The 55,886-nt window shown below is 66.7% G+C and carries 55 protein-coding genes (2 of these 55 running past the window's edge); 25 read left to right on the forward strand and 30 right to left on the reverse strand.

Annotated elements, in window-relative coordinates; all coding sequences use genetic code 11:
• On the forward strand, window positions 1-593 hold the 3' portion of the coding sequence (locus AB0O89_RS01145; RefSeq protein ID WP_022882454.1) for an ISL3-like element ISPfr18 family transposase. It extends 718 nt beyond the left edge of the window; 593 of the gene's 1,311 nt are visible here — the last part of the coding sequence; the start codon falls outside the window, past its left edge; its stop codon occupies window positions 591-593.
• Here the strand turns inward: AB0O89_RS01145 and AB0O89_RS01150 are convergent.
• A complete protein-coding gene (locus AB0O89_RS01150; RefSeq protein WP_363493460.1) occupies window positions 573-1,226 on the reverse strand; it encodes a GNAT family N-acetyltransferase in 654 nt (217 codons plus the stop codon). The two genes, AB0O89_RS01145 and AB0O89_RS01150, sit on opposite strands and share 21 nt — an antisense overlap.
• Before the next feature lie 40 nt (window positions 1,227-1,266).
• Between AB0O89_RS01150 and AB0O89_RS01155 the strand changes: the two genes are divergently transcribed.
• The 3 genes from AB0O89_RS01155 (at window position 1,267) to AB0O89_RS01165 (ending at window position 5,062) form a co-directional block, all read left to right on the forward strand.
• Window positions 1,267-1,806 (forward strand): GNAT family N-acetyltransferase, encoded by a 540-nt coding sequence (locus AB0O89_RS01155; protein ID WP_363493462.1) that lies wholly within the window; start codon window positions 1,267-1,269, stop codon window positions 1,804-1,806.
• A gap of 58 nt (window positions 1,807-1,864) precedes the next feature.
• On the forward strand, window positions 1,865-2,905 hold the full coding sequence (locus tag AB0O89_RS01160) for an LLM class flavin-dependent oxidoreductase (RefSeq protein WP_363493464.1): 1,041 nt from the start codon (window positions 1,865-1,867) through the stop codon (window positions 2,903-2,905).
• Window positions 2,906-3,043: 138 nt separating this feature from the next.
• Window positions 3,044-5,062 (forward strand): ATP-binding protein, encoded by a 2,019-nt coding sequence (locus AB0O89_RS01165; protein ID WP_363493466.1) that lies wholly within the window; start codon window positions 3,044-3,046, stop codon window positions 5,060-5,062.
• Window positions 5,063-5,075: 13 nt separating this feature from the next.
• Here the strand turns inward: AB0O89_RS01165 and AB0O89_RS01170 are convergent, their stop codons facing one another.
• On the reverse strand, window positions 5,076-5,642 hold the full coding sequence (locus AB0O89_RS01170) for a ribonuclease H (RefSeq protein WP_363493468.1): 567 nt from the start codon (window positions 5,640-5,642) through the stop codon (window positions 5,076-5,078).
• 104 nt (window positions 5,643-5,746) lie between these two features.
• Between AB0O89_RS01170 and AB0O89_RS01175 the strand changes: the two genes are divergently transcribed.
• A complete protein-coding gene (locus AB0O89_RS01175) occupies window positions 5,747-6,712 on the forward strand; it encodes an NAD-dependent epimerase/dehydratase family protein (protein ID WP_363493470.1) in 966 nt (321 codons plus the stop codon).
• 14 nt (window positions 6,713-6,726) lie between these two features.
• On the opposite strand, the gene pgi is transcribed toward AB0O89_RS01175, so the two are convergent.
• Window positions 6,727-8,406: a glucose-6-phosphate isomerase gene (gene pgi / locus AB0O89_RS01180; protein WP_363493472.1), complete on the reverse strand. Its 1,680-nt coding sequence runs from the start codon at window positions 8,404-8,406 to the stop codon at window positions 6,727-6,729.
• Window positions 8,407-8,480: 74 nt separating this feature from the next.
• Complete coding sequence (locus tag AB0O89_RS01185) at window positions 8,481-10,079, reverse strand: carbohydrate-binding protein (RefSeq protein ID WP_363493474.1); 1,599 nt, start codon at window positions 10,077-10,079, stop codon at window positions 8,481-8,483.
• 132 nt (window positions 10,080-10,211) lie between these two features.
• Here AB0O89_RS01185 and AB0O89_RS01190 point away from each other — a divergent pair, with 132 nt between their 5' ends.
• On the forward strand, window positions 10,212-11,159 hold the full coding sequence (locus tag AB0O89_RS01190; RefSeq protein ID WP_363493476.1) for an aldo/keto reductase: 948 nt from the start codon (window positions 10,212-10,214) through the stop codon (window positions 11,157-11,159).
• Between the two features lie 123 nt (window positions 11,160-11,282).
• On the opposite strand, the gene AB0O89_RS01195 is transcribed toward AB0O89_RS01190, so the two are convergent.
• The 7 genes from AB0O89_RS01195 to AB0O89_RS01225 form a co-directional block, all read right to left on the reverse strand.
• Window positions 11,283-12,761 carry a DEAD/DEAH box helicase gene (locus AB0O89_RS01195; RefSeq protein WP_363493478.1) on the reverse strand — a complete coding sequence of 493 codons (1,479 nt, stop codon included), beginning with the start codon at window positions 12,759-12,761 and terminating at the stop codon, window positions 11,283-11,285.
• Between the two features lie 256 nt (window positions 12,762-13,017).
• Window positions 13,018-14,148 carry an acyl-CoA desaturase gene (locus AB0O89_RS01200; protein ID WP_363493480.1) on the reverse strand — a complete coding sequence of 377 codons (1,131 nt, stop codon included), beginning with the start codon at window positions 14,146-14,148 and terminating at the stop codon, window positions 13,018-13,020.
• A 235-nt stretch (window positions 14,149-14,383) separates the two neighbouring features.
• Window positions 14,384-14,587, reverse strand: a complete 204-nt coding sequence (locus AB0O89_RS01205) for a cold-shock protein (RefSeq protein ID WP_228178646.1) — start codon at window positions 14,585-14,587, stop codon at window positions 14,384-14,386.
• Between the two features lie 68 nt (window positions 14,588-14,655).
• On the reverse strand, window positions 14,656-16,632 hold the full coding sequence (locus tag AB0O89_RS01210; protein WP_363493483.1) for a glycogen debranching N-terminal domain-containing protein: 1,977 nt from the start codon (window positions 16,630-16,632) through the stop codon (window positions 14,656-14,658).
• Window positions 16,629-17,546: a carbohydrate ABC transporter permease gene (locus AB0O89_RS01215; RefSeq protein ID WP_363493485.1), complete on the reverse strand. Its 918-nt coding sequence runs from the start codon at window positions 17,544-17,546 to the stop codon at window positions 16,629-16,631. Before AB0O89_RS01215 ends, AB0O89_RS01210 begins: the two co-directional genes overlap by 4 nt.
• Window positions 17,543-18,670: a sugar ABC transporter permease gene (locus tag AB0O89_RS01220; RefSeq protein ID WP_363493487.1), complete on the reverse strand. Its 1,128-nt coding sequence runs from the start codon at window positions 18,668-18,670 to the stop codon at window positions 17,543-17,545. Before AB0O89_RS01220 ends, AB0O89_RS01215 begins: the two co-directional genes overlap by 4 nt.
• A gap of 3 nt (window positions 18,671-18,673) precedes the next feature.
• On the reverse strand, window positions 18,674-19,921 hold the full coding sequence (locus tag AB0O89_RS01225; RefSeq protein ID WP_363493489.1) for an extracellular solute-binding protein: 1,248 nt from the start codon (window positions 19,919-19,921) through the stop codon (window positions 18,674-18,676).
• 184 nt (window positions 19,922-20,105) lie between these two features.
• On the opposite strand from AB0O89_RS01225, the gene AB0O89_RS01230 reads away from it, so the two are divergent.
• Complete coding sequence (locus AB0O89_RS01230) at window positions 20,106-21,119, forward strand: LacI family DNA-binding transcriptional regulator (RefSeq protein ID WP_363493491.1); 1,014 nt, start codon at window positions 20,106-20,108, stop codon at window positions 21,117-21,119.
• 14 nt (window positions 21,120-21,133) lie between these two features.
• Here AB0O89_RS01230 and AB0O89_RS01235 read toward each other — a convergent pair whose 3' ends face one another.
• Entirely contained in the window at window positions 21,134-22,051 is a 918-nt protein-coding gene (locus AB0O89_RS01235) for a rhodanese-related sulfurtransferase (RefSeq protein WP_363493493.1), read from the reverse strand.
• Window positions 22,052-22,099: 48 nt separating this feature from the next.
• Here AB0O89_RS01235 and AB0O89_RS01240 point away from each other — a divergent pair, with 48 nt between their 5' ends.
• Entirely contained in the window at window positions 22,100-22,555 is a 456-nt protein-coding gene (locus tag AB0O89_RS01240; RefSeq protein WP_363493495.1) for a DUF3054 domain-containing protein, read from the forward strand.
• On the opposite strand, the gene AB0O89_RS01245 is transcribed toward AB0O89_RS01240, so the two are convergent.
• Window positions 22,497-23,594, reverse strand: coding sequence for a VanZ family protein (locus AB0O89_RS01245; protein WP_363493497.1), 1,098 nt, complete (start codon window positions 23,592-23,594; stop codon window positions 22,497-22,499). The genes AB0O89_RS01240 and AB0O89_RS01245 overlap by 59 nt on opposite strands.
• Before the next feature lie 93 nt (window positions 23,595-23,687).
• Here AB0O89_RS01245 and AB0O89_RS01250 point away from each other — a divergent pair, with 93 nt between their 5' ends.
• Window positions 23,688-24,335, forward strand: a complete 648-nt coding sequence (locus tag AB0O89_RS01250) for an LON peptidase substrate-binding domain-containing protein (protein WP_363493499.1) — start codon at window positions 23,688-23,690, stop codon at window positions 24,333-24,335.
• Between the two features lie 41 nt (window positions 24,336-24,376).
• Here the strand turns inward: AB0O89_RS01250 and AB0O89_RS01255 are convergent, their stop codons facing one another.
• The 4 genes from AB0O89_RS01255 to AB0O89_RS01270 form a co-directional block, all read right to left on the reverse strand.
• The gene (locus AB0O89_RS01255; RefSeq protein WP_363493501.1) at window positions 24,377-24,769 is read right to left on the reverse strand and encodes a DUF427 domain-containing protein; all 393 of its coding nucleotides are present in this window, start codon (window positions 24,767-24,769) and stop codon (window positions 24,377-24,379) included.
• A 235-nt stretch (window positions 24,770-25,004) separates the two neighbouring features.
• Window positions 25,005-25,451: a LuxR C-terminal-related transcriptional regulator gene (locus AB0O89_RS01260; protein WP_363493503.1), complete on the reverse strand. Its 447-nt coding sequence runs from the start codon at window positions 25,449-25,451 to the stop codon at window positions 25,005-25,007.
• A gap of 553 nt (window positions 25,452-26,004) precedes the next feature.
• The gene (locus AB0O89_RS01265; RefSeq protein WP_363493505.1) at window positions 26,005-27,054 is read right to left on the reverse strand and encodes a zinc-binding dehydrogenase; all 1,050 of its coding nucleotides are present in this window, start codon (window positions 27,052-27,054) and stop codon (window positions 26,005-26,007) included.
• 41 nt (window positions 27,055-27,095) lie between these two features.
• Window positions 27,096-27,467 carry a hypothetical protein gene (locus tag AB0O89_RS01270; RefSeq protein ID WP_292708193.1) on the reverse strand — a complete coding sequence of 124 codons (372 nt, stop codon included), beginning with the start codon at window positions 27,465-27,467 and terminating at the stop codon, window positions 27,096-27,098.
• Window positions 27,468-27,584: 117 nt separating this feature from the next.
• Between AB0O89_RS01270 and AB0O89_RS01275 the strand changes: the two genes are divergently transcribed.
• The 3 genes from AB0O89_RS01275 to AB0O89_RS01285 all read left to right on the forward strand — a co-directional run bounded on the left by AB0O89_RS01275 (window position 27,585) and on the right by AB0O89_RS01285 (window position 31,248).
• A complete protein-coding gene (locus AB0O89_RS01275; RefSeq protein ID WP_363493507.1) occupies window positions 27,585-28,670 on the forward strand; it encodes an AAA family ATPase in 1,086 nt (361 codons plus the stop codon).
• 83 nt (window positions 28,671-28,753) lie between these two features.
• Complete coding sequence (locus tag AB0O89_RS01280) at window positions 28,754-30,571, forward strand: pyruvate kinase (RefSeq protein ID WP_363493509.1); 1,818 nt, start codon at window positions 28,754-28,756, stop codon at window positions 30,569-30,571.
• A gap of 101 nt (window positions 30,572-30,672) precedes the next feature.
• Window positions 30,673-31,248 carry a carbonic anhydrase gene (locus AB0O89_RS01285; protein ID WP_363493511.1) on the forward strand — a complete coding sequence of 192 codons (576 nt, stop codon included), beginning with the start codon at window positions 30,673-30,675 and terminating at the stop codon, window positions 31,246-31,248.
• Window positions 31,249-31,279: 31 nt separating this feature from the next.
• On the opposite strand, the gene AB0O89_RS01290 is transcribed toward AB0O89_RS01285, so the two are convergent.
• Complete coding sequence (locus AB0O89_RS01290) at window positions 31,280-31,714, reverse strand: YchJ family metal-binding protein (protein ID WP_363493513.1); 435 nt, start codon at window positions 31,712-31,714, stop codon at window positions 31,280-31,282.
• Window positions 31,715-31,789: 75 nt separating this feature from the next.
• Here AB0O89_RS01290 and AB0O89_RS01295 point away from each other — a divergent pair, with 75 nt between their 5' ends.
• From AB0O89_RS01295 to AB0O89_RS01305, 3 genes are read left to right on the forward strand one after another with little or no spacing between them, the layout of a single operon-like run.
• On the forward strand, window positions 31,790-33,262 hold the full coding sequence (locus AB0O89_RS01295; RefSeq protein ID WP_363493515.1) for a ferredoxin reductase family protein: 1,473 nt from the start codon (window positions 31,790-31,792) through the stop codon (window positions 33,260-33,262).
• A gap of 23 nt (window positions 33,263-33,285) precedes the next feature.
• Window positions 33,286-33,825 (forward strand): FMN-binding protein, encoded by a 540-nt coding sequence (locus AB0O89_RS01300; protein ID WP_363493517.1) that lies wholly within the window; start codon window positions 33,286-33,288, stop codon window positions 33,823-33,825.
• Window positions 33,822-34,634 (forward strand): FAD:protein FMN transferase, encoded by an 813-nt coding sequence (locus AB0O89_RS01305; RefSeq protein WP_363493519.1) that lies wholly within the window; start codon window positions 33,822-33,824, stop codon window positions 34,632-34,634. Before AB0O89_RS01300 ends, AB0O89_RS01305 begins: the two co-directional genes overlap by 4 nt.
• Here the strand turns inward: AB0O89_RS01305 and AB0O89_RS01310 are convergent.
• Together AB0O89_RS01310 and AB0O89_RS01315 are read right to left on the reverse strand one after the other, a co-directional pair.
• A complete protein-coding gene (locus AB0O89_RS01310) occupies window positions 34,606-35,592 on the reverse strand; it encodes a HAMP domain-containing sensor histidine kinase (RefSeq protein ID WP_363493521.1) in 987 nt (328 codons plus the stop codon). The two genes, AB0O89_RS01305 and AB0O89_RS01310, sit on opposite strands and share 29 nt — an antisense overlap.
• Window positions 35,589-36,266 carry a response regulator transcription factor gene (locus AB0O89_RS01315; RefSeq protein WP_363493523.1) on the reverse strand — a complete coding sequence of 226 codons (678 nt, stop codon included), beginning with the start codon at window positions 36,264-36,266 and terminating at the stop codon, window positions 35,589-35,591. The genes AB0O89_RS01310 and AB0O89_RS01315 overlap by 4 nt, the downstream gene beginning before the upstream one ends.
• 135 nt (window positions 36,267-36,401) lie before the next feature.
• Here AB0O89_RS01315 and AB0O89_RS01320 point away from each other — a divergent pair, with 135 nt between their 5' ends.
• From AB0O89_RS01320 to AB0O89_RS01330, 3 genes are read left to right on the forward strand one after another with little or no spacing between them, the layout of a single operon-like run.
• Window positions 36,402-36,950 carry a hypothetical protein gene (locus AB0O89_RS01320; protein WP_363493525.1) on the forward strand — a complete coding sequence of 183 codons (549 nt, stop codon included), beginning with the start codon at window positions 36,402-36,404 and terminating at the stop codon, window positions 36,948-36,950.
• A 41-nt stretch (window positions 36,951-36,991) separates the two neighbouring features.
• Window positions 36,992-37,738, forward strand: a complete 747-nt coding sequence (locus AB0O89_RS01325; protein ID WP_363493527.1) for a hypothetical protein — start codon at window positions 36,992-36,994, stop codon at window positions 37,736-37,738.
• A gap of 58 nt (window positions 37,739-37,796) precedes the next feature.
• Complete coding sequence (locus tag AB0O89_RS01330; protein WP_363493529.1) at window positions 37,797-38,723, forward strand: 5'-3' exonuclease; 927 nt, start codon at window positions 37,797-37,799, stop codon at window positions 38,721-38,723.
• Here the strand turns inward: AB0O89_RS01330 and AB0O89_RS01335 are convergent.
• The 4 genes from AB0O89_RS01335 to trpD form a co-directional block, all read right to left on the reverse strand.
• Window positions 38,695-39,990: an MFS transporter gene (locus AB0O89_RS01335; protein WP_363493531.1), complete on the reverse strand. Its 1,296-nt coding sequence runs from the start codon at window positions 39,988-39,990 to the stop codon at window positions 38,695-38,697. The two genes, AB0O89_RS01330 and AB0O89_RS01335, sit on opposite strands and share 29 nt — an antisense overlap.
• A 251-nt stretch (window positions 39,991-40,241) precedes the next feature.
• On the reverse strand, window positions 40,242-41,234 hold the full coding sequence (locus tag AB0O89_RS01340) for a PHP domain-containing protein (RefSeq protein ID WP_363493669.1): 993 nt from the start codon (window positions 41,232-41,234) through the stop codon (window positions 40,242-40,244).
• 162 nt (window positions 41,235-41,396) lie between these two features.
• Window positions 41,397-41,891, reverse strand: coding sequence for an aromatic ring-opening dioxygenase LigA (locus tag AB0O89_RS01345; protein ID WP_292708168.1), 495 nt, complete (start codon window positions 41,889-41,891; stop codon window positions 41,397-41,399).
• Window positions 41,892-42,030: 139 nt separating this feature from the next.
• Window positions 42,031-43,092 (reverse strand): anthranilate phosphoribosyltransferase, encoded by a 1,062-nt coding sequence (gene trpD / locus AB0O89_RS01350; protein WP_363493534.1) that lies wholly within the window; start codon window positions 43,090-43,092, stop codon window positions 42,031-42,033.
• A gap of 103 nt (window positions 43,093-43,195) precedes the next feature.
• Between trpD and AB0O89_RS01355 the strand changes: the two genes are divergently transcribed.
• From AB0O89_RS01355 to AB0O89_RS01380, 6 genes are all read left to right on the forward strand, one after another.
• Window positions 43,196-43,840, forward strand: coding sequence for a heme-copper oxidase subunit III (locus tag AB0O89_RS01355; RefSeq protein ID WP_363493536.1), 645 nt, complete (start codon window positions 43,196-43,198; stop codon window positions 43,838-43,840).
• 24 nt (window positions 43,841-43,864) lie between these two features.
• A complete protein-coding gene (locus AB0O89_RS01360; RefSeq protein ID WP_363493538.1) occupies window positions 43,865-44,668 on the forward strand; it encodes a cytochrome c in 804 nt (267 codons plus the stop codon).
• 41 nt (window positions 44,669-44,709) lie between these two features.
• Window positions 44,710-45,789 (forward strand): Rieske 2Fe-2S domain-containing protein, encoded by a 1,080-nt coding sequence (locus AB0O89_RS01365; protein WP_331791128.1) that lies wholly within the window; start codon window positions 44,710-44,712, stop codon window positions 45,787-45,789.
• The gene (locus AB0O89_RS01370) at window positions 45,786-47,660 is read left to right on the forward strand and encodes a cytochrome bc complex cytochrome b subunit (protein WP_363493541.1); all 1,875 of its coding nucleotides are present in this window, start codon (window positions 45,786-45,788) and stop codon (window positions 47,658-47,660) included. The genes AB0O89_RS01365 and AB0O89_RS01370 overlap by 4 nt, the downstream gene beginning before the upstream one ends.
• A gap of 163 nt (window positions 47,661-47,823) precedes the next feature.
• Window positions 47,824-48,228, forward strand: coding sequence for a rhodanese-like domain-containing protein (locus tag AB0O89_RS01375; RefSeq protein ID WP_228178618.1), 405 nt, complete (start codon window positions 47,824-47,826; stop codon window positions 48,226-48,228).
• Between the two features lie 57 nt (window positions 48,229-48,285).
• Window positions 48,286-49,200: a DMT family transporter gene (locus AB0O89_RS01380; protein WP_228178617.1), complete on the forward strand. Its 915-nt coding sequence runs from the start codon at window positions 48,286-48,288 to the stop codon at window positions 49,198-49,200.
• A gap of 67 nt (window positions 49,201-49,267) precedes the next feature.
• Here AB0O89_RS01380 and AB0O89_RS01385 read toward each other — a convergent pair whose 3' ends face one another.
• The 5 genes from AB0O89_RS01385 to AB0O89_RS01405 all read right to left on the reverse strand — a co-directional run bounded on the left by AB0O89_RS01385 (window position 49,268) and on the right by AB0O89_RS01405 (window position 54,349).
• A complete protein-coding gene (locus AB0O89_RS01385) occupies window positions 49,268-49,684 on the reverse strand; it encodes a cytochrome c oxidase subunit 4 (protein WP_228178616.1) in 417 nt (138 codons plus the stop codon).
• Window positions 49,685-49,687: 3 nt separating this feature from the next.
• The gene (ctaD, locus tag AB0O89_RS01390) at window positions 49,688-51,454 is read right to left on the reverse strand and encodes a cytochrome c oxidase subunit I (RefSeq protein ID WP_292708157.1); all 1,767 of its coding nucleotides are present in this window, start codon (window positions 51,452-51,454) and stop codon (window positions 49,688-49,690) included.
• Entirely contained in the window at window positions 51,454-52,365 is a 912-nt protein-coding gene (gene coxB / locus AB0O89_RS01395) for a cytochrome c oxidase subunit II (RefSeq protein ID WP_363493544.1), read from the reverse strand. The genes ctaD and coxB overlap by 1 nt, the downstream gene beginning before the upstream one ends.
• Window positions 52,366-52,503: 138 nt before the next feature.
• Window positions 52,504-52,869 carry an iron-sulfur cluster insertion protein ErpA gene (gene erpA, locus AB0O89_RS01400; protein ID WP_300591495.1) on the reverse strand — a complete coding sequence of 122 codons (366 nt, stop codon included), beginning with the start codon at window positions 52,867-52,869 and terminating at the stop codon, window positions 52,504-52,506.
• Between the two features lie 85 nt (window positions 52,870-52,954).
• Window positions 52,955-54,349: a dipeptidase gene (locus AB0O89_RS01405; RefSeq protein WP_363493547.1), complete on the reverse strand. Its 1,395-nt coding sequence runs from the start codon at window positions 54,347-54,349 to the stop codon at window positions 52,955-52,957.
• Between the two features lie 46 nt (window positions 54,350-54,395).
• On the opposite strand from AB0O89_RS01405, the gene AB0O89_RS01410 reads away from it, so the two are divergent.
• Window positions 54,396-54,959 (forward strand): DUF3043 domain-containing protein, encoded by a 564-nt coding sequence (locus AB0O89_RS01410; protein ID WP_292708146.1) that lies wholly within the window; start codon window positions 54,396-54,398, stop codon window positions 54,957-54,959.
• Window positions 54,960-55,116: 157 nt separating this feature from the next.
• Here AB0O89_RS01410 and AB0O89_RS01415 read toward each other — a convergent pair whose 3' ends face one another.
• Window positions 55,117-55,886 carry the 3' portion of an alanine racemase gene (locus tag AB0O89_RS01415; protein WP_363493550.1) on the reverse strand. Its footprint extends 262 nt past the window's final position, so the window shows 770 of its 1,032 coding nt (coding positions 263-1,032); the start codon falls outside the window, past its right edge — the gene reads right to left on this strand; it ends in the stop codon at window positions 55,117-55,119.

Genomic DNA, 55,886 nt, shown 5'->3' on the forward strand with positions numbered 1-55,886 from the left:
CCGCGGCCGAAGAGCTCCCCGACGCGGTCCCGGTGATGGACCCGTTCCACGTCGTCCGCCTCGCCGGCGACGCGCTCGACCGGACCCGGCAGCGCGTCCAACAAGACACCCTCGGGCACCGCGGTCACGCCGGCGACCCGCTCTACGGGGTCCGCCGCACCCTCCACACCGGCGCGAGCTTCCTCACCGAGAAGCAGACCGCGCGGCTCGACGCGGTGTTCGCCGCCGAGGAGCACGTCGAGGTCGAAGCGACCTGGGGCATCTACCAGCGCATCGTCGCCGCCTACCGCGAACCCGACAAGAACAAGGCGAAGGAGATGATGCGGGCGGTGATCGACTCTGTCAGCAACGGCGTCCCCGCGCTGCTCAAAGAGGTCCGTCGCCTCGGCCGCACACTGAAGCAGCGCGCCGCGGACATCCTCGCGTTCTTCGACCGCCCCGGAACGAGCAACGGCCCAACGGAGGCCATCAACGGCCGGCTCGAGCACCTTCGCGGTTCCGCCCTCGGCTTCCGGAACCTCACGCACTACGTCGCCAGATCGCTCCTCGAAGCCGGCGGATTCAGACCGCTCCTACACTCTCATTCGCGATGAGCCCTTATAGCCGTCACGGCATTGGCGGATCACGCCGTAGCCCGCGATACGCGAGCCCGAGGTCTCCGCGACGATCCCGTGGTGGCCCGGCGCGGTGATCCAGTCCCGCACGAACTGTGCGCGCGGGGCACCGAAGTGGTGCGCGTCGTACCTGACGAGGTCCTCGGCGGCAACCTCCGCCGCCGAGACCAGCCGTATACCCCGTGTGCCGTGCTGTGCGGTTGCGCCAACTCCAGGAGCCGCGACGCCGGCGTAGCGAACGCTTCGGTAGGCGAGAACGAAACCCGACTTCCGATAGTTGCTCTGCTGATCAACGACCCCGTCGAGTCCGACTGTTCGCACATCCGCCAGATGAGCGAGTGCGGCATCCCACATCTGGATGCCATACCCCCGACCTCGCCAGCCGGGAGAGACGACATAGAAGCCGACGAATCCGAATGTCACGTCGTAGCGGACCGCAGAGATACAGGCGATCATCGTGCCGTCGAGGAAGCCGCCGAGGAAACCCTCCGGGTCCTGATGCCAGAAGGGACCCACGTCCGACACACCGGGATTCCACCCCTCGGCAGCGGCCCAGTCCACCGGGACCGAAACCTCGTCGATTCCGAGGGGACGGATGACGAATTGCGGCATGGGTTCCTCCGACGATCACGCTAGCGCCGCACGAGGCAGAATGGGCGACGTGATCCGACACGCCGCCCCGGGAGACGAACCGGCACTGCACGTCTTGGCGGCGGCAACCTTTCCGCTCGCGTGCCCTCCCGCTTCGACGCCAGACGATCAGCGCGCGTTCATCGAGACTCATCTCAGCGAGGCATCCTTCGCCGGCTACCTCATCGATCCGGACCGCACCGTGCTCGTCAACGATGAGCACGGAACCCTCACCGGCTACACGATGCTCGTGCTGGCTCTGCCGACGGATGACGACGTTCGCGCCGCGCTGGGTTCCGAAACTGGTGCGTCCCTCGCCGAACTGTCGAAGTGCTACGCCCTTCCGGAGACCCACGGATCCGGCACTGCAGCCCGCTTGCTCGCGGCGACCCTGGATGAAGCTCGAGCACAGAATGTCGCACGGGTTTGGCTCGGAGTGAATCAGGAGAATGTGCGCGCCCGGCGGTTCTACCAGAAGCACGGCTTCGTCATGGTGGGCACAAAGCGCTTCCAGGTGGGTAAGCGTCTCGAGTACGATTACGTGCTCTCGCTCGATCTCTGAATGGCACCGACTGTCCATTCACGGGAATGAAACACGTCGAAACGAGGTTAAGACGGGCATGCAGCGATTCGGCACATTGTCCTTCGGCCACTACGGTCCCCTCGGCGGAGGCCACATCCTCACCGCCGCCGATTCGATGAAGCAGGCAGTCGAGCTTGCCGAGGGCATGGACGAGCTCGGCGTCAACGGCGCGTATTTTCGCGTGCATCACTTCGCGCGTCAGCAGGCATCCCCGATGCCACTTCTTTCCGCGATCGCTGCCCGGACAAGGCACATCGAAGTCGGGACCGGCGTGATCGACATGCGTTATGAGAACCCCCTGTATCTCGCCGAGGAGGCTGCGGCAGTCGACCTGCTCAGCGACGGGAGGCTCGCGCTCGGTGTGAGTCGTGGTTCACCCGAGACCGTCATCCGCGGCTACGAGGCATTCGGGTACACCGGCGCGCAGGATCCTCGAGGAGCCGACCTCGCACGCGACCACTTCGATCTCTTCTGGCGCGCCATCCGGGGCGAGGGACTTGCCGAGCGCGACGCGTCAAGCCCCTTCGGCGGCGGCACTGGGATGCAGCGGATCGAGCCGCACTCCCCCGGACTCGCCTCCCGCGTGTGGTGGGGCGCAGGCACCCGTGAGACTGCCGAGTGGGCTGGACGGACCGGCGTCAACCTCATGTCGTCGACGCTTCTCACCGAGGCCGACGGCACACCGTTCGACATCCTGCAGGCTCGTCAAATCGATGCGTTCCGCGCCGCTTGGAAGGATGCCGGCCACGCCGGGACGCCCCGTGTGTCGGTCAGCCGGAGCGTCTTCCCGCTCGTCACCGCGGAGGACCACATGTACTTCGGTGGCCGCCAGGAAGGTGATGGCATCGGCTACATTGACGGCTTCCGCTCAACCTTTGGCAAGACGTACGCTGCCGAGCCCGACATCCTCGTCGAGCAGCTGCTGCAGGATGCCGCGGTCATGTCGGCTGACACACTGATGCTCACAATCCCGAGTCAGCTGGGCGTCGAGTTCAACCTGCGGGTCGTCGAGTCGTTCGCGAAGTACGTTGCACCCGCGTTGGGATGGAAGTCGAACCGAGACACCGTCCCCGTGTAACACCGGCCGCTAGGATCGCTGCGTGCTGCGCGCCGAGGTGGAGCGGTGGGTCGCGTCAATGCGCGCTCTCTGACCCCGTCAGGCATCACATCGCGCGCCAGACTGCCGCAGGAAGAGCTCGCCCACTAGATTCTCCTCATGGTCGGAGGAGTCTTCGCCGCGCATGACCGGCGGGAGAGCGGGCTCATGCGGACGCCGCCATGGTGGCGATGGCTCATCGCAGGCGTGGCGATCTTCGTCTTGTCGCAGATGAGCGTCGTACTCACCCCGTCAGGCTCAAGCATCGCTGCGTGGTGGCCCGCTGCGGGAGTGTCGGCCCTCTTCATCCTGAGGACTCCTCGCCGAAATTGGTGGCTCGTCATCGTCATGGTGATGGTCGTCACGGCCGCCGCGAACGCAGCGGCCGGACGTTCACTCGACGTGTCCGCCTCGTTCGGAGTCGCCAACGCGGTCGAAGTAGGCGTCTTCGCAATTGTGCTGCAGCTTCGCCGGCCCAACCGTCTGCTCTTGAACTCGGTCAGCAACGCGTGGCGTTTTGCTGTGAGCACGCTCGCGGCCTCCGCCGTCCTGGGTTTACTCGTTGCGCTCGTCGTCGCCCAGGTTTCGTCAGAGGCATTCGTCATCGGTGCTCATGCCGCCGCATCGCACGCCGCCGCGATCCTGATGATCGCGCCCTTCGCAGTCCTTCCTCCGCACATCGGACAGCCCACGCCGTGGGGAGAGATCGTCGCACAGATTACGATTCTGTCCGGAATCCTGGTCTACCTCGCTGCGGCGGATGCCGCCGCTCCGCTGACGTTCCTCCCGGTCGGGATCCTCGCCTGGGCGGCGTATCGGTTCCCCATTCGTGGCGCGTACGCGGAGTCACTCGCTGCAGGCGTCGTCGTCCTCGTCACGACTGTTGCAGGCCTCGGGCCGTTCACGCACTCAAGTCTCCCTCCGGAAGTGGCGACGCTGGTCGTGGTTCTTTACTTGTTCATGACCTCGAGCACAAACCTCTTTCTCTCCGCGGCAAGCTATGAGATCCGATCCGCCAATAGGGCAGCCCAGAGCGTCTCCGAATTGGTCACCAGCGGGGTCGTCGATTCGAGGATTGGGCTCCTGGTCGTCGAGCGGCGAAGCGAGGCGTGGACGGTACTCCTCTCGAACACAGCCTCACGGCGCATGCTCAGCTCTGACATCGACTCGGATCAACGCTGGGCTCGGAGCCCGCTCCGAGACGCAATGGAACGGAGTCTTCGAGATGGTGACCTCGTGACGTTCGAGACGGCGGACCACCGCGTCCTCACCGTCGATGCGTCCCCCGTCAAGAACGTCGCCGACCGCGTGTCGGTGCAGGTCATCGACGTCACAGACTCAACGCGCTTGGCGGAAGAGAGAATCGCCACCGAACGAGACCGGGCAGCGACATTGGCCGCGCAGCTGGAACTAGAGCGTCGCCAGGTGGACTTCGTCGCCACGGCGAGTCACGAACTGCGTACTCCCATCACAAGCGTCAGCGGATACCTCGAGCTCATCGACGAGAGCAACGAGCTGTCAGAGCCCTCGCGGGAGTGGCTCGCGATTGCGTCTAGAAATGCACGGCGCCTGCAAGAGCTCATCGACGACCTTCTCGTGATCGCTCGCGTGAGCCGCCCCTCCTCGTCACCCGCGCCGCGCACGTCAGTCGCTGTCAGCGACATCGTCCACGACGCAGCAATACCCTACGACGCCGCCGCGCGCGAGCGTGGTGTTCGACTCGACCTGGGCCAGCTCGACGGTACCGTCCGCGCCTCGCGTCACGAGGTGGTACGAGCCCTCGGCTGCCTCATCTCCAACGCCGTGAAATTCACTGCTTCCGGCGGTCACGTCCAGGTTGCCTCCACGACGGAGGAGCTCGACGATGCCACAGATGCCGCATCCGCCGCCGTCATCCGGATCACCGTGACCGACAACGGCAGCGGGATCGCCGCTGATGATCTCCCCCACGTATTCGAGCAGTTCTATCGCACAGGCGACGCCGCGGCCGCGATTGCTGCCGGCGCGGGCCTGGGTCTGACGATCGCGCGAGAGATCGCCGAAGCGAACGACGGCAGAGTGGAGATCGCGTCAGATAACCGCCAGGGAGTGGTCGCCAGCCTCATTCTTCCGGCGGTGTCCGAGAGTATGACGCCGTAGAGTCACGAACCGATCAGCGCGTGTTGCGATCCGCCGCACCGCGCGGCGGATCGACGGTGACATCCAACGGCTCCAGACCGCGGAGCGATGTCCAGGTGAGAGCCTCGCCCTTCGCGGCGTGCTCGGATGCGCGCACGGCACGCTCGTCGGCCCAGCTGTTGAGGCGGTGGCCGCTATGGCCGCGCACGTGCTCGAGCACGACATCCGGCATCCCTGCCGACCGGCGCGCGTCACGCGCAGCGATGAGCCGCTCGAGGATGTCTCGATTGGCCACTGGCTTCTTGGCGCTGGTCACCCAGCCGCGGCGACGGTGCCCATCCATCCACGAAGAGTAGGTGTCAATGGCGTACTTGGAGTCGGCCTGGATGACCAGCTCGCGGACATCGGCGTGGTCGACGATCGCGTAAAGCAGTCCGAGCAGCTCACCGATGTTGTTGGTGCCCTCGGGAAGCGATCCGGCAGCCCAATTGCCGTCCTCCCCGACCCACGCCCACCCGGCCGGCCCCGGGTTTCCCTTGCAGGCACCGTCGGTGGCGACGATGTACCGGTCGGTCGGATGCGGGGAGATGGGCTCTGGCACGCCCTCCAGTCTCCCAGCCTTGGGGTGATCGCCGCGCGACGCGCCCGGCACGCTCAGAGCGAAACTGCTACGCGGAGCCGAACACCAGCGAGTTGACTGAGGTCGTGCGCAGAATCCTCGTCCTGGGCGGAACCGGATGGCTCGGCCAGCACGTCGCGAGCGCGGCTCTCGCGGAGGGCGCAGAGGTCACCTGCCTCGCTCGCGGCGACTCGGGGGCTCCGCCCGACGGCGCCCACCACGTCGTGTCGGATCGCCGTGATCCGGATGCCTATGCGACGCTCGCGGGAGAGTGGGACGAGGTCATCGAGCTCACCTACGATCGCGAGTTCGTCACCGGAGCACTCACCGCCCTCAGCGCGCGAGCCGCGCACTGGACGCTCGTTTCGACGATCTCGGTGTATGCCGACGCCGCAACCCCCGGAGCCGACGAATCGTCACCGGTTGTCGAACCGCAGGGTCTCGCGAACTATGCGGACGCCAAAGTCGCCGCGGAGCGCACGACCGCCGCGGCCCGCGGCGCGAGTCTGCTCGTCGCGCGCCCCGGTCTCATCGTCGGCCCGGGCGATCCGAGCGATCGGTTCGGGTATTGGCCGGGGCGACTCGATCGAGGCGGAGACGTTCTCGTGCCCGACCTGCGCGACCGCTTCGCTCAGGTGATCGACGTCGCCGACCTGGCAGCCTGGATCATCGACGCGAGCCGATCGGGCCACACGGGAGTGATGGATGCCGTCGGGCCGAGCATCCCGATGTCGGAGCTGTTCGACGTCGTCCGCGACGTCACCGCCTTCGACGGCGACCTCATCAGCGTGGATGACGAGACGCTCGTCGCGCACGACATCGCGTACTGGGCGGGTCCCCGATCCCTCCCACTGTGGCTCCCCGCGGATCACACGGGCTTCGCACAAAGATCCGGCGCCGCGTACCTGTCTGCCGGCGGAAAGCACCGGCCGCTCCGCGAGATCATCGAACGCGCACACGCGGATGAACTCGCACGGGGCCGTGATCGCCCGCGCCGGGCGGGCATGAGCGCCGCCGAGGAGGCGGGAGTACTGCGCGCGATGCTCGCCTGAGCGCGCCGACGGCCTCAGCCTCGGTGAGCCCGGTAGTACTCCAGCAGCGCGCGGGTCGAGGCATCCTGCGCCGCGATCGCGTCCGCGTCGCCCTCGATCGCCGGAGCGATCTGCAGCGCAAGCTGCTTGCCAAGCTCGACACCCCACTGATCGAAGGAGTTGATGCCCCAGATCGTGCCCTCGGTGAACACGATGTGCTCGTACAGCGCGATGAGCTGACCGAGCACCGCCGGAGTCAGCGCGGGGGCGAAGATCGAGGTCGTCGGGCGGTTGCCCGGGAAGGTGCGCGCCGCCACCAAGGCGCCCGTAGATCCCTCAGCCTCGACCTCCTCGGCGGTCTTGCCGAACGCCAGCGCCTTGGTCTGTGCCAGGAAGTTCGCCAGGAACAGCCCGTGCACGTCACGCCCGCCGTCCTCAAGGGGGTAGGCGGGGTTGACGAACGCGATGAAGTCCGCCGGGATGAGCCGTGTGCCCTGGTGAATGAGCTGGTAGAACGCGTGCTGCCCGTTCGTGCCGGGCTCGCCCCAGAAGACCTCGCCGGTGTCGGTCACGACCGGCGATCCGTCCCAGCGGACGCGCTTGCCGTTGGACTCCATGGTCAGCTGCTGCAGGTACGCCGGGAACCGGTGCAGCTGCTGCGCGTACGGCAGCACGGCGTGAGTCTGCGCACCGAGGAAGTTCGTGTACCAGACATTAAGCAGGCCCATGAGCACCGGCACGTTTTGCGCCAACGGGGTCGTGGCCACATGCACGTCGACGGCGTGGAATCCGGCGAGCAGGTCGCGGAAGGCATCCGGCCCGAGCGCAATCGTGAGCGAGAGCCCGATCGCCGAGTCGACCGAATACCGGCCACCCACCCAGTCCCAGAAGCCGAATGCGTTGTCGGTGTCGATCCCGAACTCGGCGACCTTGTCGAGCGCGGTCGAGACGGCGGCGAAGTGGTGCGCGACGGCGTCGGTCTTGGCGGCGTCAGTCCCGTCGATGGCACCGGATGCCGTGAGTCCCGCCCACAGCCAGTCCCGCGCGAGACGGGCATTGGTGAGGGTCTCGAGCGTCGTGAAGGTCTTCGAGGCGACGATGAACAGCGTCGTCTCGGGGTCGAGGTCGGCGGTCTTCTGCGCCATGTCGGTCGGGTCGATGTTCGAGACGAACCGCGCCTCGATGCCGGCGGTCGCGTACGGGCGCAGCGCTTCGTAGACCATGACGGGGCCGAGGTCCGACCCGCCGATGCCGATGTTGACGACGTGCGTGACCTTCTTGCCGGTCACGCCGAGCCACTCCCCCGACCGCACGCGGTTGGCGAAGGCATCCATCGCGTCGAGCACCGCGTGGACGTCGGTGTCGACATCCTGGCCGTCGACGACGAGCGTGGGGCTCTCGCCTGCCGGGCGACGCAGCGCCGTGTGCAGCACCGCTCGGTCTTCGGAGGTGTTCAGGTGCACGCCGGCGAGCATCTGCGCAAATCGCTCCGCAACGCCGGCTTCTTCCGCCAGCTGCACGAGCGAGGCAAGGATCTCGTCGGTCACGAGGTTCTTCGACAGGTCGACGTGCAGGTCGGCCAGCGGATGACTCATCCGGTCGACCCGGCCGGGGTCGGTGGCGAACCAGGCACGCAGGTCCGGAGCGAATCCGGATGCGGCATCGGTGAGGGCGGACCAGGCGGGGGTGGATGTCGGATCGACGGGTGCGTTCACTCGTCACACGCTACCGAACCGCAGCACCGACGTCAGGAGTATCGGCCGTGAGTTAGCCCCTCGCTCCGCATCCATCACCCGAGCGCGTCGAGGAAGCCATTCGTGTAAGACAGCGAAGAGCTCCCGCTGGACACGGAGTTGCAGGTGATCGACACCCACGCGCTCGGCGGCGAGCAGGGCACATCCCGATCGAGCGACCAGAAGTGGATGCCGGCGAGCCCCTGCGTCTTCGCGTAGGCGGCGACGGTCTGCACATCCGCGAGCGTGAAGACCTCATCGCGCACGTCGTTCATCCCGATCATCGGGGTCAGCTCGATCTTGCCTGCCGGGATCGCATAGGTGTGCTGCAGGTTCCCCACTGCCCGGATCGCCGAGGCACCCATGTCGCACAGTCCGCCGCTGACGACGCACACGCCCGCACCTGCGGTGCCGTAATCCATCACCATGAGGTTGACGGTGTAGTTGCGAAGCCCGGATGCCAGAATCGCGCGCACTGTCGTGTCGCCGGTCGTGTTGAGGCCGCCGTAGCTGCCGTCGCTGGCGGCGAGAGTTGCGAGCGTGAATGAGAACCGCAGGTCCGGGTAGGTCTGCTGGACGCCGACCGCAGACGCAACAAGATCACGGATGTCGGCCGCAGACTGACCGGATTCGATGTCGAAGTCGATGCCGATCAAGTGATCCGACCCATACCGCTCGATGAACGCGGTCATGCCCGCAGCTGAGGAACAGTGGAACGCTCCCGCCGCCCCTCCCGTGGAAACGATGTAGTCGACGCCTGCCGCGTCGAGCGCCGGAATGTTGGCGTCGGCAAAGGCCTGGGCAGCCACGCCGCCCCAGTTCTCGCTCCCGCACGTTCCGGTTGCAAAAGCCAGTGTCACGGCATCCAGCTCGGTGGCGCTGCTGCCGAGCGTCCCGCCGGCACCCACGAGGGGCTGGGAGGTGCCTGCGACGGAGGTCCCCATCGCGAACGTGTTCCAGTTCATGCCGACGGTGACGTCCTTGTACGGGCTGAAGACGAACTCCAGCGGCATGCCCGGTGTGTCGGAGGGGCTCGGTGTCGGCGTCGGAGTCGGCGTCGGCGTCGGCACGACCGTGGGCGTTGGGGTGGGGGTCGGCGTGGGGGTAGCGCTCGGCGTGGGGGTAGGTGTGGCACCGCAAGAACCGAGCGCGGTCCACGGCTGGCCTGTCCCGGCGACGCCGTTGTGCGTAGCCGGGTCATCCCCGCGCGTCCACCAGTTCGCCCGGTAGAGGATGCCGCCCCGTGTTGCTGTGTTTCCTGCGACGTAGATCGCCCCTGCGCTCCAGGCGGCAACCGTGCACGACCCGGTCGGACTCGGCGTCGGCGAGGGCGTCGGAGCGGTCGTCGGAGTGGGAGTCGCCGTCGGTGCGGGTGTCACGACACCGCACGCGCCCAGAGAGGTCCACGGCTGGCCCGTCCCCGTGACGCCGTTGCGGGTGACAGGGTCATCCCCGCGCGTCCACCAGTTCGCGCGGTACTGGATACCGTTCTTGCTGGCCGTGTCTCCCCCGACGTACGTGGCGCCCGACGACCACGCGGGAGCGCAGGAAGCAGCATCCGATCGTGTTGCCGGGACGATGGCCAACAAAGCCCCCAGCACGAGGCTCAGGATGGCGAGAGCTACAAGGCCGGGGCGGGCACGGCGAACGGTCATGGGGTCCTCTCGGGTGCGGACGCTGATGCGGAGATGGATGCCGCGAGCCACACGCTATCGACGGCGCCTCGGGGCAAACATCGACGACACGATGAGAATCTCCTCACGTTCTGGCGGTGCCAGGATGGAGCCATGACCCGCATCGGAACCAGTGACCTCGACGTCTTCCCCCTCTGCCTCGGTGGCAACGTGTTCGGCTGGACCGCCGACCGCGACGAGAGCTTCGCGATCCTCGACGCCTTCACCGAGGGCGGCGGCGACTTCGTTGACACCGCCGACGGATACAGCGCGTGGGTTCCGGGTAACACCGGGGGCGACAGTGAACGGATCATCGGCGCCTGGCTCGCCGCCCGTCCGTCCGCACAGCTGACCATCGCAACCAAGGTCAGCCGCCATCCCGACTTCCCGGGCCTGAAGAACATCCGCGGTGCCGCCGAAGCGTCACTCGAACGACTCGGTGTCGAGACCATCGACCTGTATTACGCGCACTACGACGACCCCGAGGTTCCCCTCGCTGAGGCTGTCTCGGCGTTCGGCAAGCTCGTCGACGATGGCCTCGTTCGCACGATCGGGCTGTCGAACTTCACACCCGAACGCATCCGCGAATGGATGCTTACTGCAGCCGACCTGGGCGTTGCTCAGCCGGTCGCGCTGCAGCCTCACTACAACCTCGTGCACCGCAACGAGGTCGAGGGCGAGATCGCCCCGATCGCCGACGAGTTCGGCCTTGGAATCCTGCCGTACTACGCCCTCGCCAGCGGGTTCTTGACCGGCAAGTACCGGTCACCGGATGCCGAGGGTGGCGCATCACCGCGAGCCAAGGGCGCCGCGAAGTACGCCACCCCGCAAGGACTTCAGGTCCTGCAGGTCCTGGAGCGGATCGCCGCGGCCCACGCGAGCACGATGGCGGCGGTGTCGCTGGCGTGGTTGCGCGAACAGCCGCACGTTGTCGCCCCGATTGCGAGCGCCTCGCGCGTCGAGCAGGTCGCCGACCTGCTGGCCAGCGCGACGCTGCAGCTCACCAACGCGGAGCTCGAGGAACTGAGCGTCGTCTCGGAGTGGACCCCGACCGACATCTGAGCCGAGCTCTCTGCGGTCTCAGGTCGCCCCTGGACTCAGAGCGAAGCGCGAGGGGTCGCAACACGCCGTATCGCGCTGTGCGCGTGCGGCGTGTTGCGACCCCTCGCGTGAGACCTTGGGTCCTTACTGGGCGGCGGGGCGCTGACCCGCGCCGCGACCGCGTGAACCGCGGCGACGTCGGGCGGGAGCACCCTCGGCTCGCTGCGGGTTGCGGTCGGCTGCCGAACCCTGGTCGGCGGCGTGACGCGGGTTATGAGCGTGGGCTGGCTTAGCCGTGTGCCCGGGCTTCGCGGAGCGTCCCGGCTGGGTCCCGCGACCCGAACCGCTGCGCTGTCCGCCTCCGGAGCGCTGGCCTCCGCTACCCGACCCGCCCGAGCGGGCGGTGCGAGGTGACGATGCCGGTGCGGCAACAGGCAGCATCCGGTGCTCGGCGCGCGGTCCGACCAGCTCGTCGACAGCTGCCGACGATGCCTTCACGGACTCCGCCTCGACCTGGATGCCTGCCTTCTTGAGCAGCTGGGCGATCTCTCGACGCTGCGCCTCAAGGCCGACCGTGACGACGGTTCCCTCGGCGCCGGCACGTGCGGTACGTCCCGAGCGGTGCAGGTACGCCTTGTGCTCGACGGGAGGATCCACGTGCACGACAAGCTCGACCTGGTCGACGTGCACGCCACGGGCTGCGACATCCGTCGCAACCAGCACTCGCACGCCGCCATCCTCGGGCGCGGCCGAGAACGCGGCAAGGTTCCGGTCGCGCGCGTTCTGCGAGAGGTTTCCGTGCAGGTCGACAGCGGGGATGCCTGCGGCAGTGAGCTGCTTGGCAAGCTTCTTTGCCTGGTGCTTGGTGCGAGTGAACAGGATGCGGCGTCCCTGGCCCGAAGCGAGCTCGCGAACGAGCGCAGTCTTCTCCTCGGTGCCGGGAATCAGGAACACGCGGTGCGTCATCTCCCCCGCGGGAACGCTGGACTCGTCGACCTCGTGACTCACGGGCGACGACAGGAACCGGCGGGCGAGCACATCGATGCCGCCGTCGAGGGTGGCACTGAACAGGAGGCGCTGACCGTCGGCGGGGGTTGCGGAGAGGATCCGAGTCACACCGGGGAGGAAGCCAAGGTCGGCCATGTGGTCAGCCTCGTCGAGCACGCTCACCTCGACACGGTCAAGGCGCACGACCTGCTGCTTCATCAGGTCTTCGAGGCGGCCCGGGCACGCCACGACGATGTCGACGCCGGCGCGCAGCGCCTGCTCCTGCGGACGCTGGCTGACGCCCCCGAAGATCGTGGTGACCCGCAGGCCCACGGCGTTTGCGAGCGGCTCGATGGTCGCGGCGATCTGCGTCGCAAGCTCTCGGGTGGGGGCCAGCACCAGGCCGCGCGGACGGCCGGAGGTCAGCGGGGTCGAGGATGCCGCGATACGCGCGACCAGCGGCAGCGCGAACGCGATCGTCTTGCCGCTGCCGGTGCGGCCGCGGCCGAGCACGTCGCGCCCGGCGAGGGAGTCGGGCAGCGTGTCGCGCTGAATCGGGAAGGCCTCGGTCTTGCCCGAGGAGCTGAGCACCTCGGCGAGCACTGCGGGCACGCCAAGGTCAAGGAAAGTAGTCATGGGGTGCTTTCGTGGTTATCCGCACACAGCTGCACAACCCGCGCAAAGCGGCGAAGGGCTGTGGTGAGCGGAGGAGTGGCGACGGCGCGGGTTCGCGCATCGGTTCGCCGTTCGAGAAGAGAGCCGGACCGTCAGGCCGGGATGCGTATCGACGACGCTGGCAGAGATCGAGAACGATGTCCGCCGTGAAAGACCCTACCAGTGATACCTGGGAGCTCCGCCCGGACGGCGGACACGCGCGGCGGGCTGGGAACGCTCAGGCCCGGCGGTATTCCGAAGCCATGGGGCAATCGAACGGATCGCGGGCAGCAAGTCCGACACGGTTGAGGTACTCGATGACGATCGCGTACGAGCGCCACAGCGAGGTCTCGGTGTACGGCACGTCATGGGTCGCGCAGTAGTCGCGCACGATCTCACGCGCCTGGGCCAGGTGCAGGCGCGACATGCTCGGGAAGAGGTGGTGCTCGACCTGGTAGTTGAGCCCGCCCATGAGCCACGTCGCCCACCATCCGCCCGCGACGTTCCGCGACGTACGGACCTGCTTGGAGAAGAAGTCGAGCTTGGCGTCAGGCGCGATGATCGGCATCCCCTTGTGGTTCGGCGCGAACGACGCCCCCATGTACACGCCGAACACGGCAACCATGACCCCGAAGAAGGCAAAGGCCATACCCAGCGGAAGAAGCAAGAAGATCGGCACGAGCACGATCCCGAAGCGCAGGCTCAGGATGCCGAGCTCGGTCCAGCGACCCTTGACGGGTCCGCGCGAGAGCAGGTGACGAAAGCTCAGCGCGTAGAGGTTCATGCCCTCCAGCGTCAGGAGCGGGAAGAACAGCCACCCCTGCTTGCGGGTGATCAGGCGCACGATGCCACGGGATGCTGCGGCATCCGTCTCGAGGAACGAGATCGTATCGACCTCGATGTCGGGGTCCTTGCCGACCCGGTTCGGGTTGGCGTGGTGACGGGAGTGCTTCGAGTCCCACCACGAGTAGCTCATCCCGACGACCCCGCCGAGGACCCGGGCGAGCCGGTCATTGGCCGGGCCGCTGGAAAGGATCTGGCGGTGCGCGGCTTCGTGCGCGAGGAAGGCGACCTGGGTGAACAGGATGCCAAGTGCCGCAGCAATCAGCAGCTGGAACCAGCTGTCGCCCAGCAGGATGAATCCGGTGATTGCGCCACCGAAGCCCACAGCGATCGCGGCGCCGACGGCCGCGTAGAACCACGGCGTGCGCTGCAGCAGTCCGAGTTCACGAACGACCTGCGACACCTGCGTGTACGCGCGAGCCACCGGCGGGAACTCGGCGGTTCCGGCATAGGTCTGGCGAACCGGCCCGAGCCTGGACGATTCCGCGACGACGGGAGGCAGGGAAGATACGGAGGATGACGGCACAACGGCACCTGACTTCACTCGTGCGCCGCACGTCGTGCGCGCCGCGGGATGGATGCCAAGGGCAGTTGCCGTTCGCTATTCCCCACACTACGGAGGGGCACATGTCGGCATCCGAATACTCGCGGCTTCACACGACATCGTCAGGCTGGAACGCGTCGCTGCTGAGATGGATGACATCCAGAAACGACGAACGCGCCGACTCCGACTTCGGAGCGGCGCGTTCGAGGGGATTGTGTCAGAGTGCGCGGATGTTCGCAGCCTGCAGACCCTTGGGGCCCTGCTCGGTGTCGAACTCGACCTTCTGCGCTTCCTCGAGGCTGCGGTAGCCGCTGCCGGCGATCGCGCTGAAGTGCGCGAACACGTCGGCGGAACCGTCATCGGGAGCGATGAAACCGAATCCCTTCTCGGAGTTGAACCATTTGACGGTGCCGGTGGCCATATCGTCTTTTCCTTCGTATACCTCCGGGTCACAGTGCGCGACCCGCACGCCGGAAGCCGGCGCGGGACTCACACTACGGCACGGGACGCCTCAGCCATAAGGATGTTGTGATCTCGTGACGAAGTGTTCCGAGACAGGATGCCTGCGCAGACGATCGCCGCAGCCGCCGACCAGGCCTGTGGCCGGCACGCCGCGGGGTACGGCGTCGGAACCGGAGACTGTGCCCGGGAGTCTCCCGCGTAGAGCTCCGGTACCCGATAGTCGAACCCCTCTGCAGCGTCGATGAGCTGCCGCGCAACCGCCATTGCGTCCTCTCTCAGCCCCGCTCGCGCCATCCCCCAGGCCGATATCGCGGTGTCGTGCGCCCAGACGCTGCCACCGTGGTACGACAGGGGCCAGTACCCGGCAGCGTCAGTGGACATCGTGCGGATGCCGTAGCCGCTGGACAGCGTCTCGCCCCGCAACAGGGCGGCAACCTCCATCTCGTCGCGCTGATCAAGGATGCCGGTGCCCAGCAGATGTCCGATGTTGCTCGTCAGCGTGTCGACCGCGTTCTTGTACCGATCCAGGGCGATCGCGGGGTATCGTCCTTCGACCGTCTCAACCCAGTACGCCTCGGCGAAACGCTCCCGAAGCGCCTGGGCCCACCGCCGCAGCGCCGCCGGCTCTCCCGCGTTCTCGGATCGAGCACCATCGAGGCTCTCGAGCAGATCCGCCCCACCGAGCGCGGCTTCGTAGGCGTAACCCTGAACCTCGCACAGGGCTATTGGACCCTCTGCCAGCCGCCCGTCGCGCCACTGTATCGAGTCACCGGAGTCCTTCCAGCCCTGGTTGGCAAGTCCGTGCCCGGAACGGTCGACGTAGTCGAGGAACCCGTCCCCGTCCGAGTCGCCTTCCTCGACCATCCACCGCAGCGCTGCCCGCAGCGCCGGGATGAGTTCCCGTACCTCCGTCTCAGGCATCCCCGACCGCCATGCGTCCACGAGCAAACACACCCAGAGCGGCGTCGAATCGACGCTGCCGTAGTAGAGCGGGGGTAGGGCGACACCTTCGGCCGGTAGCTGCATTCCGGCGGAACGGAGCTCATGGGGTATTTTCCCCGGCTCCTGGGCTGTCGCAGGGTCGTGCTCATCTCCTTGCAACCCCGCCAGCACGCGAAGCGTCGACGCCGCGATCTCGGGGGCGACGGGCAGGGCGAACCTGGCCGCCCACAGCGAGTCCCGACCGAACAGGGTGAAAAACCACGGTGCGCCGGCCGCGAAGAACTCGTCATCGGGATACGCGGGAAGCGACATCCGCAGCGCATCAAGATCACTGAGCGCCGCTGCGACCCACCTCTGCAGGCGAGGGTCGGCGACATCGGCAGCAACAGTGGGTGCGTCCCACCGAGCCGAGGATGCCGCGCCGCGCACGACGAGGGTCGGATCCGTGATCTCCACCCGGATGCCCCGCTCGACGACCGCACCCGGCTCCAGCTCGATCGACCAGGTCACCCGGATGACTCCGTCCAACGCATCCGCTGCCGCGTCGGGCGCGTCCACCGTCACTGTTGCCGAGCCGGCGGTGACCCGCATCCGTTCGGTCGATACCTCCCCGATCGCGAAGGGCTGCGCCGCAGCCACGCCGGCCTTCACGTCATGAAGTGACGAGAACTCCGGACGGATCTCGACCCGAATAGTCACACGGGTCGCGTGGGCGACATGCGAGTGCACCGTGAACGTCTCGGCCAGGGACCCATCGCCGACTCGACGATCACGCAGAATTCGCACCTTGGGATCGGGCATCGGATCGTCGACCCCGCGTGCAAGCAGCCCGAAGACAACACGGTCGGCCCCGTGTGGGACGGTGGAGATCGTCTCCAGCGTCGATTCGTCGCAGGTGAGGGTCAGCGAGCGAATGACGCGCACGTCGCCGTGGAACACGCCGTCGATCTCGGCGCCTCCGATGTCGCCGTCGCGACCACCCCAGACTTGCGTCGGGGCACGGAGGACAATGACGGCGTCATTGAGCAGCGGTTGGCGGGGAGGATGTGGGGCGTCGGTCATTCCTTGACGGCTCCTTCACTGGTGTTCATGATGCGGCGTTGGAAGATGAAGAAGATCACCGCGACGGGCACCGTCATGATGGCCGCTGCTGCGAGCTTGATCGGGTATTGCGAGCCCTGGCTGAGCTGCCCGCTCGCGAGGGAGGCGACGCCCTTGGTCAGGGTCGTGAGCTCCGGCGACTGCGTCGACACGATGAAGTGGCTGAGCTCATTCCACGAGCCCTGAAAGGACAGGATGATGATCGTGATGAGCGCCGGCCTTGCCATGGGAAGCACGACCGACCAGAAGATCCGGAAGGTCCCCGCCCCGTCCACCCGGGCCTGTTCTTCGACGGCGACGGGGATGGACTCGAAGAAGTTCTTCATGATGAACACGCCGGCGGCATCGACCAGGAGCGGAAGGATCATTCCCGCGTACGAGTCATAGATTCCCAGCTGGTTGATCACGAGGAACTTCGGGATGAGTAGCACGACCGCAGGCACCGCCATGACCCCGATAAGGAGCGCGAACACGACTCCCCTGCCCCGAAATCTCAGCCGCGCCAACGCGTAGCCGGCCAGCGAATCGAAGAACACCCGCCCCAGCGTGACGCTGATGGTCACCACGACGGAGTTGGCGAACCAGAGCGGGAACGCCGACTCAAGGAACAGTCGCTGGTAGGCGGCCCATGTGAAGGGGGCCGGGATAAGGCCGACCGGGTCTGCCGCGGCACCGGCATCCGTCTTGAACGACGTGGCAACCTGCACCAGGAACGGATAGATGTAGATGATCGCGAGCAGGACGAGCACCGCATACAGCGCGATCTGCCACGTCAGTACCCGACCCGGGAGGCGTCGTCGCGCACGTGGAGGCACCGTCGCGGCGACCGTGGGTGACGACACGGATGCCGCACGCGCCGGCGCTGCGGCGCTCATCGTCCGGCCTCCGACGAGGTCGAAGCCACGACCGCGGGATTGACCTCGTACTGGCGGATGCGCCGGCGCGAGACCTTGCGCTCCCGCAGCACCCAGCGCTGCAGGACGGTGAAAGCGACGATGATGACGAAGAGGATGAACGCGATCGCCGCTCCCTCACCCCACTGCTGGGAGATGAACGCTGACTGGTAGCTCAGGAAAGCGGGGGTGAGTGTCGTCTTGCCGGGGGCGCCCTGCGTCCCGGTGTAGATCTGGTCGAACACCTGCCAGCAACCGATCAAACCGAGAGTGACGACGGTGAACACGACGGGACGAAGTTGCGGCAGCGTGACGTGCCAGAATCGCTGCCACGCGTTGGCGCCATCGATCATGGCGGCCTCCTGGATATCGGGACCGACGTTTTGCAGTCCCGCGAGAAAGAGCAGCATGAACGTGCCGCTCGTCGTGAAGATCGCCATGAAGATGAAGGCGCTCATCGCGACGGACGGACCCGCGAGCCAGTCCCAGAAGGACAAGCCGAGGAACGAGTTGGCCGTCAACGCCTCCGGGCCGCTCTGGATGCCGACAGCGGCGAGGGCGTTGTGAACGACACCACTCGGATCGTTGAACCAGTTGGGCCCGTTGATACCGATCCAGGACAGGACGTCGTTGACCACCCCTGACGTCGAGAACAGGAAGAGCCAGAGGACGGTGATGGCGACCGAGCTCGTGACGGAAGGGAAGTAGAAGGCTGTGCGGAAGAACCCGCGACCTCGCAGGATCGCCCGGTTCACGAGCAGGGCAAGCACAAGTGACAGGGCTGTCTGCAGCGGAACCACCAGAAGGACGTACCAGGCGTTATTGCGCAGTGAAATGCCGAAGTCGCGTTCTGCAAGCCCGCCGCCGGTGGTCACTGCCGCGTAGTTGTCGAGCCCGACGAAGGATACGGCGGAGGAGAGAGGGCTACCCCTTCCGCTCCAGTCCGAGAACGAGACCCACAGAGCCATGATCACGGGGACCAGGAGGAAGACGCCGAGGATGACGAGGGCCGGAGCGGTGAACAACCATCCGGCAGCCGCCTCGCCGCGCCGGATCCCCTTCCCGGAGGATCCGGCGCGGCGCGCCCGAGAGGCAGTGAGGCTCATGGGTCAGCCGAGCGTCGCCTCGAGGTTGGACTGCACCGAGTCGAGGATTGCTTGCGAATCGCCGGACGACAGCCCTTCGAGCTGGGCGTTGAAGTCGGCAATCACGTCACTGGCTCCCTGCTGGTTCGGCGGGAACTGGGCATAGTCAGCCCCGTCGAGGAAGGCAGCAAGTTCGGGGTTGTCGCTGCGCCACTGGTCTGCAGCGGACTGAATCGAGGGCATCGGGCCGAACGCCGCAGAGAACGCGAGCTGCTGTTCGGTGCTGGTGAGGTACTCCACGAGACTGAGCGCAGCCTCCTGGTTCGGGCTGTCTGCAGCCATTCCCCAGCAGTTCGTGAACTGGAGGGTACCCTGACCACCCGGCCCGGCCGGCAGCTGCGCGACGACGTAGTCGACATCCGGATAGTCGTTCGACATAGCGCCGGTGATCCAGTTCCCCTCGATGACCATGGCGGCCTTCTGGGTGCCGAACGCCTCGCCGCCCCATCCGGTGCCGATGTCGGCCGCGTAGGCGAACGTGCCGTCATCGAGGTGACCCTTCACGTAGTCGAGCGCTTCGACGTTTTCCGGGCTGCTCGCGATCGCCTGCCCGTCCTCGACGAGACCACCGCCGGCCTGCGCCATGAACGTCCCGACACGCTGGTACTCGGCGCCGAAGGCGAGACCGACGTGGTCGGCGGTCGTGAGCTGGGCCGAGACCGCATCCAGCTCCTCCCACGTGGTGGGGATGTCGGCATCCGTGAGGCCAGCTTCTTCCCACATCGCCGTGTTGATGATGAGCGCGAGCGTCGAGAAGTCCTTCGGCGCGCAGTAGAAGGTGCCGTCGACGGTGAAGTTCTCGACGAGCGATGGGTAGAAGTCATTCTTGTTGGCCAGCATGTCACCGTAGGCCTGGAGGGATCCGTTGGCTGCGAAACCCGCGATCGCGTCGGTCGACAGGTAGAAGAGGTCAGCGGGTGTACCCGCCGCAAAACCCTGTGAGAGCTGCTGGGCGAGGTCGTTGGCCACCTGCACAGACGCCTCGATCCCCGATTCCTCCGACCACGCCGCGACAGCCTCTTCAACCGCGGTGGTCTCGGCGTCTCCAGACGAGCCGATGAGGACGGTGATGGCGTCGTCGGAACTGGTGAGCTCGCCGCCCGAGCTTCCGCCGCCGTCAGAGAATCCCGACCCGCAGGCCGATAGGGTGAGCGCCGCAACGACGCCGAGCGCTCCCGCGCCGACCGCCGTTCGGATGTGGTGTCGTGCCATGTGCGTGTCTCCTTCGATGAACCGGCTTCCGTGCCGGATGTGACGCAAAGGGTTCGGCAGAATCGCTCCGCTCAAGAAATTTGAACGATCAAAGTTCTGCTCACGCCCTACGTTAGGAACACCGTCACCGCCGTGTCAAGACCGTGCGCGGGCCGGATACGATGCTGATCGCTAAGGAGGTGCGATGAAAGCCCCGACCGTCGAAGACGTCGCGCGCGTTGCCGGCGTCTCCCGACAAACTGTGTCGAATGTGATCAACACGCCCGCGATCGTTCGCGAGTCCACCCGCGTGCGCGTCGAAGACGCGATCACCCAGCTCGGCTATCGTCCGCACGCGGCAGCGCGATCTTTGCGAACCCGCCGCAGCTCGACTATCGGCATCCACCTCGATCCCTACGTCGGCGGCATCTCGGGCGTCGTGCTCGACCGCTTCGTGCATGCCCTGACTGAACGCGCCGACGAACGCGGAATGCGCATCCTGCTGTACGCCGCGCGTTCAGCGCCTGACGAGATCTCGCGAATGAGCGAGCTGCTCGATGGTGGTGAGATCGATGCGATCGTGCTGAGCGGAACATTTCACGGCGACCCTCGGACCGCGTGGCTCGCAGGCCGAGATGTACCCTTCGTGGCGTTCGGTCGACCCTGGGCCGGCGACGATGAAACTGCTCCGCACCGGTGGGTCGATGTCGACGGCGCCGCTGGGACTCGACAGGCAACTGCGCACGCACAGCGGCGCGCGGGCCGGCAGATCGGTTTTCTCGGATGGCCATCGGGCTCAGGCACGGGTGATGACCGCGAACGCGGCTGGCTCGAGTCGCTGGGCGACGCTCGCGGACCCCGAATCGTAGCCGAGGACCGCGTCACTGCCGCCAGGACGGCAGCGGCGGACGCGCTGGAGCGGCACCCCGATCTTTCAGCTCTGGTGTGCGCGAGTGACACCCTTGCGATCGGGGCACATCTGGCCGCCATAGACGCCGGCCATCCCGATCTCGTGGTCTACGGCTTCGACAACACGCCAGCCGCCGAAGCACTGGAAATCAGCAGTGTCGAACAGCGCCCCGAGCACGTCGCGGATGCCACGCTGCAGCTGTTGATGGGCGACGGCGGATCCGTTGTCACGGAACTGCCGCCTGCGTTCGAGCGCCATATGCTCATCGAGCCCTCGCTCGTCGTACGAGGCGCCGCCGCAAGCAGATAGTCGGGGCGACGGAATCAGCCGGCGACCACCGACGGAGCGCCGTGGCGGGCGCATGTAGCGGATGCGGCATCCGCGCATCCCTCGCACTGCACAACGCGCACCCGACAGTCCGCATCGGCGCAATTGACCATCCGCGAGGTAGCGGCACCGCACGTGGAGCACGCTCCGATCGTCGCGGCATCCGTCCCGAATGTGAGGGATTCTCGCCCGTCGAAAACGTAGAGCGCACCCTCCCAGAGCCCCGTATTGCCGAAGCTCTCGCCGTAGCGGACGATTCCGCCATCCATCTGGTACACCTCCGAGAACCCCCGCGAGACCATGAGGCTCGAGAGCACTTCACAGCGGATGCCGCCCGTGCAGTAGGTCACGACGGGCTTGTCTTTGAGGTGGTCGTATCTGCCCGAGTCCAGTTCCGCGACGAAATCGCGCGTGGTGGCGACATCCGGTACTACCGCGTTCTTGAAGCGCCCGATCTCTGCCTCGAACGCGTTGCGACCATCGAAGAAGACGACCTCGTCGCCGCGCTCTTCGACGAGCTTGTGCACGGCGCCCGGAGACAGGTGGGTGCCACCACCAACGACGCCCGCTGTATCGACCCGCAACTCGTCGGGGGCGCCGAAGCTCACGATCTCATCTCGCACCTTCACCGACAAACGCGGAAAGTCGAGGCTGCGTCCATCAGAATCGAGCCCGCTCCCCTCCGACCACTTGAAGTCGATGTCGCCGAACCCGGGGTACTCGCGGGTCTTGCGCCAGTAGGTCTTCATAGCGCCGAGTTCGCCGCCGACCGTGGCATTGATCCCGTCCTTCGAGATCAGGATGCGTCCCCGAAGCCCGAGCAGCTCGCACAGGTCACGCTGCCACAGCCGCACCGCGTTCGGGTCGGTGATCGGCGTGAACCGGTAGTAGAGCAGGATCTTCGACAGTGCCACCGCACAAGATTAGCTCGCTACCCGCGCACGGCCGGGCAGACTGGAGGCATGCGCACAGCCCCGGAACCCGACCGCCCCTCCCCCGTGCTGCCTGCGCCCCGTACCGTCGCGATCGCCCTCGCGACCGACGTCGTGCTCGTGGTCGTCTTCGCAGCCATCGGGCGCGCGAGCCACGGCGAAGAGGTCATCGGCCCCGATGGTCTCGGCCTCGCGCAGACCACCTGGCCCTTCCTCGTTGCACTCCTTGTCGGCTGGCTCACGATGCGACTCTGGCGCTTTCCCCTCGCAATCCTGCACGCCGGGGTCGCGGTCTGGCTCTATACGGTGATCGGGGGCATGCTCCTGCGCGCCATCAGCGGCCAGGGTGTGCAGACCGCGTTCGTGATCGTGGCCTCGATCGTGCTGGCGGTCTTCCTCGTCGGGTGGCGCGTCATTGCGGCGATCATTAGGCGCCGCGCGTCGCGCTCGGCGCCGCCTGGGGCGGCTCCAGACCACGCGGAGTAGGGCTGACGCGCACCCTCATTCCCGCCAGCGCTGCCCCGAGGCTGCGCGTCGTCGGCGTGAGCCACACGAAGATGATCTGCACCCCGATCAGTCCGAGAGCGACCCACCCACCGAACTCGGGAATCACGTTCAGGGCGATGATCACGCCGCCGAGTCCGCCAACCGCTCGCACCAGGCGCGCCACGAGCATCGGCCGCCATCCGCCTTCTACCCGGATGAGAACGGCACGCTCACCCCAGGTCGCTCCCGTCACGAGAATCGGGGCGAGGTACAGCGCTGACGAGACGACGATCCCGAGCGCCGTCTCCCACGGATCGGTCTGCCGCCCCATCGACAATGCGAGCACCCCGACGACGGCTCCGACACCGATGGCGACGGTGACGTAGAGCACGAGATCGGCGCAGGCTGCCAGCATCCGTCGCCCGGCAGTCACGGGACCCGACGCTCGATCTGATGCGGGCGCGGCGGATGCCGAAACTCGCGACCCACGGCGGACGATCAGCAGAGCCAGCAGAGAACCGAGAACCGCACCGAGCGTGTTGTGAAGAAGATCCGCAACCGAGAACAGGCGGTAAGAGCACGGATAGATGCCCCACAGGCCGGTGAGCTGTGTCACCTCGACGGCCAGCGAGAGCGCGAACCCGGCCAGCATCGCACGCACGACGCCCCATCCGAACATGACGCGCAGCAAGAAGCCGATCGGGAGGAAGAACAGGACGTTCAGCAGTGCGACCTGGAGCGCAGCGTTGGCGATGAGGCTCGAACCTGCCTCCTGGATGCGGATGATGTCTTTCAGGTCGTACAGGATGTCGAGATTCGGCGTCGTGCACCGGTAGTCGTCGGTGGGAAGGGGCGCGGGAAAGATCGTGTAGGACCAGAGGGCCAAAAACGCGATGAGCAGGGCAATCCACAGCAGAGTCCGCGCAAACGTGACGCGGCCGCGAACACGAAAACTCGCGGCAAGGAACGGAACGAACAGCGCGACCGAGAGAACCAAGCCGACGATGACAGCGACGATGCCGGGGCCGAGGCGATGCACGACCGCTATTCTCCCGCCCCGGAAGGCGCGACTGCGTCACACTGATGCTTCGGCGATGGGCCGGGCGCTCGCAATCGCTGGTTGACTGGGAGCATGGCGGATGTCGCGATGTTCCCGCTCGGCACGGTGCTGTTCCCCCACACCCCGCTCGCGCTGCGGATCTTCGAGCAGCGCTACCTCATGATGCTCGGCCGTGTCCTCGACGACGACGAGCCGTCGTTCGGCGTGGTGCTCATCGAACGGGGTAGTGAGGCGGGCGGCGGCGACCAGCGGTTCTCCGTCGGCACGATGGCCCGGATCCTGCAGGTGGACCCGCGCGCCGACGATGTGCACATCATCGCCGTGGGTGGAACCCGGGTTGCGGTAGACCGATGGCTCGAGGATGACCCGTACCCCGCGGCATCCGTGACCCCGCTGCCGGAGTTCGAGTGGAATGACGAGCTCACGCCGCTGCACGCGCAGGCCGAGCAGATCGTTCGTCGGGTGCTGGCCCGAGCTGCCGAGTTCAGTGACGTGCGCTGGGATCCGAACGTCGAGTTGTCTGAGGACCCGGTCGAGTCGGCGTGGCAGCTCGCCGCCATCACACCGCTGGGGCAAATGGATCAGTTGCGGCTCCTGCACGCGACCACGCTCGGTGGCCTGTTGCGCGACATCATCGATCTGACGCTCGATGCCGAGGTACTCCTGACCGCCGGCCCCGAGATCGACGATGTCGGCGACATCGACCTCAGCGGCTACTAACTGAGCGGCAACCGAGTCGGCGACGCCGAACCTCCGTCGGGCTACCACCCTCCCGAACCGGGCACACCCTTGAAGGGACCGCGGATGTCGCTCGTGATCCACCCGCCGTAGAAGTTGCCGGGCTGCGGCGTGACGATCTCACCGTCTACCGTGCAGCGATCCATCGGGCCGGGATAGAGCGCTAAACGTCCAGTGAGTTGCTCGAAACCTCGGGAGGGATGGGGATAGGTCCACCCCACGCGCGGGGCGATCCGCCCGTTCGCCGCGACGTCGAGGTACGCAGCCTGACCCTTGAATTCGCAGAGGGACGTTCCCTCACCGGAGCGCAGGGACCCCGGAGCGAATGCGTCGACGTGCTCCAGACGCGGTGGACGCGGGTAGTCCCACACCGACTCCTGGCCGGCGCCGACGGGTTCTGGTCTCGGTGGACGCATCGTGCCAGCGTACGGTCGCCGAGCCGGAAAACCTTCAGGTACGCGAAACGTCGTATGGCCGGATCCGGATCGCCCTCGTAGCGTCGAAGGCGGAGGGGAGCTTTGCTGCATCCGGGATCGTCGTGGGTCCCTCGCAGCGAGGCTCAGGAACTGCACCGGCGGCTCAGCCATCGATATCGGCATCCCAAGCCAGCGATGATCCGCCGGTGCAGTGTCCCAGGGGACTCCGTCGACGTCAGCGCGAGAGCAGCGGCTGACCGAGGATGCCTGCCGCCTCGGGATGGACGAGGCGCATGACCGTCGCAGCAACAGCGGCGCGGCTGGACACGCCCAGTGTCGCGTGCACCGCTTCGAGGTGTTTGCGCACCGTTCCTGTGGAGATCTGCAGCGCGGTGGCAATCTGCGACGTCGCTGCACCGCTCGCGACCAAGAGAGCGATCTCGGCCTGCCGAGCGGTCAAGCCTGCCGATCGCAACGCCTGATGCGCACGTAGTTGCGCGTCATCGATCGTGAGTTTCTCCGGGCTCTCACCGAGCGGCGCCAATGGTTCCTGGCGAGCAAGCGGTGTGAGGTCTGCTTGCACGGGGCCCCGGGCATCCGCGAAGGGCCAGACAAGGTTTCCCTCTGCCCGACTGACCAGGCGATAGCTCGTCTCGAGCAACGGTGCGATCGTCGAGAGCATCGCGGCCTCCCTCCCCCCCGCAGGGGTGCGCGGCAGCGCAGTCGATCGAGATGACGATCGATGTGCCGTGAGAGGTGGGGAAGATCAAGACGATCTGGCGACGAACGCCGTTGGGCTCGTAGAAAGAGCGGTACAGCTCGGTGCGCGCAAACGAACTCTCTGCTCCATCGATGCTCCACGAGGTCGGCCCGACCCGTTCACCGGAGATGAACGTTCCGAACAGCGGATGCTGCCACGCGAACTTCTCGAACGCGGGTCCGTACTGCGCGATCCAGCCCGACGGAAACGGGGGTGCCGGTTCGGAGACCACGCGACGTCCCGTGACATCGATCTCGCTGCACGAAGCCCCCTGGCACGGGAAGAGTCGGAAGAGCCCGGCGCTCACCCGCGCAGCATAGTCGCGTGTGTCATGTGAGCCGGCGACCGACTCGAGGACGTCGAGGATCGCCGCGTAGTCGGCCGCCTCGAGCTGCATCCGAACATTGTTACAGACAACGTCCGAAGAGACGCCCGACGAAGGTCCCCCACATGAACCGGATGGCGAGATCGGTGATTACGGCCGCAACAGCACTTTCGTGGCGCGGCGCTCGTCCATTGCCGCGTACGCTTCAGCGACCTCACTCAACGGAAGCTCGAGATCGAAGACCTTGCCCGGCGTGATCGACCCTGACCGCACGTCTGGTAGCAGCTCTTCGATGTATCCCCGCACCGGCGCGACGCCGCCGACGACACCGACGTTCCGGTTGAACATGTCGCGAACAGGCAGCTCCGGGCCGCCTGCGGGCACGCCGACGAACCCGACCCGTCCTCCCGGCCGTGCCGAGGCCAGGGCCTGTGCCATCGACTCCTTCGTTCCGACGCATTCGAGAACGCGATCGGCGCCGATGCCCTGAGTGAGCTGCCGCACGGCAGCAACGCCCTCGTCACCGCGCTCGGCGACGACGTGTGTTGCGCCGAACTCCCAGGCAAGCGCCTGGCGCTGCGGATTGCGAGACATCGCGATGATCTCGGTCGCACCCAGCCGCTTCGCTGCGATCACGCCGCACAGCCCCACCGCGCCGTCACCGACAACGACTACCGTGTCTCCGGGTTGCACTCCGGCGCTCACCGCGGCGTGATGCCCGGTACCCATGACATCGGCCAGCGACAGCAACCCCGGGATCTCGTCGTCGGTAACCGGTCCCGGCACGACCACGAGCGTCCCGTCGGCCAGGGGCACGCGAACCCTCTCGCCCTGACCGCCGTCGGCGAAGCCGCCGAGCCGGTCGTCCTGCCCCCACCATCCGCCGGTAAGGCACGACGTGCTCACGCCGTTGCGGCAGTTCAGGCAGGTGTTGTCGCACACATAGAAGGGCGCGATCACGAAGTCGCCGGGTCGCACCAGCTCAACCTGGTTACCGACGGATTCGACGACCCCGATGAACTCATGCCCGATTCGGTGCGGCTCTTCGGTGGGCGCGATCCCACGGTACGACCACAGGTCCGATCCGCACACGCACGCCGCGACGACACGAACTACCGCATCACCACCGGTCGACAGCACCGGATCAGCAACGGTTTCCAGTCGGACGTCTCGGGCACCATGAATGACGGTTGCACGCATGGTTCGAGACTATGCCCCACGAATGATTCGCGGGGCATCCGTCACTTCTTTTCGGTGACCTCGACAGTAAAGGTGACGTCCTGAATGCCGCCGTCACTGTTGGACAGCACCACTTCAGTGCTCCCCACGCTCAGCGCGGTGACACCCGGGTTGAACGTCGCGGTGTCGTCGGTGTGACCGGGGACGAACTCGGCGACAGCAGGATCGGCAACCTCGCCGCTGTAGCTGTCGACCGGCAAATCACCCGTGTTGATGTTCAGCACCTGACCGACGATCAGCTCGACGGTCTCCCCCTGCAGGTCACCGGCGTCCATCGTCACCGGGGCGATGACGTTGTTCTGCGAGCAACCGCTCAGCGCGATAGACACAGCGAAGACCCCGGCGACAACTGCACTCAATGCTCTGGTTCTCATAGCTGTGAGTCTGGCAGGGTCACCACTGGAGCAGTAGTGGGAAACGCCAGAACCGCGCTACAACTGTTATCAAGGGTCGCGGCGACGACCCGGGGCCGTCGCCGCAGGGAGGGATCGATGCGCGCGACCAACACGCTCTCCATTCGCGGACTGGTCGGTCTGGCCAAGGCCGAAGCCAAGCGATGGGGCTCCGACCACGCGACCGTCACGCATGCGGCATCCGCGTTCGCGCAGAACTGGACCGCTGAGTTCCGCGAGGCGTTCGGCTCCGACGGCGAGGCTCTGCTTCACCGTCTTCTCGCTGCCGGCCAGACGATCGGCAATGAAGCCGAGGTGCGAAACATGATCACAGCCTCGCCGGATGCCGCGGCCCTGGCAATGCGGTTGCACGCTGCCCTCCGGGGAGATCTCGCGGTCGCCGACCTGCTGCCCGAGGAAAGCTCTCCGAGTCGCCACCGCGTCGATGACTCCGAACAGGTCGGGGCGTCCGACGGCGCCGCGCCCGCGACACCCACAGACCCTCTGGCGGGTCTTCTTCGAGGACGCGAAGCCCTGGATGTCGCGGCGTACCTCCTCAGCGATCAGCCACTGATCCCCGCCCTCGTGGGCCGACGCGGCTGCGGCAAGACGAGCCTCGCAGCCGAGATCGCGCGCCTTCTGCTCGACCTCGAGGATCCGCTGCCGACGCTCTTCTTCGACCCCGGAACGACCGTGGACGGCGAGCCGGCGATGCTGCTGCGCGACACACTGTCGGCGCTGACTCGGCGCACCGTGGTCGTTGTCGAAGACGTCGATGAGCTGGCGCGACTGGGCACCACCGAGCCCGACGTGTCCATCCTCCGCGAGATCTGGCAGTCAGAGCGATTCCCGCTCGCGCGCCTGGTGATCACGGTGACCGCTCCGTATGAGAAGCGGATTGCGCAGTTTTATGGCGCTCTCTCGGATCGCCTGGTCATCGTCGAGCTGCAACCGTGGGACGAGAACGTGGTGCGGGGACTGGTCGTGCCGGTGGCGACGCATTTGGCCGAGCAGTATGGCGTTGTCATCGATCACGCTGCCATCGAGGCGGCCCTCCAGCCACCGACGGAGGCTGACACCTTCGATCACCCGGGGCTCGCCATCGCGCGTCTGGATGTCGCCTGCGCCCGCGCGATGATCGCGGGAGGGCGCACCGTGACCGTCTCCGATGTGACTCTCGCCTGAGCAGCCTCCCGGCCGGATATTCACGTCCCTTCCCCTGACGCCGCGCACGGCGGAGAGCTAACGTCAGAGGTGGAGGTCGGACGATGCTCGATACTGCTCGCTCTCAACGACTCGACTCTCTTCGCGCCGAACTGCTGACCCTCCGCTCTGCAGCTGAGGATGCCGAGCGAGCGGCATCCGCTCCCCTGTCCCGCGTGCATCCCGTCCATGCGGCCGGCGCCGCCAATCTCGTTCGCTATGTCGCCCTGCGATCGCGAGACCTGCGGGACGTGCAGGATCGCCTCACCGCGGAGGGGCTCTCGTCACTCGGACGGATGGAAGCCGACGTCCTGCGCAACCTCGATGCGGTACTCGGCACGATCGATGCAGCGCTGGGCCACACAGCACCGCACGAGCGCGCCACCGCGGACGCGGACCCCCGGTTCGCCCCGGCCACTCCCCTGAGCGTGCACGCGGCAGCGCTGCTCGGCGGCACAGCAGACGACCGCCAGACCCGCATCATGGTCACGTTGCCGAGCGAAGCCGCTGACGATCCCGCACTGGTCACCCGATTCGCGCGAGCAGGCATGGATGTCGCCCGCATCAACTGCGCACACGACGACTCCGCGGCGTGGGAGCGAATGGCCAGGCACGTCCGAGACGCCGGCGCGAGCATCCGGATCGCCACCGACCTCGCAGGGCCGAAGCTGCGCACCGGTCCTCTCGAACCTGGACCGCGGGTCGTGAAGGTGTCGCCCACGCGCGACGCTCTGGGGCGGGTGACCGAGCCCGCGTCGGTCTGGCTCGTCGCACCACGCGCTGACGGGTCGGCTGCGCCCGCTGGGGAAATCCCCATCACGGATGACATGTGGCTTGCTCGCCTGCGGATCGATGACACCGTCGAGTTCACCGATACTCGTGGCCGATCGCGCTACATGACGGTCGTCGCGCTGCGCGGCGGCGGGGCACAGATCGAAGGAGACCGGACGGCGTATCTCGGGACCGGGACGCTGCTGGATGTCGATGGCCGCGAGACCCGGGTCGGCCCGCTGCCACCGGTCGATCAAGCGCTGCGGGTCCACCGGGGCGAGATCATCGAACTTCGTCCGGATGAGGAACCGGGATTCACGCATGAGGGCCGACACCGTGTCGGCTGCACGGTGCCCGAAGCACTCGAGGTGATCCGCGTCGGTGATCGCGTGCTCTTCGATGACGGCAAGATCGAGGGCTTCGTGCGCGCCGTGGGTGTCGCTGACGGCCAGCGCGTCGCGGAGGTCGAGGTGACCCTCGCCTCACCGCGGGGAACGAAGCTCCGCGCCGAGAAGGGCATCAACCTCCCCGACACCGACCTGCCCATCTCGGCGCTCGCCGACGAGGACCTGCGCGCACTTGATGCCGTCGCCGGATTCACCGACATCGTGCAGCTGTCGTTCGCGCGCTCTCCCGGCGACGTCGCGCGCCTGTTCACCGAGCTTGACGCGCGGGGCGCCGGGCACCTGGGCGTCGTCGTGAAGGTCGAGACGGTGCGCGCTTTCCGAGCGCTGCCCGAAATTCTCCTCGAGCTCATGCAACGGCCCCGGGTGGGCATCATGATTGCCCGAGGCGATCTCGGTGTCGAGGCCGGCTGGGAACGGCTCGCAGAAGTGCAGGAAGAGATCCTGTGGCTGTGCGAAGCCGCGCACGTCCCGGTGATCTGGGCAACGCAGGTGCTCGACTCGCTCGCCGGTAGCGGTGTTCCCACCCGCGCCGAGGTGACGGATGCCGCCGCGGGGGAACGGGCTGAGTGCGTCATGCTCAACAAGGGTCCGCACATCGAGGAGGCGATCGAAGCGCTCGATGACATCCTGCGGCGGATGCACGGCCACCTCGAGAAAAAGCGCCCGCTGCTGCGACGGCTGCGCGCCTGGTCTCACGAAGGCTGAGCAGCCGCAGCACGGCCGCCCGTCACAGACAGTCATACAGCGCACCTCGGGCTGGGTGAGACCTAGCGTGGTGATGCCAGGCCACACACCCGAGGAGTGTCATGTCAGTTCTGTCCGAGGTGCTCGATGCCAACGAGTCCTACGCATCCGCATTCGACAAGGGCGATCTCGCCCTGCCGCCCGCGCGCGGGTTCGCCATCCTCACCTGCATGGACGCCCGGCTGGACCCCGCCAAGTACGCCGGACTCAGCGAAGGCGATGCCCACGTCATCCGTAACGCCGGCGGACGCGCGTCCGACGACGCCATCCGGTCCCTCGTGATCTCGTACAAGCTGCTCGGCACGAAGGAGTGGTTCGTCATCCACCACACCGACTGCGGCATGGAGTTCTTCACCGACGAGGTCATCCGCGGACTGCTCGCGAACTCGCTCGAGACCGCCGAGCTGCGCGCCGAAGGCTTCGTGGATGTCGGCACCGGACCGGGCTCCGCCGAGGCCGCATACATCGACTGGCTCACGATCAGTGACCAGGCCCAGGCCGTCGTCGACGATGTGGCCCGCATCAAGGCCCACCCGCTCGTCCCGGCCCGCATCCCGGTGTACGGCTATGTCTACGACGTCCGCACCGGTCGCCTCATCGAGGTGCCGGCAGCGACCACGGCAGGCGCCGCCGCCTGAGGACAACCGGATCGGCCGGTCTTGGCATCCGTTACGGGATGCCGGAGCCGGCCGTTTCCGCTTCCAGGTACCACCAGCGGCCGGCAGCGAGGCGGAACCGGCTGCGCTCGTGCTGCTCCCCCGCCTCGGCGCCGTGCCGCCAGCGCGCCCGGAACTCGACGACGCCGGTGGTCCCGGCACCGACCGCGGGGGCGTCCAGGATGCGCAGTCCGACCCAGCGCACGTCGGGGTCAATGTCGATCCGCTCGGGCCGCGTTCGGGGGTGCCACGTGTCGGCGAGGTAGCGAGCGTCACCGAGCGCGAACGCGCTGTACCGCGAGCGCATCAGCCGTTCCGGGCTCGGCGCCGCCTCGCCCCGGTGCAGCGCTCCGCAGCACCTTCCGTAGACGTTGCCACTGCCGCAGAGACAGGGATCCTGGTCGGCCGGGCGACGGATGCCGGACTGTGCCGCGGATCCGAAACTCATGTGAGAAGTCTATGAACCGCGAGCGCGGAGGCTTTCCTTAGAGCAGTCTCAGAGACCGGCCACCACGCTGTCCCCATGACCACGGCGACCCCGTCTCGCACCACCGTCACGGCACCGCATCCCTCTTCGCGGCTCCCGCAGCCTCTTACCTCACCGCGGGCGACCACCAGCGTGCGCGGCAGCCGTCGGGGGCGCTCTGCCCGGCGGGCATGGAATGTCGCTGCGACAGCCGTCATTTGGCTGACGAGCCTGTTCGTTCTTGCTCTGTGGGTGGCCGGCGGCGGCATCCAGGACCTGTGGGGATTCGACGCGGCGGCACTGAACAGCCTGGGCCGCCTCACCGGGCTCGTCGCTTCCAATCTCCTGCTCTATCAGGTGATCCTTCTTGCGCGTATCCCGCTGTTCGAGCGCGGGTTCGGCCGTGATGGCCTCACCCGGATGCACCGACTCGTCGGCTTCTGGTCGTTCTCGCTCATGCTCGCCCACATCGCACTCCTGGTGGTGGGGTACGCGGCAGCGGCCGATGTCAACGTCGTCGTCCAGCTCTGGGAGTTCGTGTGGGATTACCCGGGGATGCTTCTCGCAACCGCCGGCACGATTCTCATCATCGTTGTCGCGATCACCTCGATGCGTCGCGCTCGAGCGAAGCTGCGCTACGAGTCATGGCACCTGCTGCACCTGTACGGGTACCTCGGCGTCGGGCTCGCGCTGCCTCACCAGCTGTGGACCGGCGCCGACTTCCTCTTCTCCCCCGTTGCCACCGCCTATTGGTGGGGACTGTGGGCGATCAGTGCCGCCGCAATCGTCGTCTTCCGCATCCTGGTCCCCCTCGCGCGCTCGCTGCGACACCGGGTGCGAGTCGCCGACGTTCGTCCTGACGGCGTGGGCGGCGTTGCGGTCACCATGACCGGGCGCCGGCTGGATCGCCTGGGTGCGCGCGCAGGCCAGTTCTTCATCTGGCGCTTCCTGGATGGCCCGGGAGCCTCACGGGCGAATCCGTTCTCGTTGGCTGCAGCCCCCGACGGCCGCAGCCTGACGATCTCTGCCCGCATCGTCGGTGACGGCACCGCACGTCTGGCGCGGCTCACTCCCGGCACCCCCGTCCTGTTCGAAGGGCCGTACGGCACGATGACCGGCGACGCCCGCACCGGCTCGAAGCTTCTGATGATCGGTGCGGGCGCCGGGGTCGCGCCGTTGGTTTCCCTGCTTCAAGCCGAGGGTTACGCGCCGGGCGAGGCGACGCTGGTCACCCGCGACCACTCGAAAGAAGCAGCCCTGCGCACAGACGCCATCGGCGCTCTCGTCGCGCACCGGGGTCTACGACACATCCCGCTTCCGGGGCCCCGAGCCCGGACAACATCCTCGTGGCTGCCAGCCTCGCACGCCGCGTGGACGGGCTCCGATGCGCTCCGCCATCTCGCGCCCGACCTCGAGGAGTACGACGTGTTCCTCTGCGGACCCGCGCCCTGGATGAAGGCCCTCGAGCATGACCTGCGCGCCGCGGGAGTTCACCGCAGCCGCATCCATTCCGAGTCATTCACCGTCTGACCCCTCACAACACGGAGCCTCCGATGAAGCGCATCGTATACGGACTTCTTGCCACCCTGAGCGGCGTCGTCCTCTTGTTCAGCTACCGCACCTCGCTTGAAGCGGTCGCGCCGGTCGCCGCCGACGAGACGGCAGGCACCACAACCGTCACGCCCGAAGCCACGCCATCGGCATCCGCCAGCCCGTCGACGACAACCGAGAGCGCAACGTCAACGCCCTCGCCCTCGGCGACCGCCGCCGACTCCACGGCGACCGACAGCACGACAACGACCACGACGGGGCTCGCCGACGGAACCTACACCGGGGATGCGGTGCGCACGCGATACGGGAACGTCCAGGTGCAGATCACGGTCAGTGGTGGTGTGATCACAGACGTGCAGGTGCCGCAGTATCCGAGCAACAACCGCGAGGATCAGCAGATCAATGCGCGTGCGCTGCCGATTCTGATCTCCGAGACGACAGAGTCCCAGAGTGCCGATATCAGCATGGTGTCAGGCGCTACATACACGAGCGACGGCTACATCCAGTCGCTGCAAAGTGCCCTGGATCAGGCCCAGCAATGACACGCCTCGCACGTCGCGCGTGGGTCGAGACCATCATGGGCACTGCGGTCTCCTTGCACGCCCATGGGTCTCCGGCTTTCGTCGAGGCTCCGCAGACCGCGGCATCCGTGTCTCGAGCCTTCTCAGAACTTCGCGAGGCCGACCGGATCTTCTCGACCTATCGAGAGGACTCGGAGATCAGCCGTCTGCGCCGCGGCGAGATCACGCTCGACGATGCGCATCCGTTCGTTGCCGAGGTCGCCACGGCGTGTCTTGACGCCGAGCAGCGCTCCGGTGGCCGGTTCTCGGCTACCTGGCGTGGCTGGTTCGACCCGACAGGCTACGTCAAAGGGTGGGCTGTCGAGCGGGCGGCACGGATGCATCTTCTGCCGCTCCTGGCCGCGACCGGCGCGACAGCGATCGGTATCAACGCGGGCGGTGACATGCAGGTGGGCACGTCACCGGGCAGCGACTGGGTCTGGCGCATCGGCATCGCCGACCCGCACCGCGCCGGGGAAGTTCTCGCGATCATGGATGTCGTCGATGGCGCGGTTGCGACCTCGGGAACCGCTGAGCGGGGTGCGCACATCCTGGACCCGCGCTCCGGCGAGCCAGCAACCGGCGTGCGCAGCGCGACCGTCGTCGCCGATTCCCTGGCCGAGGCAGACCTCTGGGCAACCGTCGCTGTTGTCGCCGGCGACGACCTGTCGTGGGTGGCAGCGGCGAACTCGCGGTCGGGCATGACGGTGACCGAGGACGGACGCGTTCGGCGATGGGTGGGCGCGACCGAGGTATCGGTCGTCACATACGCGGACTCGGCAGCGCGATGACGAACGTCGTGCCCCCGGATGAGGTCGACTCGACCTCGATCCGGCCCGCGTAACGCGTGAGCACGTCTCGCACCAGCGCGAGCCCGAGTCCGAATCCGCGTCGCCTCCCTGTCTCTGATCCGCGGGCGAACCTTTCGAAGATGCGCTCGGCGTCGGCCGGGTCGATCCCGCTGCCCTGATCGCTGACACGGATCTCCACGTCGTCCCGGGCCGTCGCAGCCGCGATCGTCACCACGGCGCCCCGGGGACTGTGCTGGATCGCGTTGTCGACGACGGCCATCAGGATGCGAGTGAGGGTGGGAAGCGGCATCCGCACAGCCCGGTCGGTCGAGAAGACCTCCAGCGTCACGCCGCTGTCATCGGCGAGCGGCTGGAGGCGGGAGACCGCGGCATCCATCGCTTCACCGACGGGTGCGAGAGCGGTCGTTTCGGCCTTGCCTTCGGCTGCCATCAACAGATCGGTGAGCATGTCGTTCATCGCGTCGGCGTCGGAGCGCAGCTGGTCGAGAGCCTCGGCGACATCTCCCCCGCGTTCCAGACGTCGCTGGGCGATCTGGATGCGGCTGGTCAGGGTTGTCAGTGGCGTGCGCAGTTCGTGACTGGCGTCGGCGACGAAGTTCCGCTGCAGCCGCAGCGCTTCACCGAGGGGGCGCACGGCACGGCGGGCGGCGAACCACGCGATCAGCGACAGGATGATGACGCCCAGGATGCCGAGCCCGATGACCCAGGGGAGCACCCGGTCGACGTCGACCACGAGATCATCCCCCGACCCGCGATGGCCACCGGGAAAGCCGGTTCCGTGTTCGTCGTTCTCGATACGCGCACGCAGCAGGATGACGGTGACCAGCACCGACACCCCGAGCGCGATGACGATCGCCGACGCCGCAGCAACCCACACCCCGACAGAGAAGGCGGCCCGCTGGACGCGGCGCCGGTCGGCAGCTTCTGGGCTCGTCATGACGGCTGCCCGACCCGGTAGCCGCGAGCACGCACCGTCTCGATCATCTCGGGAACCGACTTGCGCCGGATGTAGTGCACGTAGGTGTCGACCGAGCCCGGGGTGTCGCCCTCGTGAAACACGGCACCCACGATCTCTTCTCGACTGAACACATGCTCGGGGCTGGCGCTGAGCACATCCAGCAGCGCGGTCTCGGTCGACGTGAGCGCGACCCGTGCTCCGGACGGCCCGTACAACGCCTGGGACTCGGGAACGAAGACCCACTCGCCGAGCGCGCGACGGTGCTGCTCTGCGCGGTAGCCGCGCACGAGAGCCCGGATGCGAGCGAGCAACTCGCCGTAGTCGAACGGCTTCACGAGGTAGTCGTTGGCGCCGGCATCCAGTCCCTCGACCCGGTCATCGACGGCGCCGAGGGCCGTCAGCAGCAGGATGGGCGTCGTGATGCGAGCGGTGCGGATTGCGCGCACCAGATCGATTCCGTCGCCACCGGGAAGCCGTCTGTCGATCACCATCACATCGAATCGCTGCTGCAGCGCGCGTGCCCGAGCAGTAGCGACGTCGGAGGCGTGGACGACGGTGTGGAACTCCGAGAGCACCTCGATCGTCATCTGGGCGACGTCCTGGTCGTCTTCGACGTACAGCACGTCGGCGTGCGGACCGCTGTCGTACGGCATGATGCCTCCCGGGGCAACGCTAGCGCGCAGACCTATCCGTCTGCTGGAGCGCGGGGATCCTCCCCAACCGGACTCGGGAATCGTGGACTGTGGATAGTGCCGTCGGGGCGGATGCCGCGGGCTACCGTGGTGGACATGAACCGCCGCCGTCCGCTTCGAGCCGCGTCGATCGTGATCGCCGCGATGCTCGGTGCCGGGTCGCTCGCCGGCTGTGGGCCGACGGATCCGTCACCCACCCCGACGCCCACTGGGTTCGCCTCCGAGGAGGAGGCATTCGCTGCCGCGGAAGCCACCTACCGGGCGTACGTGGATGCCCTGAACCAGGTCGATCTCAGCGACCCCTCGACCTTCGAGGAGGTCTACCGCTGGACCACCGGAGATGCGAATGCCGCCGAGCGCGAATCACTCAGTGGAATGCATGCGAACGGCTGGACTGTGTCTGGCACGAGCGAAGTCACAGGTTTCAACCCGACGTCCTGGGATGCGGGTGCTGGCACGATCGACGGAATAGCCTGCCTTCGCGTGGCAGATGTCACGCTGACTGATCGCGATGGCAACTCAGTCGTGAGCACGGATCGTCCGGATACTCAGTCGGTAATGATTGTGGCAAGCGTCTCCCCCGACTCGCCGACGGGTGCACTGCTGTCGGTCGTTGATGGATCGAATAGCGAACAATGCGGCTAGCCAGCCTGATAGTGCTCACCGCGTTGAGTGCGGCCTCTCTGATGCCGACCGCCGTCGGAGGCTCCGGATGCGCGAGCAACTCCGCATGGTCGGGCAATTGCAGTGTCTCAAACAACGGGAGCCAGGTCGACGTCGGCGGCACCGCGAACCAGCCGGGCTCTGGCGGCGGATCCGGAAAAGGCGGCACGGGCGGGTCCCAGGGCGGGGGCGGCTCCAGCGGCAACTCCGGAACGGCCGAGAGCTCCCCGGCCACCGAGGAGTGCCCCATCGTCGGGTGCCGAGGCAACTACACCGTCGTCACGTATCCGGATGTGACGATCGACGATCTCGCAAGCTTCGTCCCGGCGCGCCCGAGCCTCGGTGGCGAGCCCGCCGGTTTCGGGGTCGTGGGGACACCCACGAACATCGTGGCCGGGGCATCCACACACACCCTCACCGGCCCGCTGCTCGGCTGGGATGTGACAGTGAGGTTCCGACCGGCCGGTTACGTGTTCGACTACGGCGACGGATCGAGCGCTCGGACAACGACCGGAGGTGCGACCTGGGCGTCGCTGGGACTCCCCCAGTTCAGCCCGACGTCAACAAGTCACGTCTACCGCGAGCGCGGGACGTACACCGTCTCTCTCACGCTGCAGTATGCGGCTGACGTCGACTTCGGCAGCGGATGGCGCGCCGTACCCGGCTACGTCAACGCCCCGGCTCCGCCCTACAGCCTCGAGGTTCTCGAGGTCCGCACAGCCCTGGTCGACCGCACCTGCGCCGAGAACCCCACCGGCCCCGGCTGCTGAGAGGCCTTGCCCTCCGCGCGGCAGTCCCACCGTTGGCGGCGCATGCCAGGATGGGCGCGTGGCTGAACGATTGATGTTGCTCGACTCCGCGTCGCTGTACTTCCGCGCGTTCTATGGCGTTCCTGACACGGTGAAGGCGCCGAATGGGATGCCGGTCAACGCGGTTCGTGGATTCCTCGACATGATCGCGAAACTCGTCACCACCTACGAGCCGACGCACCTCGTGGCCTGCTGGGACGACGACTGGCGTCCGCAATGGCGCGTCGACCTCATCCCGTCCTACAAAACCCACCGGGTCGTCGAGGTCGTCGCGGGAGGCCCGGATGTCGAGGAGGTCCCGGATCCCCTCGAGGTGCAAGTGCCGCTCATCCGCGAGGCACTCGCCGCCCTCGGGATCACGATCATCGGCGCCGCCGAGCACGAGGCCGATGACGTCATCGGCACCCTCGCCACCCTGGCGACGATGCCCGTCGATATCGTCACGGGCGACCGCGACCTCTTCCAGCTCGTCGACGACGAGCGAAGCATCCGTGTCATCTACACCGCCCGCGGCATGAGCAACCTCGAACTCGTCACCGACCGCACCGTCGTGACCAAGTACGGCGTGCTGCCGAGTCAGTACGCCGATTTCGCAACGCTTCGCGGCGACAGCTCCGACGGGCTACCGGGCGTTGCCGGCATCGGCGAGAAGACGGCGGCGACGCTCCTGGCCGCGCACGGCGACCTCGCCGGCATCATCGCTGCAGCCGAGCGCGGCGACGGAATGTCAGCAGGCGTTCGGGCCAAGATCGCTGCGGGGCTCGACTACCTGGACGTGGCGCCCACCGTCGTCGAGGTGGTGCGCACGCTCGATCTTCCCCAGTCTGACACGCAGCTGCGACCACTCGACGACGATCAGCGCGCGGCCGCGGTCACCCTGGCCGAAACCTGGGCGCTAGGCGGGTCGGTGTCGCGCGTCATCGAGGCGCTCGCCACGACACGATGACAGCCGCGACCAGCAGCACGCAGTAGGCGAGCACGACGACAAAGGATGCCAGCAGCACGGCATCCCACCCTCCGGTCGCCTCGTGCAGGGCGCCCATCGCCGGTGCGGCGAGCGCCGCAGCCGCGTAGCCGCCGCCCTGAACGAGCGCCGACATCCCGGCAGCCTCTGCGTCGGAGCGAGCGATCGCGACGATCGTGCTGAAGATCACCACGAACCCGCCAGCGTGTCCGATGGCTCCGAAGCTCAGCCAAAGCGCTGCCCACTCGGGCGCGATGATCATGCCGAGCGTCAGCAAGATCCACGACGCGCCAATGGCAATCGCAGGAACGATCCGCGGCGTGAACCGGGCGAGCAGCGGAACAATGAACGCCCCCACCACGGCAACACCGTGGAAGAACGCCGTCAAACCGCCCGCTGCTGCTGCGCTGACCCCGAGATCGTCGGCGATGAGTGTGGGCAACCAGGTGGCGAACCCGTAGTACACGGCGGCCTGCCCCGCGAACGCGAGCAGAAGCATCCACGGCACCGGGTTCCGGAACATCGAATCGCCGCGCGTCGCCCGTCTCCCGAGCGGCACGGGCACCGGGCCGGTGAGGGTGTCGGCCTCGCGATCGGCGACGGATGCCGCGCCCGGGCGCTGCGCACCCGAGAACCGCTCGCCCCACAGCTCCCCGCGCGCGGCGGCCCGGCGCAGATGCAGGCCCCATAGCAGCATCCCGGCGATCGTGATCACCGACCACGCGACCAGGGCGAGGTTCCACCCGATCACCGAGGCGATCGGCACCGTCAGCAGCGAGGTCAGCAGCGATCCGGCGTTGAGCATCGCGACGTAGCCGGCGGTGACCAGGGCCACCCGCTCCGGCGCGACATCACGGCGAATGATGACCGGGATGACGACGTTTCCAACGGTGATGGATGCGCCGATCACGATCATCCCGGCGAGCATCCACCCGAAACCCGGAACGGCGCGCAGAAAGGTACCCAGCAGCACGCCCGTGAGGGTGATCATGAGCGCGAGCTCTGCTCCGGCGCGACGGATGACGAGAGCTGCCACCGGGGTCAGCAACGCGAACATCAGCACGGGGGCAGTTGTGAGCAGGCCCGCGGTGGCCGCTCCAATGCCGAGATCGGTCTCGATCTGCCGCAGCACAGGTGTCGGTGAGACGATGGGTCCGCGAAGGCTCAGCGCGGCGACGAGGATGCCGGCGATGACCAACCCGGCGGCGCCTCCGGCGGCACCGGGAGTGATGCGTCGGTCGGAAGCCACCCGTCGAGTCTAGGGTCGCGCCAGCGGCTCACCGCGTCGCGCGAGTTGCGACCTAAATACCCCTAGGGGTATAGTCGAAGTACGAACGTCACCGACCAGATGACCCCGGAAGGACATCCCCCATGTGCTCTCAGATTCGTTGCTCATCATGCGGCAAGATCACCTGGACCGGCTGCGGCATGCACGTCGAGCAGGCCCTCGCCGGCGTTCCCAAAGACCAGCTCTGCACCTGCAACTGACGACGCCCGCACTCAGCGTCGCGTCGCGGTCCACTCCCGAAGGCGCGCCAGCGGCCACGTCGTGACGATCCGGTCGGCCGGAACCCCCAGCCTCTCCGCGCGCTCAGCGCCGTAGTCCAGCAGCGACAGATGACCCGGCGCATGCGCGTCGGAGTCGATCGAGAACAGACATCCCTTCTCGATAGCGAGCGTGATCAGCTCATCCGGCGGGTCCTCGCGTTCCGGACGCGAGTTGATCTCGACCGCGACACCGGCTTCTGCGCACGCCTCGAACACCCGATCCGCGTTGAAGTCGGATGGCGGCCTCGTCCCCCGCTGGCCGCTGACGAGTCGCCCCGTCACGTGACCGAGAACATCGACCCTGCCGCTTCGCACGGCGCGAAGCATCCTCGCCGTCATGGGGCCGCGCTCCATCCGCAGCTTTGAGTGAACTGACGCCACAACGATGTCGAGCGAGCGCAGTAGTTCGTCCTGCTGATCAAGCCCGCCGTCCTCGAGGATGTCGACCTCGATGCCCGTGAGCAGGGTGAACCGGTCGTCACGGAAGCTTTCCACGATCGGGATCTGATCGCGCAGTCGCTGGGCCGACAGACCGTTCGCCACGCGCAGCCGCGGCGAGTGGTCTGTCAGCGCGAGATACTCGCGTCCGAGCTCGCGCGCCGCCTTCACCATCGCCGCGATCGGCGTCGTGCCGTCCGACCAGTCCGAATGGCTGTGCAGGTCGCCCCGCAGCTGCGCACTGAGCGCGGACGGCCGGATGCCGGCCCGCTCCCGCAGTTCCGCGAGATAGTCCGGAACGCGCCCCTCACGAGCCTGCACGATCACCGCGAGGGTCGAGTCTCCGATTCCCTTCCGGCGCCGCAACCCCGCCGTATCGGCCAACTGCGCGGCATCCAGTCTTTCGATCGCTGCCGCGGCGGCACGAAACGCCTTCGCCTTGTAGCGGATCGCCCGCTCGCGCTCCAGAAGCAGGGCGATCTCGACCAGCGCGTCGTACGGCTGCAGCTCCGGCTCGCTCATGACGCCCAGCCTGACACGCCCTACCGACGCGCGCACCGACATCTGCAGGTAGGCAAAATCCCGGGCGTAGGTCGACTGCTGTTGCGATCGACCTACGCCCGGGAGAAGTCCTACCTCCGCGAGGAGGATCGGCAGGGCGTCAGCGCGTCAGGGTGTAACTCCCGCGCGCTTGACGACGACGGGGGCGCTGGCGAGGCGGTGGAGGGCCCAGCCGAACAGGATGGAGAGCACACCGATGCCCATCGCGAAAGCGGAGACACCAAAGCTGACGACCGAGGTGAACAGGGATGCCCGCAGGAACGATGCGTTCATCATGGTCGCGCGCACCGGGTCCTCGCGGTCGAGCTCGGCGTAAGTGGCACCGCCGGATGCCTCGAGGGCGTGGTGCTGAATGATGTCGGCCTGAACGTAGGCGGTGAAGGGGCCGGCGACCGTCTGGCCCTGGAAGGCGATCGCGTCCTCGGGGATGGTGATGTTCTCGGCGCGCAGCTGGCTCGAGACGGTAGCCCACACGACGATGCCCACGATGATGAGCAGGGCGCCGCCGACGATGCCGAGGATCCCCACCACCTTCACGAGACCGAGGTTGCGGGCGGGCGCCTGAACGGTGTCAGTGGCGCTGGCTGTGTCGGTGGCGGACATGGCGATTTCTCCTTCAGGGACATGCATCGTCGGGGGGATTCGACGGTGTCTCTCACCGTCGACATCCACGGTACGAAGCCGGCCAGCCTACGGAAAGTGACGTAGGTCCCCTGACGAGAAATTCGGTGAATGACCCAGGTCAGGGCGCGAGCGCAGCAGTCGCCTCGGCCCACGCGTCCAGCTTTGCCGCAGCAGCACCCGAGTCGATAGCCGCAGCGGCGTCCACTTGCGCCTCCCGCAGACGCTCAACAATGGGCACCTGCGCCTGCGCGGCATCCTGCGACAGCCGGAACGCCACGATCCCCGCAGCCGCGTTCAGCAGCACGATGTCACGCACCGGCCCCGTCTCGCCCGCCAGCACACGCCGGACGATCTCGGCGTTGTGGTCGGGCGCGCCACCGCGAAGATCGTCGAGCATCGCAAGCGGGATGCCGAGATCCCGCGGATCGAGATCGTGCTCGTGGATGTCGCCGCGCGACACTTCCCAGATTCGGCTGTGTCCGGTGGTGGTCAGTTCATCGAGCCCGTCGTCGCCGCGGAACACCAGCGCTGTTGCGCCGCGGGTGCGGAACACGCCGGTGATGAGAGGAACGCGGTCCAGGTGCGCGACGCCCACCGCGTTCGCCTCGGCGCGGGCGGGGTTGCACAGCGGGCCGAGGAAATTGAAGACCGTCGGAACCCCGAGCTCGGCGCGCGTGGGCCCGGCGTGCCGGAATCCGGGGTGGAATGCGGCAGCGAAGGCGAAGGTGATGCCGGCGCGGTCGAGGACCTCGGCGACGGCATCCGGCGAGAGGCGAAGATCAATGCCGAGCGCCGAGAGGACGTCGGAAGACCCGGATGCAGAACTCGCCGCCTTGTTCCCGTGCTTGACGACCGGGATGCCGGCGGCAGCGGCGACGATCGATGCTGTCGTAGACACATTGACGGTGCGATGACGGTCTCCACCGGTTCCGACGATGTCCAGGACGTGAGGATCCACGGGAAGCGGGAGCGCAGCCTCGAGGATTGCGTCGCGGAAACCCACGATCTCATCGACGGTCTCGCCCTTCGCGCGGAGGGCGATGAGGAATCCGGCCAACTGCGAGGCAGTCGCCTCTCCAGCCATGATCTGGCGCATTGCCCACGTCGACTCCGACACGCTGAGGTCATCACCCTCGAGGAGGGCGCTGATGATCGAGGACCATGACGACTGCTGGGTCATGGCTCCGAGCGTAGCGGGGCGGGCAACTGAGGTGCACCTAAGTCGCAAACCACCTCACATCAGTGGTGGCTCATGCGAAACCCCAGGCAAATCTTCAGCCATAATGAAGAATGTGACCACCAGCTCAGCGACGTACTCCCAGGCCATGCGGTCGGTCAAGCGACCCGACCCGGTCGCAGTTGGAACAATCGTGTGGCTCGGCAGCGAAGTCATGTTCTTCGCCGGCCTTTTCGCGATCTATTTCACACTGCGAAGCACCTCCCCCGACCTGTGGGCCCAAGAGACCCAGCTGCTGAACGTTCCGTTCGCCGCGGTCAACACCACGATCCTGGTGCTCTCATCCGTCACCTGCCAGATGGGTGTGTTCGCTGCTGAGCGCTTCCAGCCGTACACGGTCAAGACCAACAGGTTCCGCGACCGCTGGGGCATGGTCGAGTGGTTCTGGCTGACCTTCGCCCTCGGCGCCATCTTCGTGTCGGGCCAGGTGTGGGAGTACGCCCAGCTCGTCGCCGAGGGGATGCCGATCCAGGCGAACGCCTACGCTTCGGCCTTCTACCTGACGACCGGCTTCCACGCCCTCCACGTGACCGGCGGTCTCATCGCCTTCCTCCTGGTGATCGGACGCGCCTTCGCGGTCAAGAACTTCGGCCGCAAGGAAATGACGTCATCCATCGTCGTGTCGTACTACTGGCACTTCGTCGATGTCGTCTGGATCGCCCTGTTCCTCGTCATCTACTTCCTCAAGTAACCCGAGCGGAGCTGAATCACCCTCATGGCACGACAGACCAAGCGCCGCTCCAGCGGCCGCCGGAGCCCCTGGGCCGCGACCGCGCTCATCGGCATCGGACTGCTCATCACCGGCGGCGTCTACGCTGGCGCCTCCGCCGCGATGGCAGCTACCGAGCCTGACACGGCAACAGCCACGAGCCTCACGATCGAAGACGGCAAGAAGCTGTTCCAGGCCAACTGCGCCACCTGCCACGGGCTTGACCTACAGGGCACCGAGAACGGCCCCTCGCTCTACGGTGTCGGCGCCGTCGCCGTGGACTTCCAGGTCGGCACGGGCCGGATGCCGTTGCAGATGCAGGGGCCCCAGGCTCCCCAGAAGCCGGTGCAGTTCACAGACGACCAGATCCTCGCGATGGCCAACTACGTGCAGTCCGTCGCCCCCGGTCCCGACTTCCCGGACCCGGAGATCCTCGACGGCGGCGGAGACGTCGCCCGTGGCGCCGAGCTGTTCCGCATCAACTGCGCGATGTGCCACAACGTCGCGGGTGCCGGTGGCGCCCTGACGGAGGGCAAGTACGCCCCGGCACTGACCGAGGTCAGCGCTCTGCACATCTACGCCGCCATGGTCACCGGCCCGCAGAACATGCCGGTGTTCAACAACATGTACCTGACCGACGAGGACAAGCGAGACATCATCTCGTCGCTGCTGTACATCCAGCAGACCGAGTCCCCGGGCGGGTTCAAGCTCGGATCGCTCGGGCCGGTCGCCGAGGGTCTGTTCATCTGGATCTTCGGAATCAGCACCCTGATCGCGATCACCGTGTGGATCACGGCGAAATCCAACTGACCTCGCACACCGAATACGTAGCAAGACGCTAGAGGAGCACCATGGCACACGAGGACGACCCGCACGGCCTCGACAGGGCGTCGTACCAGCCCTTGTCGGGAACGGCCGTCGCCGTCACCGACCCCGTGCGTAACCCCGAGCTTCCGCCGCACCGTGAGCGGATGACCGACAAGGACCCGGCGGCGATGAAGCGCGCCGTCCGCACGATCTACACGCTCTTCTACATCTCGGTCGCGGGGTCACTGTGGGCGGTCGCCGCCTACATGATCTTCCCGATCGAGAGCGGTGAGATCCCCGCGATCCGCGACAACAACCTCTTCATCGGGCTCGGCATCGCCCTCGCGCTGCTGGCGATCGGTGTCGCGGCGATCCACTGGTCCAAGGCGGTGATGTCCGACAAGGAGCACACCGAGGCGCGCCACCCCACCCGCGGCACCGACGCGACGCGTGCGGGCGCCGTCGCTGTCTTCGAAGCGGCCAACGAAGAGTCCGGGTTCGGTCGGCGCACCGTCATCCGGGGCGGCCTCTTCGCCGCTCTGATCGCCTCGATCCTCCCGGCCATCACCCTCTTCCGCGGTCTTGCCCCCGAGAACACTCCCGAGCGCCCCAATGCCGGCAACCCGGTGTATCTGCTTAGCCACACGATGTGGAAGCCGGGGATGCGTCTTGCCAAGGACCCCGAGGGAACGCCGATCAAGGCATCCGAGGTCACCCTCGGCTCGGCAGTCCACGTGATCCCCGAGCCGCTCGCCGACCTCAGCCACGAAGAGGGCTACCTCGAAGAGAAGGCCAAGGCCATCGTGCTGCTGGTGCGCATGCTCCCCGAGCAGATCACCGAGACGCCCGAGCGGGCAAGCTGGTCGTACGACGGCATCGTCGCGTACTCGAAGGTCTGCACCCACGTCGGCTGCCCGGTGGCTCTCTACGAGCAGCAGACGCACCACCTGCTGTGCCCCTGCCACCAGTCGCAGTTCGACGTGTCGGACGGCGCGAAGGTCATCTTCGGCCCCGCTGCCCGCCCGCTGCCACAGCTGCCCATCGAGGTGGATGACGAGGGCTACCTCGTCGCGCAGAGCGACTTCACCGAACCCGTCGGCCCGAGCTTCTGGGAGCGCCATTGAGCACCGCCACCGCTACTGACGAGACGGCCGTCGGTACCACCAGAGAAAAGCCGCTCGGCGGCCGATTCGTCGGCGCCACCGCGAACTACCTCGATGAGCGCACCAGCCTCTCGGGCCTGGTCAAAGAGCTCGGTCGCAAGATCTTCCCCGACCACTGGTCGTTCATGCTCGGTGAGATCGCCCTGTGGAGCTTCGTCGTCGTCCTCCTCTCGGGAACGTTCCTGACCTTCTTCTTCCAGGCATCGATGGTTCCCACCCACTACACGGGTGCATACATCCCGATGCGCGGCGTGGAGATGTCGGCGGCTCTCGACTCGACCCTGCGGATCTCGTTCGACATCCGCGGCGGCCTGCTCGTGCGCCAGATCCACCACTGGGCAGCTCTCGTGTTCATCGCCGGTATCGGCGTGCACATGCTTCGCGTGTTCTTCACCGGTGCGTTCCGCAAGCCCCGCGAACTGAACTGGCTGATCGGCTTCGTGCTGTTCGTCCTCGCGATGGGTGAGGGCTTCACCGGCTACTCGCTGCCCGACGACCTGCTCTCGGGCAACGGTCTGCGAATCATCGACGGCATGATCAAGGGCATCCCGCTCATCGGCACCTGGACCTCGTTCCTGCTGTTCGGTGGCGAGTTCCCCGGGATGCAGATCGTGGGACGCCTGTACACGCTGCACATCCTGCTGCTGCCTGCGATCCTCGTCGCACTGCTGGCGGCGCACTTGATCCTGATGATCATCAACAAGCACACGCAGTTCGCCGGCCCCGGCCGGTCGAACGACAACGTCGTGGGCTACCCGATGCTCCCGGTCTACGCCTCGAAGATGGGTGGGTTCTTCTTCATCGTCTTCGGTGTGATCGTGCTGATCGCATCCCTCTTCACGATCAACCCGGTCTGGAACTACGGCCCCTACGACCCGTCTCCGGTGTCTGCGGGTACCCAGCCCGACTGGTACATCGGCTTTGCCGACGGTGCGCTGCGTCTTGTGCCGCCGCACCTGGAGTCGGTGTTCTGGGATCACACCTGGTCGTGGAACATCATCCTGCCGATCACGGTGCTCGTGCTCTTCATCGCACTGGTCGCGTTCTACCCCTTCATCGAGGCGTGGATCACCGGCGACAAGCGCGAGCACCACATCGCGCAGCGTCCGCGCAACGCCCCGACCCGCACCGCCATCGGCGCCGCCGGCGTCACCTTCTACGCGGTGCTGTGGGCAGCGGCATCCTCCGACATCATCGCCACCCACTTCTGGGTGACGATGGAGGGTGTCATCCACACGCTGCAGGCTCTGCTGTTCGTGGGTCCGGTCATCGCCTACTTCGTCACGAAGCGCATCGCTATCGCGCTCCAGAAGAAGGACCGCGAGATCGCCCTTCACGGCTACGAGTCGGGCCGCATCGTCCGCCTCCCCGGTGGTGAGTACATCGAGGTTCACCAGCCCGTCGACGAGTACGAGCGCTGGAAGCTCGTGGACTTCGAGATCTACGAGCCGCTGGTCGTTCGTCCGAACTCGGGTGGGCAGATTCCGTGGCACCAGAACTTCCGTGCCTCGCTGTCGCGCTGGTTCTTCGAAGACCGCCTCGCTCCTGTCACGCAGGCCGAGGTCGACGAGGCGCTCTCGCACCAGCACCACGAGCTCGACCACATCGCCGAGCAGGAGGATGCCGAGATCCAGGCGATGCACGAGCGCGCCGGGGTTCCGGATGCTCCGCACCACCCGATCACCGACGGCAAGCAGTCCGAGACGGCTGTGCGCCCGACGAACGTGATCGTCACTGACGAGGTCGTGGAGAACACGGCTGCCGATAAGGGCACGTCGAACACGGATGTCGATCCTGACGACGACGTTCACCCCAGCGGCGACACGAAGTAGTCCCGAACCAACCAGTGCGCGGGCCCGGCATCCACGGATGTCGGGCCCGCGCCGTTGCCCGCATCTCACTGCAGCGGGCAATGGCAGGATCCGGCCGAAACGTGGCCGCAGGAGGGTGCCTGCGGCGCTCTCAATGTCATGACTTGCCTCTAGTGTCGGCATCATGAGCAGCGCAGACTTCTTCGCCACCCGCCTCGCCCACGAGACCGATCCGTCGGACGTGTACGCCGCTCAGAAGGCCGGAGAAGACATCGTGCTCGTCGATGTGCGCGGCGTCGACGCCTGGCGCCAGGGACGCATCACCGGCGCGATCCATATGCCCTACCGCGAGATCGCGGAGCGCGCCCCGCGCGAGATTGCCCCGGACGCCACTGTCGTCGTGTACTGCTGGAGCCCGGGCTGCAACGCCGGCGTCAAGGGAGCGCTCGAGTTCGCAAAGCTCGGCTACGCGGTCAAGGAGATGATCGGGGGGTTCGAATACTGGGCACGGGAAGGCCAGCCGACCGAGAACGATGACGGTCCGCTCCCCCGCGAGTTCGACCCGCTCGTGATGGTCGTGCGCCGGTGAACGAGGGGTCCGATTCCCGCCAGTGCCCTGGCCGCCCCGGCGAGTAGCGTGACCGTCGTGTCCTCGTCGCCGACTCTCGCGCCAGCGCGCTCCAGCACCGTGGTCCTCATGTTCGCGGCGCTGTCGCTGGTGTGGGGAGCGAGTTTCCTCTTCATGAAGGTTGCGGTTGACTCCTTCGACCCTGCTCAGGTGGCTCTGGGACGCATCATCCTGGGCTCTGTCACGCTCGCCACGATCATGGCACTCACGCGTCGACGGTGGCCGCGCGAAGGCCGCCTGTGGGTGCACATGATCGTCGTGGCGGTCTTCTTCTGCCTTCTGCCGTTTCTGCTCTTCGCCTGGGCTGCTCAGAGCCTGCCATCCGGGCTGTCGGCCATCCTGAACGCGACAACGCCACTGTGGACGACACTGGTGGCCGTCGTCGTGCTCCCCAGCGAACGGATGACGGCACGACGCCTGGTCGGGGTGATCATCGGAGCTATCGGTGTCGCGATCGTCATGGGCGTGTGGGATGTCGTCTCCTCCGCAGAGTTCGCCGCATCTCTTCCCGCGCAGCTCGCTTGTCTGGGTGCCACCGCCTCGTACGGCATCGCTCTCGGCTGGATGCGGCGCTTCATCACGGGGACCCACACCCACGACAGCGTGACGATCGCGTCGACACAGATGGCGGTGGCAGGGGTGCTCGCCCTGGCTCTGCTCCCCGTCATCGGTCTCTCGCCGGTAGCCTGGGCCCCGGCCCCGGTCCTCGCGCTCGTCGCCCTCGGATGTCTGGGAACCGGGATCGTCTACGTCTGGAACACGCGCGTTGTCACCGAGTGGGGCGCCGTCGGTGCGTCGACCGTCACGTATGTGATTCCGGTGGTCGGAGTGGCGCTCGGCATCATCGTGCTCGGCGAACGGTTCACGCTGAACGAGCTCATCGGCGCGTTCATCGTGATCGGCGGCGTGCTCCTCGTCCAACGCTCCCGCTAATCAGGGCTCTCAACGGAGAGCGCGCAGCGAGGGGACGGACGCAGGGCCTAGCCGGCGAAGCGGGAACCTAGCGGGCGAAGTAGCCGCGGTAGTACTCGTAGACCCAGCCGATGATCGCGACGACGAAGATACCGAGGCCGATGGGCACCATCCACGCGCCGACCGCGAGCCCGATGATGGCGACAGCGGCCGAAGATGCGAGGACGAGGGGCCACCAGGACCAGGGACTGAACTCACCGATCTCGGGGTCACCGTCGTCGATGTCCGCTGTGAGAACGTCCTCCGGCAGTTCACCACCCTGCGCGCGGTGAACGGCGCCGGTGTAGAACCCGATGAGTGCACCCATCAGAGCGGTGAAGAACAGGGCGACGGTGCCAACCCACTCGAGGTTGCCATACCAGATGACGCTCCAGACGGTGTACGCGATCGCAACGAGAGCGAAGAAGCCCGTGAGGATCCACCACAGCGACACATTGGTGCGCATGGACTACTTCACCTTCCCATCGGCAAGATCGACAACCGGTGTGTGTGGAGCATCCTTGGCCGGGCCGACACCGACCGTCATCGGCGCAGCCTCGGGGTGGTTCAGGTCGAATGCCGGACGCTCGCTACGGATGCGCGGGATCGATGTGAAGTTGTGTCGCGGCGGCGGGCACGACGTAGCCCACTCGAGCGAACCACCATAGCCCCACGGATCGTTGACCGTGACCTTTGGCGCCTTGCGAGCGGTGATCCACACGTTCAAGAGGAACGGAATCATCGAGACAGCGAGAATCATCGACCCGACGGTAGAGAGCTGGTTCTGCCAGGTGAATCCGTCGGCTTCCGCGTAGTCGGCGTATCGGCGGACCATGCCCTCGACGCCCAACCAGTGCTGGACGAGGAACGTCATGTGGAAACCGATGAACAGCAACCAGAAGTGCACGTAACCGAGGCGCTCGTTGAGCATCCGACCGGTCCACTTGGGCCACCAGAAGTAGAAGCCCGCGAACATCGCGAACACGACGGTTCCGAAGATCACGTAGTGGAAGTGCGCGACCACGAAGTACGAGTCAGACAGTGCGAAGTCCAGCGGCGGCGACGCGAGGATGACACCGGTCAGCCCACCGAAGACGAACGAGACGAGGAAGCCGAGCGCGAAGGTCATCGGTGTCTCGAAGGTCACCGACCCTCGCCACATCGTTCCGATCCAGTTGAAGATCTTCACGCCCGTCGGGACGGCGATGAGCATGGTCATCAGGGCGAAGAACGGCAGCAGCACTCCGCCGGTGACGTACATGTGGTGTGCCCACACCGCCACCGAGAGTGCGGCGATCGAGATCGTCGCGTAGACCAGCGTCTTGTAGCCGAAGACCGGCTTGCGGCTGAACACCGCGAAGATCTCGGTCACGATGCCGAAGAACGGCAGTGCGATGATGTAGACCTCAGGGTGACCGAAGAACCAGAACAGGTGCTGCCACAGCAGCACGCCACCGTTCTCGGGGTTGTAGATCTGTGCACCGAGCACGCGGTCTGCCGCCGCGGCGAGGATCGCCGCAGCCAGCACCGGGAAGGCCATGAGGATCAGGATGCTGGTCACCAGCGTGTTCCAGCTGAAGATCGGCATCCGCCACATCGTCATGCCGGGGGCGCGCATCGTGATCACGGTCGTGATGAAGTTGACGGCTCCGAGGATCGTGCCGAAACCGCTCATGCCGAGGCCGAGCATCCAGAGATTGCCGCCGACCCCCGGTGAGAAGCTCGCGTTCGCCAGCGGTTGGTAGGCGAACCACCCGAACGCGGCCGCACCCTGCGGGGTGAGGAAGCCGGAGATCGCGATGATCGAGCCGAACAGGAAGAGCCAGAACGCGAAGGCGTTCAGGCGGGGGAACGCGACGTCGGGGGCACCGAGCTGCAGGGGAAGAATGGCGTTCGCAAACCCGGCGAACAGCGGAGTCGCGAACATCAGCAGCATGATCGTGCCGTGCATCGTGAACAACTGGTTGTACTGCTCCTTCGTGGGCAGCACCTGCATGCCGGGTTCGAACAGCTCCGCACGGATGATGAGCGCCATCACACCGCCGAGCAGGAAGAACAGGAACGAAGCGATCAGGTACATGTACCCGATCGTCTTGTGGTCAGTGGAGGTGATCCACTTGACGACGATGTTGCCCTTCTGCTCGACACGCGACGACGACATCAGCGCCGCCTGCCGTGCCGGGAGAGTGCGCGGGCGCGACGAGTCCGCGTCCTGAAGCGGCAGCGTGGTGGCCATCACTCGTTCCCCTCATCTGACTGCTGGACCGAGGGATCCGTGGGATCGTTCGGCGTGTTCTGCAGGCGGTCGTATGCGTCGTTGATGTCGCCGGTCTGACCCTTTGCCTCGAGACTTGCGAGGTAGTCCTCGTACTCGTCGGCGCTCACGACCTGGACGGTGAAGAGCATCATCGAGTGGTACTCACCGCACAGTTCCGCACAGCGGCCTGCGTAGGTGCCCTCACGGGTCGGAGTGAAGGACCAGTAGTTGTCCTTCCCGATGTACATGTCCTTCTTGTAGAGGAAGTCGACGACCCAGAACGAGTGGATGACATCCCGCGACTGCAGTTTGATCTGCACGGTCTGGTCGACCGGCAGGTACAGCGTCGGCAGCGCCTCCTGGTCGATGTTGCCGGCCTTGTCGGGCTGAGCCTGAATACCCATCGTCCACACGGCGTCAGAGTTGTCCTCTTCATCGCCGTTGTACTGGAAGTCCCACGCCCACTGCTTGCCGATCGCGGTGATGGAGACATCCGGGTCGTCATACTGCGTCTCGATGATCGCCTGGTCCCGCGCCGTGAAGGCGAAGAAACCGATCACGAGGATGAACGGCACGATCGTGTAGAAGATCTCGATCGGCATGTTGTACCGCAGCTGCACGGGCAGGCCGGTCTGGCCCTTACGGCGACGGTAGGCGATCGCGGCCCACCCCATGAGCGCCCACGTGATGACGCCGACAGCCAGCAGCACGATCCACGAGTTGACCCACAGCCCCGAGATCATCTCGGTGTGGTTGGTCGCAGGAGTTCCGTCTTCAACGAAGCCGGGCAGAAACCCGTTCAGCTCCGTCGGCGTACATCCTGCGAGCACCAGGGCCGCGGCGGCACCAACCGGTACAAGAACCCAGCGGAGTCGGCGTTTGGATGGCACAGGCGCACCTTTCCACGTTGCGAAGTGTGACTGTGGTCAGTCTAGGGCAAGCTCACACCTGCTTGAGGCCAACCACTCAGCATCCACGCACTTTCGGGGTACTGAAGGTCAGCCTTCTCGCGGGCTGAAGCTTCGGGGTCAGTGGAAGCTGTCACCGCACGCGCAGCTGCCCTGCGCGTTCGGGTTGTCGATCGTGAAGCCCTGCTCCGAGATCGTGTCCTTGAAGTCGATCGTTGCGCCATCGAGGTACGGAACGCTCATGTCGTCGACGATGACCTCAACGCCCTCGAAATCCACGGTCTTGTCACCGTCGAGGTAGCGCTCGTCGAAGTACAGCTGATAGATCAGGCCGCTGCATCCGCCGGGCTGAACAGCCACGCGCAGGCGCAGGTCGTCGCGACCCTCCTGGTCGAGCAGGCTCTTGACCTTGGCTGCCGCGGCGTCGGTGAGCGCGACGCCGTGCTCGCGGGCGGTCTGGTCCGTGGTCAGTGCGGTGTCGGTCATGACTCTCCTTATCGGCTGAAGCCGTCGGGGTGGATGCTGAAATTCTACGCCCGCTGCCGGCGAGGGCGGCGGATACACGGGGAGGTCAGAGCGTGCGCGCGTCCAGCTTCTCCAGCAGCAGCGCCTCGGAGATGAGCGCGTGGCGGAACGTGTCGAGGTGCAGCGACTCATTGGGGCTGTGAGCGCGGGAGTGCGGATCCTCGACACCGGTGACCAGGATCTGCGCGCCCGGGAACTCGCGGACCAGATCTGCGATGAACGGGATCGAGCCGCCCACACCGATGTCGACCGGATCGACGCCGTAGCCCTCGGCAAGCGCCTCACGGACGTCCCGGACGGCCCACCCGGAGGTGTCGACGAGGAACGGATTGCCGAGGTCGACGTCGAAGAACTCCAGCTGCGCTCCGAACGGCGCGTGAGCACGCAGGTGGGCCTCCAGTGCCGCATAGGCATCCGCTGCCGACTGACCGGGCGCGACGCGCGCGCTGATGACGACGGTCACCTCGGGTGCGAGGGTGTTGGATGCCGAGGCCACGTCGGTCGCATCAATACCGATAACGGTGACCGACGGCTTGTTCCAGATCCTCCCGATGATCGAGCCGTCGCCGATCGGGCTCACCCCATCGAGCAGGCCCGTCTCCGAGCGCAGTGTGGCTTCGGTGTAGTCGGGGGTTTCGGCCTCTCGCGAGCTCAGTCCCTCAACCGCAACCGACCCCTCGGCGTCCCAGAGGGTCGCGAGCAGCGTGATGGTCGCCATCATGGCATCGGGCACTGCTCCCCCGAACATGCCCGAGTGGGACGCATGCTCGAGCGTGCGCACCCGCATCGAGAAACGGGCATTGCCGCGCAGCGAGACCGTGAGCCCGGGGGTCCGGTCGTCCCAGTTGCCGGAGTCCGCGACCACGATCACATCGGCACGCAGGGCATCCGCGTTATCACTCAGGAACTGCGCGAAAGAGCGGGAGCCGTACTCTTCTTCGCCCTCGATGAATAGCGCGAGGCCGAGATCGAAGTCGGGACCCAGCGCCTCGACCAGGGCGCGGATCGCACCGATGTGCGCCATGATGCCGGCCTTGTCGTCGGCAGCACCACGCCCGTAGAGCCGCCCCTCCCGAACGGTGGGCTGGAACGGCGGGGTCTCCCACAGGGCCTCGTCGCCGATCGGCTGGACGTCGTGGTGGGCGTACAGCAGTACCGTCGGGCGACCGTTTCGTGCCGCGCGCGTCGCGAGCACGGCCGGCTGCCCGAACTCCTCGGTGCCGGGAATCACAGCTCGCTTGATGGCCACGGAGTCGAACACTCCGGTGCCCTCGACCAGGGCGGCAACCGCCTCTGCGCTGCGCACGAGCTGCTGCTGATCCATCGACGGCCAGGCGATCGAGGGAATCCGCACCAGATCGCCCAGATCCGCCAGTGCACGGGGAATGCCGGTCTCGGCGGAGTCGCGGACAGCATCGGAACGGGAGGCGATATCACTCATGCGGGTAATCTTAAGGACAACCCGTAACGCGACAGCGAGGATCACCGTGGCCAAGACCCCCGCCCCCGAGGCACCGAAGGACGCGTCGACGTCGACCGTCGGCAAGGGAAAGGCGACTCCGAGCCGCGCCGAGCAGGAGGCTGCACGCAAGCGTCCGCTCGTTCCCGACACGAAGGAAGCGAAGGCGCAGCGCAAGGCTGAGCTCGCGTCGGCCCGGGAACGCGCCCGCATCGGCATGGCCAACGGCGAGCAGAAGTACCTTCCCGCGCGCGATCAGGGGCCGCAGCGCAAGTTCGCGCGCGACTTCGTCGACGCCGGCTGGCACCTCGGCGAGGCTGTGATGCCGGCGATGGTCGTCGTCATCGTCGCGACCTTCATCCCGCTCCAATTCATCCAGTACTGGGCGTTCGTCGCACTGTGGGTGTTCATCTTCTTCGTGATCGGCGACATGATCATCACGTCGATCCGCGTGAAGCGCGCCGTGCGCGACAAGTTCGGCGAGAGCAAGGTCGAAAAGGGGCTCGGCTGGTACGCGTCGATGCGCAGCGTCCAGATGCGCTTCATGCGCCTGCCCAAGGCCCAGGTTCGCCGGGGTCAGTACCCGAGCTGAGCTGCTGCGCTCCGCTGCGCGGGGGTGCGGGATGCCGAGACATGCCCCCGGCCGCTGCGCGGCCTCCCGCCAGACCCGATGCCAGCTCGGCATCCCGCACCCCCGCTCCGCTGCGCTGACCGCGCGACGCTGAGCGGGCGCTCATGGGCGCCTCGGATCAGAGGTAAATACGCGGGACGAGGGGTGAGACGCGGACGATGATCTCTTCGCCGACGGTGCCGATCGCCTCGGCGAGGGTGGTCACGCTCGACTCCCCCCACGTTCCGGGGCCGAAGAGGTAGACCTCGTCGCCGATTGCGGCACCTGGCCACGGGTCGATCAACATCGATGCCGGGCCGATCTCGCGGACAAGGCGCGGACCTGCGGCTGTACCCACCGACATCCGGCCAGCGAGCGTCGACGGAAGACCGTCGAGGTACCCGTAGGAGACCTCGAGGGCGGAGTCTGCGACGGCGCTCACGGTGGCGATCAGTGTAGCCGCGGGCGCGATTCCCTCGAGTTCGGGGCCGCCTGTCGAACGGATGCCGTAGCTGAAGGCTCCGAAGCGCACGAGGTCGAACCGGAACTCGGGTCGCGCGAACGCCGCCGCGCTGGCCGCCAGATGGCGCACCTGAGGGCGCAGGCCCGCCCCTTCGGCGACCCTGATCGCCTCGAGGAATGCGGCACGAGATCGATCGTCGTCTTCATCGCTGGTCTCAGCGATGTGGCTCCAGATTCCGACGACCCGGATGTCGCCGCTTGCCTCGAGCTCGGCGGCCCGCGCCACGAATGCGGGCCAGTCCTCTGGCCTCACTCCGTTGCGGTGAAGTCCGGTGTCGATCTTGATGTGCACGGGGGTGGCTCGCCCCGCAGAAACTGCCGCGATGTCTTCGAGGTAGGACGCATCACCGACACCGAGCTCGATGCCGGCATCCAGCGCAACAGCGA

Origin of the sequence: Microbacterium sp. NPDC076895, from assembly GCF_040687115.1 — a bacterium.
GTDB lineage: Bacteria > Actinomycetota > Actinomycetes > Actinomycetales > Microbacteriaceae > Microbacterium.

What these genes read in the sequence shown, in the direction of transcription:
- AB0O89_RS01365 (WP_331791128.1), top strand. Translation starts at nt 44,710, where the DNA reads ATGGCACACGAGGACGACCCGCACGGCCTCGACAGGGCGTCGTACCAG.
- AB0O89_RS01280 (WP_363493509.1), top strand. Translation starts at nt 28,754, where the DNA reads ATGCTCGATACTGCTCGCTCTCAACGACTCGACTCTCTTCGCGCCGAA.
- AB0O89_RS01160 (WP_363493464.1), top strand. Translation starts at nt 1,865, where the DNA reads ATGCAGCGATTCGGCACATTGTCCTTCGGCCACTACGGTCCCCTCGGC.
- AB0O89_RS01190 (WP_363493476.1), top strand. Translation starts at nt 10,212, where the DNA reads ATGACCCGCATCGGAACCAGTGACCTCGACGTCTTCCCCCTCTGCCTC.
- AB0O89_RS01150 (WP_363493460.1), bottom strand. Translation starts at nt 1,226, where the DNA reads ATGCCGCAATTCGTCATCCGTCCCCTCGGAATCGACGAGGTTTCGGTC.
- AB0O89_RS01290 (WP_363493513.1), bottom strand. Translation starts at nt 31,714, where the DNA reads ATGAGTTTCGGATCCGCGGCACAGTCCGGCATCCGTCGCCCGGCCGAC.
- AB0O89_RS01320 (WP_363493525.1), top strand. Translation starts at nt 36,402, where the DNA reads ATGAACCGCCGCCGTCCGCTTCGAGCCGCGTCGATCGTGATCGCCGCG.
- AB0O89_RS01255 (WP_363493501.1), bottom strand. Translation starts at nt 24,769, where the DNA reads ATGCGTCCACCGAGACCAGAACCCGTCGGCGCCGGCCAGGAGTCGGTG.
- AB0O89_RS01270 (WP_292708193.1), bottom strand. Translation starts at nt 27,467, where the DNA reads ATGAGAACCAGAGCATTGAGTGCAGTTGTCGCCGGGGTCTTCGCTGTG.
- AB0O89_RS01230 (WP_363493491.1), top strand. Translation starts at nt 20,106, where the DNA reads ATGAAAGCCCCGACCGTCGAAGACGTCGCGCGCGTTGCCGGCGTCTCC.
- AB0O89_RS01220 (WP_363493487.1), bottom strand. Translation starts at nt 18,670, where the DNA reads ATGAGCCTCACTGCCTCTCGGGCGCGCCGCGCCGGATCCTCCGGGAAG.
- AB0O89_RS01360 (WP_363493538.1), top strand. Translation starts at nt 43,865, where the DNA reads ATGGCACGACAGACCAAGCGCCGCTCCAGCGGCCGCCGGAGCCCCTGG.
- AB0O89_RS01205 (WP_228178646.1), bottom strand. Translation starts at nt 14,587, where the DNA reads ATGGCCACCGGCACCGTCAAATGGTTCAACTCCGAGAAGGGATTCGGT.
- AB0O89_RS01285 (WP_363493511.1), top strand. Translation starts at nt 30,673, where the DNA reads ATGTCAGTTCTGTCCGAGGTGCTCGATGCCAACGAGTCCTACGCATCC.
- AB0O89_RS01305 (WP_363493519.1), top strand. Translation starts at nt 33,822, where the DNA reads ATGACACGCCTCGCACGTCGCGCGTGGGTCGAGACCATCATGGGCACT.
- AB0O89_RS01195 (WP_363493478.1), bottom strand. Translation starts at nt 12,761, where the DNA reads ATGACTACTTTCCTTGACCTTGGCGTGCCCGCAGTGCTCGCCGAGGTG.
- AB0O89_RS01210 (WP_363493483.1), bottom strand. Translation starts at nt 16,632, where the DNA reads ATGACCGACGCCCCACATCCTCCCCGCCAACCGCTGCTCAATGACGCC.
- ctaD (WP_292708157.1), bottom strand. Translation starts at nt 51,454, where the DNA reads ATGGCCACCACGCTGCCGCTTCAGGACGCGGACTCGTCGCGCCCGCGC.
- AB0O89_RS01300 (WP_363493517.1), top strand. Translation starts at nt 33,286, where the DNA reads ATGAAGCGCATCGTATACGGACTTCTTGCCACCCTGAGCGGCGTCGTC.
- AB0O89_RS01260 (WP_363493503.1), bottom strand. Translation starts at nt 25,451, where the DNA reads ATGCTCTCGACGATCGCACCGTTGCTCGAGACGAGCTATCGCCTGGTC.
- AB0O89_RS01375 (WP_228178618.1), top strand. Translation starts at nt 47,824, where the DNA reads ATGAGCAGCGCAGACTTCTTCGCCACCCGCCTCGCCCACGAGACCGAT.
- AB0O89_RS01385 (WP_228178616.1), bottom strand. Translation starts at nt 49,684, where the DNA reads ATGCGCACCAATGTGTCGCTGTGGTGGATCCTCACGGGCTTCTTCGCT.
- AB0O89_RS01315 (WP_363493523.1), bottom strand. Translation starts at nt 36,266, where the DNA reads ATGCCGTACGACAGCGGTCCGCACGCCGACGTGCTGTACGTCGAAGAC.
- AB0O89_RS01310 (WP_363493521.1), bottom strand. Translation starts at nt 35,592, where the DNA reads ATGACGAGCCCAGAAGCTGCCGACCGGCGCCGCGTCCAGCGGGCCGCC.
- AB0O89_RS01155 (WP_363493462.1), top strand. Translation starts at nt 1,267, where the DNA reads ATGGGCGACGTGATCCGACACGCCGCCCCGGGAGACGAACCGGCACTG.
- AB0O89_RS01355 (WP_363493536.1), top strand. Translation starts at nt 43,196, where the DNA reads ATGAAGAATGTGACCACCAGCTCAGCGACGTACTCCCAGGCCATGCGG.
- AB0O89_RS01405 (WP_363493547.1), bottom strand. Translation starts at nt 54,349, where the DNA reads ATGAGTGATATCGCCTCCCGTTCCGATGCTGTCCGCGACTCCGCCGAG.
- AB0O89_RS01215 (WP_363493485.1), bottom strand. Translation starts at nt 17,546, where the DNA reads ATGAGCGCCGCAGCGCCGGCGCGTGCGGCATCCGTGTCGTCACCCACG.
- AB0O89_RS01325 (WP_363493527.1), top strand. Translation starts at nt 36,992, where the DNA reads ATGCCGACCGCCGTCGGAGGCTCCGGATGCGCGAGCAACTCCGCATGG.
- AB0O89_RS01275 (WP_363493507.1), top strand. Translation starts at nt 27,585, where the DNA reads ATGCGCGCGACCAACACGCTCTCCATTCGCGGACTGGTCGGTCTGGCC.
- AB0O89_RS01185 (WP_363493474.1), bottom strand. Translation starts at nt 10,079, where the DNA reads ATGACCGTTCGCCGTGCCCGCCCCGGCCTTGTAGCTCTCGCCATCCTG.
- AB0O89_RS01265 (WP_363493505.1), bottom strand. Translation starts at nt 27,054, where the DNA reads ATGCGTGCAACCGTCATTCATGGTGCCCGAGACGTCCGACTGGAAACC.
- AB0O89_RS01295 (WP_363493515.1), top strand. Translation starts at nt 31,790, where the DNA reads ATGACCACGGCGACCCCGTCTCGCACCACCGTCACGGCACCGCATCCC.
- AB0O89_RS01225 (WP_363493489.1), bottom strand. Translation starts at nt 19,921, where the DNA reads ATGGCACGACACCACATCCGAACGGCGGTCGGCGCGGGAGCGCTCGGC.
- AB0O89_RS01345 (WP_292708168.1), bottom strand. Translation starts at nt 41,891, where the DNA reads ATGTCCGCCACCGACACAGCCAGCGCCACTGACACCGTTCAGGCGCCC.
- AB0O89_RS01250 (WP_363493499.1), top strand. Translation starts at nt 23,688, where the DNA reads ATGGCGGATGTCGCGATGTTCCCGCTCGGCACGGTGCTGTTCCCCCAC.
- erpA (WP_300591495.1), bottom strand. Translation starts at nt 52,869, where the DNA reads ATGACCGACACCGCACTGACCACGGACCAGACCGCCCGCGAGCACGGC.
- AB0O89_RS01240 (WP_363493495.1), top strand. Translation starts at nt 22,100, where the DNA reads ATGCGCACAGCCCCGGAACCCGACCGCCCCTCCCCCGTGCTGCCTGCG.
- trpD (WP_363493534.1), bottom strand. Translation starts at nt 43,092, where the DNA reads ATGACCCAGCAGTCGTCATGGTCCTCGATCATCAGCGCCCTCCTCGAG.
- AB0O89_RS01165 (WP_363493466.1), top strand. Translation starts at nt 3,044, where the DNA reads ATGGTCGGAGGAGTCTTCGCCGCGCATGACCGGCGGGAGAGCGGGCTC.